General features: G+C 69.5%; 42 protein-coding genes, 1 tRNA gene and 1 pseudogene. 20 read left to right on the top strand and 24 right to left on the bottom strand.

Annotation, left to right across the window (positions count from 1 at the left end; genetic code table 11):
- Positions 1–250: 250 nt before the first annotated feature.
- A pseudogene (locus tag HZU84_RS16340) lies at positions 251–983 on the top strand (integrase core domain-containing protein).
- Between the two features lie 30 nt (positions 984–1,013).
- Here HZU84_RS16340 and HZU84_RS16335 read toward each other — a convergent pair.
- The 9 genes from HZU84_RS16335 to HZU84_RS16290 form a co-directional block, all read right to left on the bottom strand.
- Positions 1,014–2,069, bottom strand: coding sequence for a histone deacetylase family protein (locus HZU84_RS16335; RefSeq protein WP_149504298.1), 1,056 nt, complete (start codon positions 2,067–2,069; stop codon positions 1,014–1,016).
- 27 nt (positions 2,070–2,096) lie between these two features.
- On the bottom strand, positions 2,097–2,834 hold the full coding sequence (locus HZU84_RS16330) for an ABC transporter ATP-binding protein (protein ID WP_149504299.1): 738 nt from the start codon (positions 2,832–2,834) through the stop codon (positions 2,097–2,099).
- 33 nt (positions 2,835–2,867) lie between these two features.
- Positions 2,868–3,659, bottom strand: coding sequence for an ABC transporter ATP-binding protein (locus tag HZU84_RS16325; protein ID WP_149504300.1), 792 nt, complete (start codon positions 3,657–3,659; stop codon positions 2,868–2,870).
- A 19-nt stretch (positions 3,660–3,678) separates the two neighbouring features.
- Positions 3,679–4,770 carry an ABC transporter permease subunit gene (locus HZU84_RS16320; RefSeq protein WP_375139041.1) on the bottom strand — a complete coding sequence of 364 codons (1,092 nt, stop codon included), beginning with the start codon at positions 4,768–4,770 and terminating at the stop codon, positions 3,679–3,681.
- A gap of 22 nt (positions 4,771–4,792) precedes the next feature.
- Complete coding sequence (locus HZU84_RS16315) at positions 4,793–5,728, bottom strand: branched-chain amino acid ABC transporter permease (protein WP_149504301.1); 936 nt, start codon at positions 5,726–5,728, stop codon at positions 4,793–4,795.
- Between the two features lie 228 nt (positions 5,729–5,956).
- A complete protein-coding gene (locus tag HZU84_RS16310; protein WP_149505310.1) occupies positions 5,957–7,303 on the bottom strand; it encodes a replication-associated recombination protein A in 1,347 nt (448 codons plus the stop codon).
- Between the two features lie 19 nt (positions 7,304–7,322).
- Entirely contained in the window at positions 7,323–7,982 is a 660-nt protein-coding gene (lolA, locus tag HZU84_RS16305; protein ID WP_375139040.1) for an outer membrane lipoprotein periplasmic chaperone LolA, read from the bottom strand.
- The gene (locus HZU84_RS21010; protein ID WP_276528779.1) at positions 7,979–10,618 is read right to left on the bottom strand and encodes a DNA translocase FtsK; all 2,640 of its coding nucleotides are present in this window, start codon (positions 10,616–10,618) and stop codon (positions 7,979–7,981) included. Before HZU84_RS21010 ends, lolA begins: the two co-directional genes overlap by 4 nt.
- Before the next feature lie 145 nt (positions 10,619–10,763).
- Positions 10,764–11,432, bottom strand: coding sequence for a Crp/Fnr family transcriptional regulator (locus HZU84_RS16290; protein WP_037483673.1), 669 nt, complete (start codon positions 11,430–11,432; stop codon positions 10,764–10,766).
- Positions 11,433–11,679: 247 nt separating this feature from the next.
- On the opposite strand from HZU84_RS16290, the gene trxB reads away from it, so the two are divergent.
- The 4 genes from trxB (at position 11,680) to HZU84_RS16270 (ending at position 15,118) form a co-directional block, all read left to right on the top strand.
- Positions 11,680–12,639 (top strand): thioredoxin-disulfide reductase, encoded by a 960-nt coding sequence (gene trxB / locus HZU84_RS16285; RefSeq protein WP_149504302.1) that lies wholly within the window; start codon positions 11,680–11,682, stop codon positions 12,637–12,639.
- Positions 12,640–12,821: 182 nt separating this feature from the next.
- Positions 12,822–13,055, top strand: coding sequence for a 50S ribosomal protein L28 (rpmB, locus tag HZU84_RS16280; RefSeq protein WP_037483668.1), 234 nt, complete (start codon positions 12,822–12,824; stop codon positions 13,053–13,055).
- Between the two features lie 15 nt (positions 13,056–13,070).
- A complete protein-coding gene (gene rpmG / locus HZU84_RS16275) occupies positions 13,071–13,241 on the top strand; it encodes a 50S ribosomal protein L33 (RefSeq protein ID WP_037483666.1) in 171 nt (56 codons plus the stop codon).
- 284 nt (positions 13,242–13,525) lie between these two features.
- On the top strand, positions 13,526–15,118 hold the full coding sequence (locus tag HZU84_RS16270) for a hypothetical protein (protein ID WP_149504303.1): 1,593 nt from the start codon (positions 13,526–13,528) through the stop codon (positions 15,116–15,118).
- Between the two features lie 24 nt (positions 15,119–15,142).
- Here the strand turns inward: HZU84_RS16270 and HZU84_RS16265 are convergent, their stop codons facing one another.
- From HZU84_RS16265 to purN, 3 genes are all read right to left on the bottom strand, one after another.
- On the bottom strand, positions 15,143–16,366 hold the full coding sequence (locus tag HZU84_RS16265) for a DesA family fatty acid desaturase (RefSeq protein WP_149504304.1): 1,224 nt from the start codon (positions 16,364–16,366) through the stop codon (positions 15,143–15,145).
- 214 nt (positions 16,367–16,580) lie between these two features.
- On the bottom strand, positions 16,581–17,849 hold the full coding sequence (locus HZU84_RS16260; RefSeq protein ID WP_149504305.1) for an RsmB/NOP family class I SAM-dependent RNA methyltransferase: 1,269 nt from the start codon (positions 17,847–17,849) through the stop codon (positions 16,581–16,583).
- 49 nt (positions 17,850–17,898) lie between these two features.
- On the bottom strand, positions 17,899–18,537 hold the full coding sequence (gene purN / locus HZU84_RS16255; protein ID WP_149504306.1) for a phosphoribosylglycinamide formyltransferase: 639 nt from the start codon (positions 18,535–18,537) through the stop codon (positions 17,899–17,901).
- 163 nt (positions 18,538–18,700) lie between these two features.
- Here purN and HZU84_RS16250 point away from each other — a divergent pair, with 163 nt between their 5' ends.
- Together HZU84_RS16250 and HZU84_RS16245 are read left to right on the top strand one after the other, a co-directional pair.
- On the top strand, positions 18,701–19,168 hold the full coding sequence (locus tag HZU84_RS16250; RefSeq protein ID WP_149504307.1) for a YidB family protein: 468 nt from the start codon (positions 18,701–18,703) through the stop codon (positions 19,166–19,168).
- 69 nt (positions 19,169–19,237) lie between these two features.
- Complete coding sequence (locus HZU84_RS16245; protein ID WP_149504308.1) at positions 19,238–19,672, top strand: DUF3717 domain-containing protein; 435 nt, start codon at positions 19,238–19,240, stop codon at positions 19,670–19,672.
- Here HZU84_RS16245 and HZU84_RS16240 read toward each other — a convergent pair.
- From HZU84_RS16240 to HZU84_RS16225, 4 genes are all read right to left on the bottom strand, one after another.
- Entirely contained in the window at positions 19,611–21,074 is a 1,464-nt protein-coding gene (locus tag HZU84_RS16240; RefSeq protein ID WP_219340971.1) for a sensor histidine kinase, read from the bottom strand. The two genes, HZU84_RS16245 and HZU84_RS16240, sit on opposite strands and share 62 nt — an antisense overlap.
- A 14-nt stretch (positions 21,075–21,088) precedes the next feature.
- Positions 21,089–21,796, bottom strand: coding sequence for a response regulator (locus HZU84_RS16235; RefSeq protein ID WP_037483925.1), 708 nt, complete (start codon positions 21,794–21,796; stop codon positions 21,089–21,091).
- 89 nt (positions 21,797–21,885) lie between these two features.
- On the bottom strand, positions 21,886–22,263 hold the full coding sequence (locus tag HZU84_RS16230; RefSeq protein WP_244954304.1) for a response regulator transcription factor: 378 nt from the start codon (positions 22,261–22,263) through the stop codon (positions 21,886–21,888).
- Positions 22,264–22,313: 50 nt separating this feature from the next.
- Positions 22,314–22,964: an excisionase family DNA-binding protein gene (locus HZU84_RS16225; protein WP_149504309.1), complete on the bottom strand. Its 651-nt coding sequence runs from the start codon at positions 22,962–22,964 to the stop codon at positions 22,314–22,316.
- Positions 22,965–23,246: 282 nt separating this feature from the next.
- Here HZU84_RS16225 and greB point away from each other — a divergent pair, with 282 nt between their 5' ends.
- Positions 23,247–23,816, top strand: coding sequence for a transcription elongation factor GreB (gene greB / locus HZU84_RS16220; protein WP_149504310.1), 570 nt, complete (start codon positions 23,247–23,249; stop codon positions 23,814–23,816).
- Between the two features lie 8 nt (positions 23,817–23,824).
- Here the strand turns inward: greB and HZU84_RS16215 are convergent, their stop codons facing one another.
- The 4 genes from HZU84_RS16215 to HZU84_RS16200 all read right to left on the bottom strand — a co-directional run bounded on the left by HZU84_RS16215 (position 23,825) and on the right by HZU84_RS16200 (position 28,142).
- A complete protein-coding gene (locus HZU84_RS16215) occupies positions 23,825–26,128 on the bottom strand; it encodes a RelA/SpoT family protein (RefSeq protein WP_149504311.1) in 2,304 nt (767 codons plus the stop codon).
- A gap of 193 nt (positions 26,129–26,321) precedes the next feature.
- The gene (rpoZ, locus tag HZU84_RS16210; protein WP_037483929.1) at positions 26,322–26,525 is read right to left on the bottom strand and encodes a DNA-directed RNA polymerase subunit omega; all 204 of its coding nucleotides are present in this window, start codon (positions 26,523–26,525) and stop codon (positions 26,322–26,324) included.
- A 22-nt stretch (positions 26,526–26,547) separates the two neighbouring features.
- Complete coding sequence (gene gmk, locus HZU84_RS16205) at positions 26,548–27,201, bottom strand: guanylate kinase (protein ID WP_149504312.1); 654 nt, start codon at positions 27,199–27,201, stop codon at positions 26,548–26,550.
- A 20-nt stretch (positions 27,202–27,221) separates the two neighbouring features.
- A complete protein-coding gene (locus HZU84_RS16200; protein ID WP_149504313.1) occupies positions 27,222–28,142 on the bottom strand; it encodes a YicC/YloC family endoribonuclease in 921 nt (306 codons plus the stop codon).
- A gap of 29 nt (positions 28,143–28,171) precedes the next feature.
- On the opposite strand from HZU84_RS16200, the gene HZU84_RS16195 reads away from it, so the two are divergent.
- The 5 genes from HZU84_RS16195 (at position 28,172) to hemW (ending at position 32,898) form a co-directional block, all read left to right on the top strand.
- Positions 28,172–29,143 (top strand): serine/threonine protein kinase, encoded by a 972-nt coding sequence (locus tag HZU84_RS16195; protein WP_037483934.1) that lies wholly within the window; start codon positions 28,172–28,174, stop codon positions 29,141–29,143.
- A 77-nt stretch (positions 29,144–29,220) separates the two neighbouring features.
- Positions 29,221–30,144, top strand: coding sequence for a PP2C family protein-serine/threonine phosphatase (locus HZU84_RS16190; protein ID WP_149504314.1), 924 nt, complete (start codon positions 29,221–29,223; stop codon positions 30,142–30,144).
- Between the two features lie 114 nt (positions 30,145–30,258).
- Complete coding sequence (gene rph, locus HZU84_RS16185; protein ID WP_149504315.1) at positions 30,259–30,987, top strand: ribonuclease PH; 729 nt, start codon at positions 30,259–30,261, stop codon at positions 30,985–30,987.
- A gap of 29 nt (positions 30,988–31,016) precedes the next feature.
- The gene (rdgB, locus tag HZU84_RS16180; RefSeq protein ID WP_149505314.1) at positions 31,017–31,649 is read left to right on the top strand and encodes an RdgB/HAM1 family non-canonical purine NTP pyrophosphatase; all 633 of its coding nucleotides are present in this window, start codon (positions 31,017–31,019) and stop codon (positions 31,647–31,649) included.
- A 19-nt stretch (positions 31,650–31,668) separates the two neighbouring features.
- Positions 31,669–32,898 (top strand): radical SAM family heme chaperone HemW, encoded by a 1,230-nt coding sequence (gene hemW, locus HZU84_RS16175; protein WP_149504316.1) that lies wholly within the window; start codon positions 31,669–31,671, stop codon positions 32,896–32,898.
- On the opposite strand, the gene HZU84_RS16170 is transcribed toward hemW, so the two are convergent.
- Together HZU84_RS16170 and cheD are read right to left on the bottom strand one after the other, a co-directional pair.
- Entirely contained in the window at positions 32,867–34,072 is a 1,206-nt protein-coding gene (locus HZU84_RS16170) for a protein-glutamate methylesterase/protein-glutamine glutaminase (protein WP_149504317.1), read from the bottom strand. The genes hemW and HZU84_RS16170 overlap by 32 nt on opposite strands.
- Positions 34,073–34,098: 26 nt before the next feature.
- Positions 34,099–34,809 (bottom strand): chemoreceptor glutamine deamidase CheD, encoded by a 711-nt coding sequence (gene cheD, locus HZU84_RS16165; RefSeq protein ID WP_149504318.1) that lies wholly within the window; start codon positions 34,807–34,809, stop codon positions 34,099–34,101.
- A 153-nt stretch (positions 34,810–34,962) separates the two neighbouring features.
- Between cheD and HZU84_RS16160 the strand changes: the two genes are divergently transcribed.
- From HZU84_RS16160 to HZU84_RS16150, 3 genes are read left to right on the top strand one after another with little or no spacing between them, the layout of a single operon-like run.
- Positions 34,963–35,727: a GGDEF domain-containing protein gene (locus HZU84_RS16160; RefSeq protein WP_244954305.1), complete on the top strand. Its 765-nt coding sequence runs from the start codon at positions 34,963–34,965 to the stop codon at positions 35,725–35,727.
- Complete coding sequence (locus tag HZU84_RS16155) at positions 35,724–36,704, top strand: MinD/ParA family protein (RefSeq protein ID WP_149504319.1); 981 nt, start codon at positions 35,724–35,726, stop codon at positions 36,702–36,704. The genes HZU84_RS16160 and HZU84_RS16155 overlap by 4 nt, the downstream gene beginning before the upstream one ends.
- Before the next feature lie 46 nt (positions 36,705–36,750).
- On the top strand, positions 36,751–37,158 hold the full coding sequence (locus HZU84_RS16150; RefSeq protein WP_149504320.1) for a group II truncated hemoglobin: 408 nt from the start codon (positions 36,751–36,753) through the stop codon (positions 37,156–37,158).
- Between the two features lie 27 nt (positions 37,159–37,185).
- On the opposite strand, the gene HZU84_RS16145 is transcribed toward HZU84_RS16150, so the two are convergent.
- A complete protein-coding gene (locus HZU84_RS16145; protein WP_149504321.1) occupies positions 37,186–37,845 on the bottom strand; it encodes a Smr/MutS family protein in 660 nt (219 codons plus the stop codon).
- Between the two features lie 8 nt (positions 37,846–37,853).
- Complete coding sequence (gene radC / locus HZU84_RS16140) at positions 37,854–38,522, bottom strand: RadC family protein (RefSeq protein WP_149504322.1); 669 nt, start codon at positions 38,520–38,522, stop codon at positions 37,854–37,856.
- Positions 38,523–38,572: 50 nt separating this feature from the next.
- Between radC and HZU84_RS16135 the strand changes: the two genes are divergently transcribed.
- The 4 genes from HZU84_RS16135 (at position 38,573) to HZU84_RS16120 (ending at position 41,504) form a co-directional block, all read left to right on the top strand.
- Positions 38,573–39,025: an FKBP-type peptidyl-prolyl cis-trans isomerase gene (locus tag HZU84_RS16135; RefSeq protein WP_149504323.1), complete on the top strand. Its 453-nt coding sequence runs from the start codon at positions 38,573–38,575 to the stop codon at positions 39,023–39,025.
- On the top strand, positions 39,025–40,023 hold the full coding sequence (gene ispH / locus HZU84_RS16130; RefSeq protein ID WP_149504324.1) for a 4-hydroxy-3-methylbut-2-enyl diphosphate reductase: 999 nt from the start codon (positions 39,025–39,027) through the stop codon (positions 40,021–40,023). Before HZU84_RS16135 ends, ispH begins: the two co-directional genes overlap by 1 nt.
- Positions 40,024–40,059: 36 nt before the next feature.
- On the top strand, positions 40,060–41,358 hold the full coding sequence (serS, locus tag HZU84_RS16125; RefSeq protein ID WP_149504325.1) for a serine--tRNA ligase: 1,299 nt from the start codon (positions 40,060–40,062) through the stop codon (positions 41,356–41,358).
- Positions 41,359–41,413: 55 nt separating this feature from the next.
- A tRNA-Ser gene (locus HZU84_RS16120) sits at positions 41,414–41,504 on the top strand.
- Positions 41,505–41,866 lie beyond the last annotated feature (362 nt).

The following is a 41,866-nucleotide window of genomic DNA, read 5'->3' as shown; positions in this document are numbered from 1 at the left end:
CCCGCGCCTTCAGCGCCGCGTTGTAGGCCTTCCAGTTCGTCGTGCGGTACTTCGTCCGCTTCTTCTTGGCTTCGCTCACCGCGTCAGTCTACGAGCGCTCGGACGCTCGCTTTGTGCAACAGAGCCCCTCAAAACCATGCAATCCAACACAAACCGTTGCCCGACAAGGACTTGCGACGATTCGTAAGCTCCCCCTGCAAGTAGACAGCCGAAACCAGAGAATGCGGCCCAGTCCGAAAGGAGCGAGCCGATGAGGAAGAGCAAGTTCAGCGAGAGCCAGATCGTGGCGATCCTGAAAGAAGGAGAGGCCGGGCTGCCGGTGGCCGAGGTGTGCCGCAAGCGCGGCATCAGCGCGCCGACGTACTACGCGTGGAAGAGCAAATACGCCGGCGCGACGGTCTCGGACCTGGCGCTGGAGAACGCGGCGATCAAGGACGTGCTGGCAAAAAAATTCTGACGCCGTCCGCGAAGCGGCAGGTGGTCTCGGCCATGGTGACCGAGCATCGCCTGCCGGTCACACGAGCCTGCAGAGCCACAGGCTTGTCGCGGGCGGCGTACGGCAGACGCCTGCGTCAACCAGGGCTGGGCGCTGGATTTCATGCACGACGTGCTCTACGACGGCCGGCGGTTCCGCACCCTCAACGTGATCGACGAGGCCAACCGCGAGGCGCTGGCCGGAGATGAGCAGCCGCGAATTCGTCGCGTGGGCCCAGCGCCGAGGCATCGCGCTGAACCACATCGAGCCCGGCGAGCCCAACCAGAACGCCTACGTCGAGCGCTTCAACCGCACCTTCCGCACCGAAGTGCTCGACGCCTGGCTGTTCAATTCCACCGGGCAGGTCCAGGCCATCGCCGACGACTGGCTGACCCAGTACAACGAATACCGACCGCATGACGCCCTGGGCGGCAAGCCACCCAGGCAGTTCATGCCCCGATTGATCACCACAACCGCCGCAGACTCTGGGAATCAGCTGTCTGCTTGACGGGGGAGCTTACGGTGTCAGGCACTCACCTCAGCCGGCAGCCGCCCTGAAGCCTTCGAGCACATTGACCACATTGACGCCGACCTCGGCGACCGCGTAGCCGCCCTCCATCGTCAGCACCACCGGCAGGCCGGCACGCGCCAGGCGCTCGCCCAGGCGCAGGTAGTCGTCGGCGCGCAGGTGGAAGCCCGAGATCGGGTCGCCCTCGAAGGTGTCGACGCCCAGCGCCACCACCAGCGCCTCGGCGCGGTGGGCGGCCACCGCGGCCAGGCCGGCCTCGAGCGCCTCGAACCAGGTCGTGGCCGAGGTGCCGCGCGGCAACGGCAGGTTCAGGTTCGCACCCAGGCCGGCGCCCTCGCCGCGCTCGTCGGCGTGACCGAGAAAGAAGGGATATTCGGTGCGCGGATCGCCGTGCAGCGACACCGTCAGCACGTCATCGCGGCCGTAGAAGATGGTCTGCGTGCCGTTGCCGTGGTGGTAGTCGACATCGAGCACCGCCACCCGAGCCGCGCCGTGGTCGCGCAGCGTCTGCGCCGCCAGCGCGGCGTTGTTGAGGAAGCAGTAGCCGCCGAAGAAGTCCGGCCCGGCGTGGTGGCCGGGCGGACGGGTCAGCGCGAAGGCGGCGCGCTCGCCACCCGACACCGCCAGCGCGGCAGAGCGGGCGCAGGCCGCGCCCTCGCGGGCCGCCGCCCAGGTGCCGGCCATGACGGGGCTGCCGGCATCGAAGGAGAACAGGCCGATGCGCGCGGCGAAGCTCTCGGGCAGCACGTCGGCGCGAAAGCCCCGCACCGGCCAGACCGCCGGCAGGATGTCGGTGCCGGCGTTGGCCGGATCGAGCGCCACCCACTCGTCCCAGGCACCGGCCAGGAAGTCGAGGTAGCGCGGCGCATGGATCGCCGCCAGCGCCGCGTCCAGCCCGGCATCATCCGGGACCGGATCGCGCAGCGCGCCGACCGGCCGGCGCGCCAGCTCGGCCAGCACATGGTCCAGCCGCGCGGGCGTCTCGTGACAGGGTACGAGGCGGCCACGGTACATCTCCAGGCGCGCGTCATGGCGGCGGTAGAGGGCGTTGCGGAAGATCTTCATCAGGACCGGCCCTCCCCGCCGGACGACTCACTCGCCCAGGTAGGCGGCGCGGACCTTCGGGTCCTCGAGCAGCTGGCGACCGGCGCCGGTCATGGTGATCAGGCCGGACTCCATCACATAGCCGCGGTCGGCCACCGCCAGCGCGCGGCTGGCGTTCTGCTCGACCAGCAGCATGGTCACGCCCTGCTTGTGGATGTCGTTCACCACCTCGAAGATCTTGTCGACCATGATCGGCGACAGACCCATCGACGGCTCGTCGAGCAGCAGCACCTTCGGCTTGGCCATCAGCGCGCGGCCCATCGCCAGCATCTGCTGCTCGCCGCCCGACATCGTGCCGGCGAGCTGGTCGCGGCGCTCCTTCAGGCGCGGGAAGATGGAGAAGACCTTGTCGATGTCCTCCAGGATGGCCGCCTTGTCGTCGCGGGTGTAGGCGCCCATCTGCAGGTTCTCGGTGATGGTCATCCGGGTGAAGGTGCCGCGACCTTCCGGAATCATCACCAGGCCCTGCTTGGCCAGATCCCAGGCGCCCTGCCCCTTCAGGCTGCGGCCGAGGTACTTCACGTCGCCGTCGCCGATCGGCTGCAGGCCGGTGACCGCCTTCAGCGTGGTGGTCTTGCCCGCGCCGTTGGCGCCGATCAGCGAGACCAGCTCGCCCTCGCGCACTTCCAGGCTGACGCCCTTGACGGCCTGGATGCCGCCGTAGGCGACCTTGACGTTCTCGATGCTGAGCAGGACCTGCCCGCTCTTCTTGTCATTGCTCGACATGATGGTCTGCTTTCCTGTGCGATCAAGCCGGGCTCAGTGGGCCTTGTGGCCGGTGCCGAGGTAGGCCTCGATCACCTTCTCGTTCTTCTGCACTTCGGCCGCGGTGCCTTCGGCGATCTGCTTGCCGTAGTCGAGCACCGTCAGCCGGTCGCACAGGCCCATCATCAGCTTCACGTCGTGCTCGATGATCAGGATAGTGCGGCCGTCCTTGCGGATGCGGTCGATCAGCTCGCGCAGCACCACCTTCTCGGTGGCGTTCATGCCGGCGGCCGGCTCGTCGAGCGCGATCAGCTTCGGATCGGTGGCCAGCGCACGGGCGATCTCCAGGCGACGCTGGTCGCCGTAGCTCAGGGTGCGCGACTTGAACTCGGCGTACTTGCCGATGCCGACATAGTCGAGCAGTTCCTGCGCGCGCTTCGCGATCGCGGCCTCCTCGGCCTTGAATCCGGGCGTGCGGAAGATCGCGCCGATCAGACCCGACTTCGTGCGCACATGGCGGCCGACCATCACGTTCTCCAGCGCGGTCATCTCGGGGAAGAGCCGGATGTTCTGGAAGGTGCGCGCGATGCCGGCCGCGGCCACCTCGTGCACGGCGGTGGGCGTGTAGGGCGCGCCGCCGAGCTGGAAGGTGCCGCCGTCCGGCGTGTACAGACCGGTGATGACGTTGAAGAAGGTCGTCTTGCCGGCGCCGTTCGGGCCGATCAGACCGTAGACCTGACCCTTGCGGATGGTGATGCCGACGTCGGAGAGGGCCTGCAGGCCGCCGAAGCGCTTGGAGACGCCCTTGACCTCGAGGACGATCTCGGATTGCGTGCTGTTGCTCATGAGGTGCTTCTCCTGGGGATCACTTGGCGACCGGGGCGGCCTTGCCATGCTCGGGCGCCGGCCACAGGCCGCGCGGACGCAGCAGCATGATCGAGATCATCGCCAGCGCGATCAGCAGCTGGCGCAGGATGGCGGCGTCGAGACGGCCGCCGGTCATCGCCTGGATGTCGCCGGCGACATAGCGCAGCACCTCCGGCAGCGCCGCCAGCATCACCGCGCCCAGGATCACGCCGGGAATGTGGCCGATGCCGCCCAGCACCACCATCGCGACGATCATGATCGACTCGGCCAGCGTGAACGACTCCGGCGAGATGAAGCCCTGGAAGGCCGCGAACATCGAGCCCGACACGCCGCCGAAGGTGGCGCCCATGCCGAAGGCCAGCAGCTTCAGGTTGCGGGTGTTCAGGCCCATCGCCTTGGCGGCGATCTCGTCCTCGCGCACCGCCATCCAGGCCCGGCCGATGCGGGAGGTCTCGATGCGGTGGCAGATGATGACGGTGAAGATCACCAGCGTCAGGAACAGGTAGTAGTACAGCGTCACCGACGGGAAGCTGTGGCCGAACAGTTCCAGCGGCTTGCCGAAGCTCACGCCGCCGATGCTGATCGGATCGATCTGGCTGATGCCGCGCGGACCGTTGGTGATGTTGACCGGATGCTCCAGGTTGTTCATGAACACCCGGATGATCTCGCCGAAGCCCAGCGTGACGATGGCCAGGTAATCGCCGCGCAGCTTCAGCGTCGGCGCGCCCAGCAGCATGCCGCAGACCGCCGCGACCGCCGCGGCGATCGGCACCACCGCCCAGATCGGGAAATGCATCCCGTCCGGATAGGCCGCCCGGATGGACTCGAAGTTCTCCATCAGGTGCGGCGAGGCCACCAGCGCGTACAGATAGGCCCCGACGGCATAGAAGGCGACATAGCCCAGGTCGAGCAGGCCGGCGTAGCCGACGACGATGTTCAGGCCCAGGGCCAGCATCACGTACAGCAGCGCCAGCGCCATGATGCGCACCCAGCCCTGGCCGAACTGCGCCACCACCAGCGGCAGGGCCAGCAGCGCGACCGCCGCCAGCAGGAAGACGACGATCTGCTTGGTCTTGTCCATGTGTTGCATGTGAGTCTCTCCTCGGACGGCGTCAGGCGCGATCGGCGACACGCTCGCCCATCAGGCCGCTCGGGCGCAGCGTCAGGACCAGGATCAGCACCAGGAAGGCGAAGATCTCGACATAGTGGCTGCCGAACAGGCCGCCGGTCAGGTCACCCAGGTAGCCGGCGCCCAGCGCCTCGATCAGGCCGAGCAGCACGCCGCCGACCATCGCGCCGGTCAGGTTGCCGATGCCGCCGAACACCGCGGCGGTGAAGGCCTTCAGGCCGGGCATGAAGCCCATGCTGTGCTGCAGCGTGCCGTAGTTGGCCGCCCACATGATGCCGGCGATGGCCGCCAGCGCCGCGCCGATGATGAAGGTCGCGCTGATGATGTGGTCGGGGCGCACGCCCATCAGGCCGGCGACACGCGGGTTCTCGGCGGTGGCGCGCATCGCGCGGCCGAGCTTGGTCTTGTTGACCAGCCACAGCAGACCGGTCAGCACCACCGCGGTGATCACCAGGATCAGCACCTGGGTCAGCGTGATGACCGGGCCGTCCTCCCACAGGAAGAACACCTCGACCGGCAGCAGCTGCGGATAGGGCTTCGGATTCGGCTTCCAGATGATCATCGCCAGCGTCTGCAGCAGCAGGCTCATGCCCATCGCGGTGATCAGCGGCGCCAGGCGCGGCGCGTTGCGCAGCGGCCGGTAGGCGATCTTCTCGATGGAGTAGTTCAGCGCCGCGCAGACGATGATCGCGGCGATCGCCGAGATCAGCATGATCAGCCAGCCCGGCATGGGCGAGGCGGTATCCAGCAGAAAGGTCGCGACGGTCCAGCTGACCATGGCGCCGACCATGAGCACTTCGCCGTGCGCGAAGTTGATCAGGCTGATGATGCCGTAGACCATCGTGTAGCCCAGTGCCACGAGCGCATACATGCTCCCGAGCACCAGACCGTTGATGATCTGCTGTACAAAGATGTCCATTCCAAGATCTCCTGTGGCTTGCTCAGGAAATCGCAAGGGCCGTGCCAGCCCATGGAAACCCTGACCCGCTCAGGGGATCGGCGGATCGTGACATCCTTCCCGCCAGCGACGTCGCAGTGCATTGCACCGGCCCGGACCGGCCGCATTTCAGCGGCACAAGCGCACGAACCGCAGAAAATCCAGACACTCACCCTTCTGGCCGGATCAGATCCGGGAAAGCACCGCCACTCAGCGCGACTTGTTCGCCTGGGCGTCCAGCTCCCGCAATCTCTCGAGCTTCTCGCCGATGCGGATCTCGAGCCCGCGGTCGACCGGCTGGTAGAAACGTGGCGCCGGCGCCAGCCCGTCCGGGAAATAGTTCTCGCCGGACGGATATCCGTCCGGCTCGTCGTGCGCGTACCGGTAATTCCGTCCGTGCCCGAGGTCCTTCATCAGCCGGGTCGGCGCATTGCGCAGGTGCGCCGGCACCGGACGCGAGCCGTCCTGCTTCACGAAGGCCTGCGCGGCCTTCCAGGCGACATAGGCGGCGTTGGACTTCGGGGCGACGGCCAGATAGAGCACCGCCTGCGCCAGCGTCAGCTCGCCCTCGGGCGAGCCGAGCCGCTCGTAGGTCTCCGAGGCATCCAGCGCGATGCGCAGCGCGCGCGGATCGGCCAGGCCGATGTCCTCGCTGGCCATGCGCACCAGGCGTCGGGCGATGTAGCGCGGGTCGGCTCCGCCGTCGATCATGCGCGCGAACCAGTACAGCGCACCGTCCGGGCTGCTGCCGCGCACCGCCTTGTGCAGCGCCGAGATCGCATCGAAGAACTGATCGCCGCCCTTGTCGTAGCGGCGCAGCTGCGCGCCCAGGCAGCGCTCCAGCGCCGCCTCGTCCAGCGGCCGGTCGGTGCCGGCCATGCGCACCACGTTCTCGAAGGTGTTGAGCAGCCGGCGCGCATCGCCGTCGGCATAGGCCACCAGGCGCTGCGCCGCGGCGGGCTCCGGGGCGGGCGCGGGCAGCGCCTCGCCGGCCCGCGCCAGCAGCGCCAGCAGCTCGGCCTCGCCCAGCGGCTCGAGCACATGCACCGTCGCGCGCGACAGCAGCGCCGAGTTGACCTCGAAGGACGGGTTCTCGGTCGTCGCGCCGATGAAGGTGAACAGACCCGACTCGACATGCGGCAGGAAGGCGTCCTGCTGCGCCTTGTTGAAGCGGTGCACCTCGTCGACGAAGACGATGCAGCGCCGCCCCCGCGCCTGCGAGCGCTGCGCGCGCTCGACCGCCTCGCGGATGTCCTTCACGCCGCCCAGCACCGCGGAGATCGGCACGAAGTCGGCGTCGAAGGCCTTGGCGGTGAGCCGCGCCAGCGTCGTCTTGCCCACGCCCGGCGGGCCCCACAGGATCATCGAATGCGGCCGGCGCGACACGAAGGCCGCGCGCAGCGGCTTGCCCGCGCCCAGCAGGTGGGTCTGGCCGATCACCTCGTCGATGTGGCGCGGGCGCAGCCGCTCGGCCAGGGGCGCCTCCGGCGCGGCCGATGCGCCCGGCGTCCCTGGCGGATGGGTGTCCGGCGGGTCGGTCGGCACATCGTCGAACAGGTCGTTCACTGCCCGCGGCTCACTGCTGCAGCACGTCGGCGCCGGCCGGCGCGCTGAAGCGGAAGCGCTCGGCCGGCAGCTTCAGATTGGCCTCGAAGCGCGAGAAGTCGAGCCGCGAGCGCTGGCCAAGCGCATCGGTCAGCTCGATCGCCGCCAGGTCCTTGCCGCGGAAGCCCACCCGCAGCTGGCGGATCTGGCTCTCCTTCGCCTTGGGCTGGGCGGCTGCCCACTGCAGGCCGCCCTGGTCGGGCTCGGCCGACAGCGTGAAGTCGCGCTCCAGGCTGCCGCCGGCCAGCAGCGCCGCAGGCGTGGCGCCCAGCGCCTGGTCGAAGGGCCGCACCGTCACCTGGTTCAGGTCGACATCGAAGAGCCAGACCTTCTGGCCGTCGGCGACGATCTGCTGCTCGTAGGGCCGGGCGTAGTCGAAGCGGAAGCGGTTCGGGCGCTGGAACTCGAACTCGCCGCTGGAGGTCTTCTTCTTCGCGCCGTCGGGCGAGGTGGCGACCTGCGTGAAGGCGGCCCGGCCGGACTGCACCGTCTGCACGAAGCTGCGCAGCGTGTCGACCGCGTCGGCGCGCGCCGGCAGCGCGGTGGTGGCGACGGCAGCCGCCAGCGCCAGCATCAGCACCCGGCCACGGCCGGGCCGCTTCGAGAGGGATTCGAGGGAGAGCAGCTTCATTCTTCCTTGCGCGCCGGGACGAGGATGTCGCGGTTGCCGTTGGTGGACATGCTCGATACGAGTCCGGTTTTTTCCATTTGTTCCAGCAGCCGCGCCGCACGGTTGTAGCCGATGCGCAGATGGCGCTGCACCAGCGAGATCGAGGCCTTGCGGTTCTGCAGCACGATGGCCACCGCCTGGTCGTACATCGGATCGGCCTCGGCGTCGCCGCCACCGCCCTCGGCGTTGGTGTCGTTGGCGCCGCCCTCGCCCTCGAGCGTGCCGCCCTCCAGGATGCCCTCGATGTAGTTCGGCTCGCCCTGGCTCTTCAGGAACTCGACGACGCGGTGCACCTCGTCGTCGGAGACGAAGGCGCCGTGCACCCGCACCGGCTGTCCGGTGCCGGAGGCCATGTAGAGCATGTCGCCCATGCCCAGCAGCGCCTCGGCGCCCATCTGGTCGAGAATGGTGCGGCTGTCGATCTTGCTCGAGACCTGGAAGCTCAGCCGGGTCGGGATGTTGGCCTTGATCAGGCCGGTGATCACGTCGACCGACGGGCGCTGCGTGGCCAGGATCAGGTGGATGCCGGCGGCACGCGCCTTCTGCGCCAGGCGGGCGATGAGTTCCTCGATCTTCTTGCCGACCACCATCATCAGATCGGCCAGCTCGTCGATGACGACGACGATGTGCGGCAGGCGGTCGAGCGGCTCAGGCTCCTCCGGCGTCAGGCTGAAGGGGTTGGGGATCAGCTGCTCGCGCTCCTGGGCCTCGCGGATCTTCGCGTTGTAGCCGGCCAGATTGCGCACGCCCAGCTTGCTCATCAGCCGGTAGCGCCGCTCCATCTCGGCCACGCACCAGTTCAGCGCGTTCGAGGCCTGCTTCATGTCGGTGACCACCGGCGCGAGCAGGTGCGGAATGCCTTCGTAGACGCTCATCTCGAGCATCTTCGGATCGATCAGGATCAGGCGCACATCCTCCGGCTCGGCCTTGTACAGCAGCGACAGGATCATGCCGTTGATGCCCACCGACTTGCCCGAGCCGGTGGTGCCGGCCACCAGGCAGTGCGGCATCTTGCCCAGGTCGGCCACGATCGGCTCGCCGACGATGTTCTTGCCCAGGCCCATGGTCAGCAGCGAGGGCGCCTCGCGGTAGACCGGCGCGCCCAGCACCTCGGACAGGCGGATCACCTGGCGCTTGCGGTTGGGCAGCTCCAGCGCCATGCAGTTGCGGCCCGGAATCGTCTCGACCACGCGGATCGACACCAGGCTGAGCGAACGGGCCAGATCCTTGGCCAGATTGACGATCTGCGAGCCCTTGACACCCACCGCCGGCTCGATCTCGAAGCGGGTCACCACCGGCCCCGGCATCGCAGCGATCACCGTCACCTCGACGCCGAAGTTCTTCAGGTGGCGCTCGATCATGCGGCTGGTCTTCTCCAGCTCCTCCGGCGTGGCGGATTCGGCCTGCGGCGGCGCGGCGTCCAGCAGATCGACCGACGGGCGCCCGCCCTCGCCGGCCGGCGCGAAGACCACCGGCATGGCCGGACGGGGCGCCGGCGGCGGCATGACGAAGACCGGCGGCGCGGCCGGTGCCGGCGGCAGGTCGTCCTCGTCGTCGGCCGGATCATCCCACGGCGCCACCGAGGCCCGTGCCAGAGCCGGCACGGGTGCAGGCATCGGCGCGGGCAAGGGCGCCGGTTCGCGCATCCGGACTGGCGCTGGCGCCACCGCGGGAACCGGCGTCGGCAGGGGCTGCGGCGGCATCTCCGGCGGCATCTGCGGCAGGGTGTCGACGAAATCCGGCTCGTGGCCGGGCGAGCGGCCCGGAGCCAGCGCAGCGATGTCGCCGAATTCCGGCTCGACCGGCGCCACGGCAGGCGCTGCAGCAGCCTCGCGCTCCTTGCGGGCGCGGCGCGGGGCCGCAGTCGCCGGCCCAGGCGTCGCGGCAGGTGCGAGTGCCGCGCCGGCGGCCATCAGGTCATCGGCAGGCGCCTGTCCGGACAGGCCGCGCTCGCGCTGCGCCTGCTCGCCGATGCGCTTGTCCTCGGCCTCGGCCAGACGCTCGTCGCGGCGCTCGCGCCAGATGTCGAACAGCGCACCGATGCGCTCGGCCAGACCCAGCCAGGAGAACCGGAAGGCCCAGGCCATCGACAGCAGCAGCAGCACGATCCACAGCACGCCGCTGCCGACGAAGCCCAGCAGCTTCATGCTCAGCGGGCCGAGCATGGCGCCCAGCACGCCACCGGCATGGGTTCCGGCCACCAGGCCTTCATGCTGGTAGAGCCGCGTCCACTCGAGCGAGGTGCTCGACAGCAGCAGCAGCAGCAGCCCGACCCAGGCCTGCCACCAGGGCCGCCAGTGCACCGGGCCGTCGATCGTCTCCACCGGCGCCAGATCGACCCGCAGCAGCCGGGCCACCGCCGACAGCCAGCCACGCAGGCCGAAAAGCAGCAGCCACCAGGACGACAGGCCGCACAGCACGAAGGACAGATCGGACAGCCAGGCCCCGATCACGCCGGCCTGGTTGCGCAGCGGACGACCGTCCCCGGAAGTCGAGAAGGCCGCGTCGCCCGGGTGATGGCTGAACATCGCCAGCATCCACAGCACCAGCAGCGTGCCGCCAAGCGTGATGGCCAGCTGCAGGCGCCAGCGTGACACCGGACGAGGCAGGGAGGAACGGGTTTGCGCGGCTGCAGACGACCCTGAGGCCGTGCCGCGCAGCGAACCGAGCGGATAAGTCATGCCCGAATTGTCCGCCATCCGTCAGGATGGTCTTGAAACGACAACCGGGCGAGGTCTGCGCTTATTGCGAGGCCAGACGCTCGGTCAGGACGACCCAGCCATTTTCCTGGGTCTCGATCAGATGGCGTTCCTCGAGATCCTTCATGACCCGGCTGACCATCTCGCGCGAGGCGCCGACGACCTTGGCCAGATCCTGGCGCGAGACCTTGGAGCGGATGACGCGGCGGCCCTCGTCGTCCTCGGCCATGTCGAGCAGCGCACGCGCCACCCGGCCGTAGACATCGAGCAGCGCCAGCGACTCGATCTGGCGGTCGGCATTGCGCAGGCGCGCCACCAGGCCGCGCAGGATCGCGTAGGACAGGCTGGAGTTGTCCGGCAGGCAGACCGCGAACTCGTTGCGTCCCAGCACCAGCACATCGGTCTGGACCTCGGCGCGCACGGTGGCCGAATGCGGCTCGTTGTCGATCAGGCTCATCTCGCCGAGATAGTCGCCGGCCTCGAGCACCGCCAGGATGACCTCGCGGCCGCGTGCATCCGAGGTGATCACGCGGGCACGGCCGCTCAGCAGGATGAACAGCGCGTCCGACTTGCGACCCTGCTCGACGATGATCTCGCCGCGACGGTACCGGCGCTTGACCACGCCGTCGGCGATCGTCTGGGCCTGCTCGACGGTCAGCATCGAGAACAGCGGCACACGCCGGATCAGATCGAGATTCGAGAGCATCGCCATGTTGGGGGTCACTCCTGTGCTTGTTTGGTTTCTGTCGTTGAGTTGGGGCCAGGCCTGGCGCGAGTCGGCATCCCCTGGCGACCGGGGACGATCGGGAACCGCTAAGCTCTCGAATCGCACCGCGTCACGCACGCCCGATGCGACGCGACTCTAACCGATGCGTCGCGTCGTTGAACAGCGAACCGACCCGGAAATGAAACCGCGCGCCGCCCGCCGGCGCCTGCCCCAGAACCCGCCACAGAACGCCATGACCAGCACTGTCCAGCACGCCCAAGTCCTCATCCTCGGCTCCGGCCCGGCCGGCTACACCGCCGCCATCTACGCCGCCCGCGCCAACCTCAAGCCGATGCTGGTCACCGGCATGGCCCAGGGCGGCCAGCTGATGACGACCACCGAGGTGGACAACTGGCCGGCCGACGTGATGGGCGTGCAGGGCCCCGAGCTGATGGAGCGCTTCCAGAAGCACGCCGAGCGCTTCAACACCCAGTTCGTCTACGACCACATCAACCAGGTCGACTTCAGCCAGCGCCCCTTCACGCTCAAGGGCGACAGCGGCACCTACACCTGCGACACGCTGATCATCGCCACAGGTGCCAGCGCCAAGTACCTGGGCCTGCCCTCCGAGCAGACCTTCATGGGCCGCGGCGTCAGCGGCTGTGCGACCTGCGACGGCTTCTTCTACCGCGGCGACGAGGTCTGCGTCGTCGGCGGCGGCAACACCGCGGTCGAGGAGGCGCTCTACCTGTCGAACATCGCCAGCAAGGTCCATCTGATCCACCGCCGTGACAAGTTCCGCGCCGAGGCGATCATGGTCGACAAGCTGCACGAGAAGGTTGCCGCCGGAAAAATGGAGTTACATCTGTTTCAGAAACTGGATGAAGTCCTGGGTGACCAGAGCGGCGTGACCGGCGTGCGCCTGAAGAGCACCGAGGACGGCAGCACCCGCGACCTGGCGGTCAAGGGCTGCTTCATCGCGATCGGCCACCACCCGAACACCGACATCTTCCAGGGCCAGCTCGAGATGAAGGACGGCTACATCGTCACCCGCTCCGGTCTGGACGGCTTCGCGACGATGACCAGCGTTCCCGGCATCTTCGCCGCCGGCGATGTCCAGGACCATGTCTACCGTCAGGCCATCACCAGCGCCGGCACCGGCTGCATGGCCGCGCTGGATGCCCAGCGTTTCCTGGAACAGAACTACGGTTGAGGCGTCGGTCCTGGGCCCAGGACCGTTTTCAGGCTACAATCGACGTTTTGCCGCCAAAAGAGACCCGAGGTGCCGGATGGCGCTGTCGGAGGGGTAACCATCAGACCAGGCACCACAAGTGCTGCAAGTTCCGGGCGGGCGGGTCTGCGCTGGTTGCTGTAACCATAGATCGGAGAAGCGTCATGGCACGCGTCTGTCAAGTCACGGGCAAGGGCCCGATGACCGGGAACAATGTTTCCCACGCCAACAACAAAACCAAGCGCCGTTGGCTGCCCAACCTGCAGTACCGCCGTTTCTGGGTCGAGAGCGAGAACCGCTGGGTTCGCCTGCGCATCTCGAACGCGGCTCTGCGCCTGATCGACAAGAAGGGCATCGACGTGGTCCTGGCGGACCTGCGTGCTCGCGGCGAACTGTAATCGGAGACCGACACCATGGCAGCCAAAGGCGGACGCGAAAAGATCAAGCTGGAATCCACTGCGGGTACCGGCCACTTCTACACCACGGACAAGAACAAGAAGACCACGCCGCAAAAGCTGGAATTCATGAAGTTCGATCCGAAGGCACGCAAGCACGTCCTGTACAAGGAAGTGAAGCTGCGCTGATCTCGATGATCGAGACGTTCCTCGGCAGCCGCTGCGGAACGTACCCGTGCAGACCCGCCCGGACAGTCATGTCCCGGCGGGTTTTCTTCATGTCCGCGTCCAGCCTGCCAACATCGATGGCCGGCGCGGACTCCCCCTTGCGGGGGCCCCCTCCAGGGGGATGAGGCCGACAGCCCACCCCCGCCTACAGTGAGTCCGGTGAAATCTCGAGGAGGGACACCATGCTCCTGTGCGGATCCCACCCCCGGCGATGCCGGCAGACCGGACGGATCGGGCTGCTGTGGTTGGGCCTGGTTCTGCTGTCGCAGCCGGCCGGCGCGCAGTCCATCGACACCCGTCGCAGCCAGGCCACCATCGGCGAGCCTGTCGACATGAGCCTGCAGGTGCGCGCCTTCGACATCCCGCCCGCACTGCTGGGGCCGGACTGCGTCGCGGTGCGCCTGCAGCATGCCGACAGTGGCGAAGCGATCGAACCGATCCGGATACGCACCGTGCCCAGCGGGCAGGATGAACAGGTGACGGTCCAGATCCAAAGCCCCGCGATCGTCGAGGAACCGGTGCTGATCGGACGAGTGGACCTGCTGTGCGGCGCGGCCTTCAGCCGGGAGTTCACCGTGCTCGCCGATCCTCCACGCCGTCCTCTGTCCCGCAGACCGGCGGCACAGGTGCGCCCGACCGGTCAGGCCCACGCTGCGCCGGCAACACCCGCGGCCGCACCCCGCCCACAGTCCCCGAGCAGCCCGGCCCGCGCCGACGAGGCCGCACTGACCGGCGCAGCCGAGCTGATCGCCCGTCTGGTGGCGGAGCGGCTGCCGCCCTCCGCACCCGGCGCCCAGGCCCAGGCTGAGCCCTCCGATGCCTGGCGACATCTGCATGAGCAGCAGCGCGAGACCCGCGCCGCCCTGGACGAGCTGAAGCTGCAACTGGCCCGACAGGACGCCCCTGCCCCGCCCTGGCGCGACGCAGCCCTGGTGGCCGGCACGCTGATCGGCCTGGGCAGCTGCATGATGATCGGACGGCTGCTGCACGATCGACCGACAGGATCCGGTCTGGCCGGTCGACGCCGCACGCCCTCCGGCACGAAGCGACGGCGAGGACAGAGCGCACAAGAGGATGAAGCCACCTCCGTCGGCAGCCCAGCACCGCACGCCGGGCAGACCCGCACCCATCACGCAGGCACCGACGCGCACGCATCGTCCGCCTCGCCCCAAGGCGCACGGATCATCACGATCGAATGGCCTCAGCCGCAGGACGACGAGGCCTCGACAGCCGCCGCTCCAGCATCCTCGTCAGCATCGGCCCTGCCCTCTGCCGAGGATCGCTCCTGCTGGCAGGACAGCAACTTCGGCCATCCTCGCCTGGACGACGAGGGCAGCCAGGAGCTGCTGGCGGAACTGGATGCCGCACCACCCGGCAACGCCGAGCAGCAGCTCGGCTGGGTCATGGTGCTCGAGCGCCGCCTGCTCGAAGGCCAGGGCCGCTGCCCCTGGCTGCTGATGCGGCTGCTGGCCCTCTACGAGCAGCTGCGCCAGCCCTGGAACCACGAGCGGGTGGCGGCTCAGCTCGAGGCGCTCTACAACGTGCGAGTGCCGCCAATGTCGCCGCCGACGACATCCGCCTCAGCGGCATCGTCGCAGGATGGCCCGCGCCAGCTCGAGCAGCACGAACTCACCTGGAAGCAGGTCTGCGAGCACTGGAACGAGGCTCAGGCCGAGGCGCACCTGGCCGCGCTGCTGCTGCGACCGACCGCACTGGAGGAACTCGATCTGCCCGCCTTCGAGCAACTTCTGACGCTGCACGGCCTGCTGCGCCGTCGAGAGCAGATGCCCCGGACTTCGTTGCTCGATGTCGTGGAGTTCGAGGTGCTGGCCGCCTGAACACCTCCGGCGCCCCCGCGCGCGTCAGGCCCGTGCCGAACGCAGCGTGCGCGCGAAATCCTGCAGCGCGACGATGCCGCTGGCCTCGGCACGCTGGCACCAGGCCTGCAGGTCGGCGACCAGCTGCTCGCCTGACACATTGGTGCGGGTCCAGAGCTGGCGCAGCTCCTCGCGCATCGCCACCAGCTTGGCCAGTGCCGGGCTCTGGTCGCAGGCCTGCGCGATGCTGGCCTTGAACTCGGCCGGGATCTTCTGCTCGTCGCGGTGCAGCCAGCGCTGCGCCAGACGCATCTGCGCCCAGCGCTCGGTGTTCTGCGCGCCCTGCTGCTTCAGGCGCTCGAGCTCCTCGTTGCAGGCACGGCGCAGGCCGGTGGCGTACTGCGCCATCATCTCGTAGCGGTTGGCGATCAGCGCCTCCAGCGTCTGGCTGTCGGCCACCGCCTTCATCTCGCCCAGCTTGAGCTGCGGTGCGGTCTTGCGCACCTTGGCCTGGCCGAGCATTTCCAGCAGGCGGATGTAGCCCCAGCCGATGTCGAACTCGAAGGGCTTGACCGACAGCTTGGCCGAGGTCGGGAAGGTGTGGTGGTTGTTGTGCAGCTCCTCGCCGCCGATCCAGAGGCCCCAGGGCGAGATGTTGGTCGAGGCGTCGGCCGCCTCGAAGTTGCGGTATCCCCAGTGGTGGCCCAGGCCGTTGATGATGCCGGCGGCATGGATCGGACTCCACAGCATCTGCACCGCCCAGACCGTCAGGCCGAGCGCGCCGAACAGCGCCACGTCGATGATCAGCATCAGCGACACGCCCAGCGCCGAGCGGCCGGTGTAGAGATGGCGCTCGACCCAGTCGTCGGGCGTGTTGTGGCCGTACTTCTTCAGCGTCTCGGGCACCTTGGCCTCGGCGCGATAGAGCTCGCTGCCGCGCAGCAGCACCGTCTTCAGGCCATGCGCGACCGGGCTGTGCGGGTCATCGACCGTCTCGCACTTGGCGTGGTGCTTGCGATGGACCGCGACCCATTCCTTCGTCACCATGCCGGAGGTCATCCATAGCCAGAAACGGAAGAAATGCGAGGCGATCGGCCCGAGGTCCAGCGAGCGATGCGCCTGGCTGCGGTGCAGGAAGACGGTGATCGAGACGATCGTGATGTGGGTCACCACGAGCGTGAACAGCAGCACCTGCCACCAGGAGGCGTGCAGCAGGCCATGAGCCAGCCAGTCCAGCAGGACTGCCCAGATCGTCGAGAGGTCGGACATCGGAAAGACTTTCAGAAACGCAGGAAGCAGGCAGGCTGCACGGCGGGCGAGGGTCGCCGGCGTTTCGGAAAGCGCACGGGGCGGAGGGTCCGAGTCACAGGCGGGCGGGCGATTTTAGCCCCGCCCAGGGAAGCGGCGACATGAGCAGCCACCCCAGTGGCGGTGATTTGCCCGGCACCGCCGCCAGGCGGCAGGCGCCGGACGGCAGTCCGGTTCAGCGTCGACGCCAGACCGCGGCGAAGAAGCCGTCGGTGCCGTGGCGGTGCGGCCACAGCCGCAGCATGCCGTCATGGCACAGCGAGGCGGCCTGCTCGACCTTCTGGCGCTCGAGCACCTCGGCGGCATCGAGCATCTCGAAGTCCGGATGGGCCTCGGTGAAGGCGCGCACGATGGCCTCGTTCTCGGCCTCGAGCACGCTGCAGGTCGCGTAGACCAGCTGGCCGCCGGACTTCACCAGGCGAGCGGCGCTGTCGAGGATGGACGCCTGCTTGGCGGTCAGCTCGGCCACCGACTTCTCGCTCTGGCGCCACTTCAGGTCGGGATTGCGGCGCAGCGTGCCCAGGCCCGAGCACGGCGCGTCGACCAGCACCCGGTCGATCTTGCCGGCCAGGCGCTTGACCCGGTCGTCGCGCTCGTGGGTGATGCCGGCCGGATAGACGTTCGACAGCCCGCTGCGCGCCAGACGCGGCTTGAGCGCCGCCAGCCGGTGCGCCGACACATCGAAGGCGTAGAGCCGGCCGGTGTTGCGCATCATCGCGCCCAGCGCCAGCGTCTTGCCGCCGGCGCCGGCGCAGAAGTCGACCACCATCTCCCCGCGCCTGGCCTCGGTCAGCAGCGCCAGCAGCTGGCTGCCCTCGTCCTGCACCTCGACCTCGCCGCGGTTGAAGACCTCGGTGCGGTTGAGCGCCGGCTTGCCGTCGACCCGCAGGCCCAGCGGCGAGAACGGCGTCGGCTGCGCGCGAATGCCCTCGGCGGCCAGCGCCTCCTGCGCGGCCTCGCGCTTGACCTTGATGGCGTTGACGCGCAGATCCAGCCCGGCGGGCTGCAGCAGCGCCTCGGCCAGCGCGTCGAACTCCTCGCCGACCTGCGCCTTCAGCGGCTCGACCAGCCACTCGGGCAGGTTGTGCACCAACGCGGCGTTGTGGCCCTTCGAGGCCTTCATCGGGTCGAACTGGCGGCAGTTGTCCAGCCAGGTGCGCTCGCCCTCGGTGATCGCGGCGTTCAGGTAGGCCTCCGAGCCCTGCCAGGCCAGCAGGATCAGCCGGCGCTCGATCGAGCCGTGGCCGGAGCGCGCCAGGTACTGGTACTTCGCGCGACGGCGCAGCACCTCGTAGACCGTCTCGGCCAGCGTCTGGCGCTCGCGTGCGCCCAGCGCACGGTTCTGGCGGAAGAAGGACGACACCACCGCATCGGCGGGCGTGGTGAAGCGCAGCACCTCGTGCAGCAGCTCGTCGCACAGGGCGAACAGGGCCTTGGGGGTCATCGAGGGCTCCTCGGGAACGGAATCGGAAGATCGGACAGGAAAGGACGGCTCAGCGCGGATCGAACAGCCACTGCTCGACGCCGTCAAGATGGCGCACGACGCCCGCTTCGTCGACCGCAAGCCGGTCCTCGACGAACCAGCGCACCGCGCGCGGGTAGATCACATGCTCGCAGCGCAGGATGCGCTCGGCCAGCGTGTCGGGCGTGTCGCCCTGGCGCACCGGCACCGCCGCCTGCACGACGATCGGGCCGTGGTCCAGCTCGGGCGTCACGAAATGCACCGTGGCCCCGGCGAACTTGCAGCCCGCCTGCAGCGCACGCTCGTGCGTGTGCAGCCCGCCGAAGGACGGCAGCAGCGACGGGTGGATGTTCAGCAGCCGGCCCGCGTAGCGCGCGACGAACTCGGGCGTCAGGATGCGCATGAAACCGGCCAGCACCACCAGGTCGGGCTGGTGCCGGTCGATCTCCTCGGCCAGCGCGGCGTCGAAGGCGGCGCGATCGGCATGCGCGCGGTGGTCCAGACCGACCGCGGCGATGCCCTGCGCCTGCGCCCAGGCCAGCCCGCCCGCCTGCGGACGGTTGCTGATGACGGCAACGACGGCGGCGGGCCAGCCCTCGGTCTGGCAGGCCTTCTGGATGGCTTCCATGTTGGAGCCCCGGCCGGAAATCAGGATCACGATGCGTTTCATGGGTGCGGGAGTGTAATCGGCGCCCGGCAGAGGACCCGGCCATTGGTCGCATGACAAGGACATGGAAACCGGTCACAGTAGCCCCCGCGCACCCGGCGCAGCGTGAACCTTGTCGCGATTCACGATCTTCTTTCTTCGTTTCGATTCCAACAGGAGAACACAGATGGGACTGCTCGACTCTCTGGTCGGCTCGGTGGTGAGCCAGGCACTCGGTGGCTCGCAGCAGGGTGGCCAGGCCGCCCTGATCCAGGCCCTGATCGGCATGCTGATGAACGGCGGCCTCGGTGGCGGCGGCGCGGCCCAGGCCGGCGCGCCGGCCGGCGGCCTGGGCGGACTGCTGGAGCAGTTCCAGCGCAGCGGCCTGGGCGACGTGGCCTCGTCCTGGGTCTCGACCGGCCAGAACCTGCCGGTCTCGGCCGAGCAGATCGGCCAGGTGCTCGGCCCGGACGTGCTGGGCCAGCTCGCGCGCAGCGCCGGCATGGACAGCGGCGCGGCCGGTGGCGCGCTGGCGCAGATCCTGCCCCAGGTGGTCGACGCGATGACGCCGGACGGCCGCCTGCCCCAGCAAGGCGCCGACCTGGGCGCGATGCTGCCGCAGATCCTCGGCGGCCTGCTCGGCGGCGCGCGCTGAGCCGCCGCTGAGCCCGGCCCGCCCCTGACGATGCCGGGGGCGGGCGTCGGCCGCTATGCTCGCGTGGCCATGGCTGACATCCACATCACCGACATCGAGAACGCCATCAACTGGTGGCGCCAGCGCAGCCCCTCGCCCGACGGCATCGAGCTGGCCGCACCGCTGCGCGCGCTGGCCGAGGTCTACGCGCGGATGAGCTACTTCCGCGAGACTTCGCACGACGAGGACACGCTGCCGCCGCCGGCCCGCGAGGCCTGGCTGGCCTGGTACGACAGCACGCCCGACGCGCCCTGCATCGCGATCTGCTCGACCGCCCAGGGCGACGCGGTCTGCAAGGGCTGCGGGCGCAGCTTCGAGGAGGTCCGGCACTGGCCGGCGATGAGCCCGGGCGAGAAGCGCGTCATCTGGCGTCGCATCATCGCCGAGGGCAGCGCCTGGCGCTTCAACCGCTATGCCGACCGGGCGCCGGAGCGTCGTCGCCCAGCATCGGACTCGGCAGCGTGATGACGAAGCAGGTGCCGCCGCCCTCGCGGCCCTCGCAGCGCACCTTGCCGCCGTGGCGCTCGGCGATCTGGCGCACCAGCGACAGCCCGAGGCCGACGCCGCCCGCGCGCTCGGCATGGCCGGGCAGGCGGTAGAAGGGCTCGAAGATGCGCTCGCGGAACTCCGCCGGCACGCCGGGGCCGCGATCGCGGATGCTGATCTCGATGCGGCCGTCCGGCAGCGTGCCGACGTCGGCCGAGACCTCGTCGCCGCCGTAGCGGCGCGCGTTCTCCAGCAGATTGCGCAGCGCGCGGCGCAGCAGCCGCTCCTCGCCGAGCACCTGCACCTCCTCGCCGCCGGCCTCGGCCCCGACCCGCGCAGCCTCCTCGACCAGCAGGCCGAGCAGCTCGACCAGCTCGGGCTGCATGTCCGAGCGTGCATCAAGCCGGCTGGCCAGCAGCACCTCCTCGACCAGCTCGTCGAGCTCGCGGATGTCGCGGTCGATCTCGCGGCGCAGCTCCTCGTGCTGGGCCGGATCCGCATGGTCGAACATCGACACCGCCATCTTCAGCCGTGCCAGCGGCGAGCGCAGCTCATGGCTGGCATTGGCCAGCAGCGAGCGGTTCGAGCGCACCAGGTCCTCGATGCGCTGCGCCGCCTGGTTGAAGCTGCGCGCCACCGCCGCGACCTCATCTTCGCCGCGTGCATCGACCCGGTGCGACAGCCGGCCACTGCCGAAGACCTCGACACCGCGCTGCAGGATCTCGAGCCGGCGGGTCAGCCGGCGCACCACCGGATAGGCGCCCAGCGTGATCGCGGTGAACAGCGCCGCCAGCAGCAGCAGCACGCCGGTGGCCTCGTCGAGCAGGCCCGGCCCGCCCAGGCCGATGCGATCCAGCGGCCCGGGACCGTTGATCGGTGGCAGGCGCGGTGGCCCGCCCTCGCCGCGAGGCCCATGCTCATGTCCGGGGCCAGACCCTGGCGGCCCGCCACCCTTGAAACCCTTGAAGCGGATCTTCAGTGTCCACAGCACCCGGCCATCGGGCAGGCGCGAGGCCAGCGCGATCTCCGACTCCGGCCGCGCCCGGTCCTCGAGCATGCGGCGGTAAGGCTCGGACTCGGCGATGCGCCGACCCGAGGCGTCATCAAGCGCCAGCGGCAGCTTGAGCTGACGCGACCAGTCCAGCAGCACCTCGCGCTGGGTGTCCTCCGGTGCGCTGGCCGGCGGCAGGCTGCGCTCGATCAGCGCCGCCATCGCCCGGGTGCGCTCGAGCACCGCGCTCTCGAAGCGCGTTTCCTCGGCCGCGGCATGGCGGCGGAACAGCACCGCCGCGATCAGCGCGAACACCAGCAGCACCACCACGACGGTGAGGTAGATGCGCAGATAGAGGCTGCGCACTCCGGTGCTTCGACGCCAGCGCATGCCGGAAGGCGTGCTCAGGCCGCGTCGGCGTCCTGCTTGCGCGCGAAGACATAGCCGGAGCCGCGCACCGTCAGGATGCGGCGCGGGTTCTTCGGATCGTCCTCGATCGCGGCGCGGATGCGCGAGACATGCACGTCGATGCTGCGGTCGAAGGCCTCGATCGGATGCCCCTTGAGCGCATCCATGATCTGGTCACGCGAGAGCACCCGGCCGGGGCTGCGCGCCATCACCTGCAGGATGTCGAACTGGTAGCTGGTCAGCTCGCAGATGCGGCCGTCGACCCGCACCTGGCGTGCGTTCACGTCGACCTCGAGCCGGCCGAAGCGCAGCACCGCATCATCGCCCAGCGGCGTGGCGCGGCGCAGCAGCGCCTTGATGCGCGCGAGCAGCTCGCGCGGCTCGAAGGGCTTGGGCAGGTAGTCGTCGGCCCCCAGCTCGAGGCCGATGATGCGGTCCATCGGCTCGCCGCGCGCGGTCAGCATCAGCAGCGGCAGGCTGCGCAGGCGCGGGTCGGCGCGCAGTTCGCGCGTCAGGTCCAGCCCGTCGCCATCGGGCAGCATCAGGTCGAGCACCAGCACATCGAAGAGCTCGCGCTGCAGGCGCGCGCGCCCCTGCGCCAGATCGCCGGCCACCGAGACATGAAGTCCGGCCGAGACCAGATAGGTGCTGACCATGCCGGTCAGGCGGGCATCGTCGTCGATCAGGAGAACACGGGCGCTCATGGGGGAGTCGGAAGGACGGGCAGTCTCGGAGAGCATGCAGTATCGTCGACCGCCGACGTCAGGCGCTCGTGCCTGCGCTGTAAAGAACTTCAGCCCAGCATCGACTCGACCTGCTGGAGCAGATCGATCGGGCTGCACGGCTTGACCAGGCAGGCATCCGCGCCGGCCTGACGGCCCGCCTGCAGATCGGCCGGCAGACCGCGGGCGCTGAGCAGCAGCACCTTCACGCCCGCCTGCGACGGATCGGCTCGCAGACGCCGGCACACCTCGAGCCCGTCGATCGATCCCGGCAGCATCACATCCAGCACCACCAGGGCCGGCCGCAGTTCATGCGCCAGCGCCAGCGCCTGGGAACCGTCGGCCGCCTCGTGCAGCTCGTGCTCGGTCATCTCCAGCGTCATCCGGATGAAGCGGCGGATGTCGATCTGGTCCTCGACGATCAGGATGCGGCTGGAGATCATGTGCATTCTCGGGATCCCGGCAGGTCAGCACAGACCTTCACCCGCCGGGGACAGGTTCACTGCATGCCTTCGGCATGCATGCTGCGGCCCATGCGGATCATCTCCGATTCCACCCAGGCGCGCACCGCGATCGCAGGTGCAGGCTGATGGATCACGCGGACCCGGTCGGGCAGACCGCCGCGCTCGGCGATCTGGTGCGGCGTCTGACTGGTAATCGCCAGCACCCGGAGCGGAGCGTACTCGTTCAGGCCGGACAGCGTCAGCAGCATCGCGTAACCGTCGATGTCAGGCATCGCCAGATCGGTCACCAACAGGTCCGGCGCCTTGCGACCGAGCTGCAGCAGGCCGGTATAGCCATTGTTGGCGCCGCGCAGCGACACATTCGGGCCCAGAGGCTGCAGCACCTCCTGCCAGAGCTGCAGCTGGTCGACGCTGGAGGCGATCAGCAGGACATCGAGCGGTGCATTGGCAGCCGCCGCCATCGACAGCGAGGTCGGCGCCGCAGGACGCAGCCCGCTGCGCTGGGCCAGGGCCTCGACCGCGGACAGCCGGATGCGGCGATGACCACCTGGCGTGCGACCGGCCGGCAGCGTGCCGGCCTCGACCCACAGCTGGACGGTGCGCAGCGACACGCCGAGCCGCAGCGCGGCTTCGCGGGTCGTCAGCAACGGGTCCAGAGGATCTTGAGCAAAATGGGGACGGGACATGGCAGGGGGCCCTCTAAAACACAGATCGGGCGAGCTCGTCTGACCGAGTTCGCGAGTCTCCAGCTCATCTATTTGCGGCTTGCCCGGGTCATCGGCATGCGGCTTCCCCCGCTGTAGCGCCGGAAGTTTCAAAGTGTGACTTATTTCGCCTCCCGATTACGAATTGCGCAGATCCAGTATGAGGAATATTTGCAACACAACCCCTCATTCATGGGTACACATCGTACCAAATGAATCGAAAAAAATGATCACGCGCAAAAAATCACACCAGGAGCCACAACAATGACCCGTCCAGCGACCACACCCCCTTCAGATGCAGCCGAGGACGAGGAGTTTCAAGGATTGCCCCCGCTGCCCTCGGGTACACGAAACTACATGACGCCGCAAGGCCATCGCCAGATGCGCGCCGAATTGATGAATCTGCTCGATGTCGAGCGCCCGAAAGTGGTGGAAACCGTTTCCTGGGCCGCAAAGAACGGCGACCGTTCGGAAAACGGGGACTATCTCTACGGCAAGAAAAGGCTGAGGGAAATCGACCGCCGCATCCGGCACCTGACGCGCCGGCTCGACATCGCGGAGGTGGCCGATCCGTCGGCGCACCACGGGCGCGACCAGGTCTTCTTCGGTGCGACGGTGACCTATGCCGACTCCGGCGGGCAGGAGCACACCGTCACCATCAAGGGCATCGACGAGTCCGACAGCCTGCGCGGAGAGATCAGCTGGATCTCCCCGGTCGCGCGGGCACTGCTGAAGGCGCGCGAGGGCGACGAGGTGATGCTGATGACGCCAGCAGGGCTGCAGCGCCTCGAGGTGATCGAGGTGCGCTATCCCGCCCCGGGCGAGCCGGCCTGAGGCCGTGCTCAGGGACGGATGCGAGCCACCCGCATCACCGACGGGCTGCGCCGCACCACGCGCAGCACATCCGCCAGATGCTGGCGGTCGCGCACCGCCAGCATCAGCCGCAGCTCGGTGGTCTCGCCGGCGCGGTGGGGATCCATGTCGATGTGGGCGATGTCGGCCTCGGCCTGGCTGACCGCCTGGGCGATCTCGGCCAGCACCCCGGTGCCGTTGCGCACCAGCACGCCGACCGCGGTGCGGAAGGCACGCACCGGCTGATCCGACCACTCCACGCCCAGCCAGCGCTCGGGATCTCGCTCGAAGAGCCGCTTGCCGACCGAGCACTCGGCGGTGTGCACCGTCAGGCCCTCGCCGCGGCCGAGGTAGCCGACGATGTGGTCGCCGGGAATCGGCTGGCAGCAGGTGGCGAGCTGGATCGTCGCGTTCTCGCTGCCGTCGATGACGATCGTGCCTTGGGTCGGCGCCTCGTGGTCGACCGCATAGCGGCCCATCGACAGCGTGACCGCATCGGGCCGACGTCCCTGCTCGATCATCTGGCGCGCCAGCCGCTTGGCCACGATCACCGCGATCTTGCGGCCCAGGCCGATGTCGATCAGCAGCTCGCGGCGGTTGCGGTTGCCGCTCCAGCGCACCAGCGACTGCCAGAGCTGCGCGTCGGCCTCGCTGAGGTCGCTGTCGTCGATGCCGGGCAGCGGCAGGCCCTCGGTGCGCAGCGCCTGCGCCAGCAGCTTCAGGCCGAGATCGTAGGACTCCTCGGCCTCCATGTTCTTCAGGTGATGGCGGATCTTCGAGCGAGCCTTGCCGGTGCGCACGAAGTTCAGCCAGGCCGGATTGGGCCGGGCCGAGGGCGCGGTGATGATCTCGACCGAATCGCCCGAGGACAGCGCGGTGCGCAGCGCCACCGGCTCGCCGTTGACGCGCGCGGCCACGCAGTGATCGCCCACGCGCGAGTGGATCGCATAGGCGAAGTCCACCGGCGTGGCGCCGCGCGGCAGCGCCAGGATCTTGGACTTCGGCGTGAAGACATAGATCGACTCGGGAAAGAGGTCGATCTTGACGTGCTCGAGGAACTCGGCCGAATCACGCGTCTCGCTCTGGATGTCGACCAGCGACTGCAGCCACATCGTGCCCAGATGCTTGGTGTCGGGCCGGGTGTCGGGCGCCTCGCTGCCGTGGCTGGTCTTGTACATCCAGTGCGCGGCGATGCCGGCCTCGGCCACCGCGTGCATCGCGGCGGTGCGGATCTGGAACTCGATCGCGGTGCCCAGCGGGCTGACCACGGTGGTGTGCAGCGACTGGTAGCCGTTGGCCTTCGGGATCGCGATGTAGTCCTTGAAGCGCCCCGGCACCGGCTTGTAGAGCTGGTGCAGCACGCCCAGCGCCAGATAGCACTCGGGCAGCGTCGCCACCACCAGCCGGAAGCCGAAGATGTCGCTGACCTGCGCGAAGCTCAGGTGCTTCTCGCGCATCTTGGTGTAGATCGAATGGACCGTCTTCTCGCGGCCGTAGACCTGCGCGGGCACCTCGGCCTGGGTCAGCGCCAGCTCCACCTCCTGGCGCACCCGCTCGACCAGGTCGCGCCGGTGGCCGCGGGCCTTGCCGACCGCCTTCGACAGCGCCGCATGGCGCCAGGGACTCAGGAAGCGGAACGAGGTCTCCTGCAGCTCGCGATAGCACTGGTTCAGACCGAGCCGGTGCGCGATCGGCGCGTAGATCTCGAGCGTCTCGCGCGCGATGCGGGCACGCTTGTTCGACGCCATCGCCTCCATCGTGCGCATGTTGTGCATGCGGTCGGCGAGCTTGATCAGGATGACGCGCACGTCGCGCGCCATCGCCAGCAGCATCTTGCGGAAGGATTCGGCCTGCGATTCCTCGCGGGTCGAGAACTGCAGCTTGTCGAGCTTGGTCAGGCCGTCGACGATGTCGGCGGTGGCTGCGCCGAAGCGCTCGACCATCTCCGACTTGGTGATGCCGCAGTCCTCCATCGTGTCGTGCATCAGCGCGGCCATGATGGCCTGCACGTCGAGCTTCCAGTCGGCGCACAGGCCGGCCACCGCGATCGGGTGCGTGATGTAGGGCTCGCCGCTGGCGCGGAACTGGCCCAGATGCGCCTCGTCGGCGAAGCGGTAGGCCTCGCGCACGCGGCGCACGTCGGCCTCGTCGAGGTAGTCGAGCTTGGCGGTCAGCACCGCGAAGGAGGCAGCGCTGGCGCCGTGGGCGCCAGGCACCGCATCGATCACCGGCTTGCCGGCGCGCTCGCGCGGCTTCTGGCGTGCGGCAGCGTCGGGCCGGACGGGCTCGGCCATCGGCGCAGCCTCGGCCTCAGGCAGAAGCGTCTCGGAGACATGCTCCGGATCGCCCGATCCGGACTGGCTTCCCGTCCGTCGCCAGGACGGGAAGAACATGCGACGCAGGACATCAGCAGTACGGGACACCATGACTCACTCTAGCGTGTCTCGCGCCGCGTCGGGCGTCGCGGGCGGGAGGCCGGACAGGCGATCAGGTCGGCACCTTGCGCAGCATCTCGACGCCGACCTGGCCGGCGGCGATCTCGCGCAGCGCGGTCACGCCCGGCTTGTTCTTGGTCTCGACCTTCGGCGCATGGCCCTGGCTGAGCATGCGGGCGCGGTAGGTGGCCGCCAGCACCAGCTGGAAGCGGTTGGGGATCTTCTGCAGACAGTCTTCGACGGTGATGCGTGCCATGGTGGGTCTTTTCTTCCGCAGTTCAGGAGAGTTGGAGGGCGTCGAAGACAGCCGGACGGCTGCGACGCTGGGTCGAGTATTTTAGCCGCTGGGCGTGCACGATGGTCTTGAGGTCGAACAGCGCGGTGTCGAACAGCGCGTTGACGACGATGTAGTCGAAGTGGCGCGCCTGCGCGACCTCATGCCGGGCGTTGATCATGCGCTGCTCGATGACCTCGGGCGTGTCCTCGCCGCGCCGGCGCAGGCGCTGCAGCAGCTCCTCCCACGACGGCGGCAGGATGAAGATCAGCACCGCGGCCGGGAAGATCTGCTTGATCTGCAGCGCGCCCTGGAAGTCGATCTCCAGCACCACATCCTCGCCGGCCTGCAGGCGGCGCTCGATGGCGGCGCGCGAGGTGCCGTAGCGGTTGCCATGCACCTGGGCCCACTCGAAGAAGTCGCCGCGGTCGATCATGGCCTGGAACTCGTCCTGGCCGACGAACCAGTACTCGCGGCCGTGCTGCTCCTGGCCGCGCGGCGCGCGCGTGGTGTGCGAGACCGACACCATCAGCCGGGCATCGAGCTCGAGCAGTGCCTTGACCAGGCTGGACTTGCCGGCGCCGCTCGGAGCGGAGACGACATACAGGTTGCCAGGATAGTCCGGCAGCGCGGCGGCAGGATTCGACGACGGATTCATGGTGGGAGAGTTGTCGGCACTCATTCGATGTTCTGGACCTGTTCGCGCATCTGCTCGATCGCGACCTTCATCTCGACCGAGATGCGGGTGAGCTCGAGCGCGGCGGACTTCGAGCCCAGCGTGTTGGCCTCGCGGTGCAGTTCCTGGATCAGGAAGTCGAGCCGCTTGCCCAGCTCGCCGCCCTGGCGCAGCAGCCGGGCGATCTCGTCGAGGTGGGACTGCAGCCGGCCCAGCTCCTCGGCGACGTCGATGCGGATCGCGAAGGCCGCGGCCTCCGACATCGCCCGCTCGGCCAGCGCTTCGGCCGGCACGCCCTGCGAGGCACCGGCGGCGGCCAGCGCCTCGTTCCAGCGCTCGAGAAAGCGCTGGCGCTGGCGCTCGACCACCTGCGGCACCAGCGGCGCAGCCTGCGCGGCCAGCGCACGCAGCGCCTCGACCCGCTCCATCAGGATGGCGACCAGACGCTCGCCCTCGCGGGCACGGGCCTCGCGCAGCCGCGCCACGCACAGCCGCGCGGCCTCGGCCGCAGCCTCGTCGAGCACAGGCGCGGGCGCAGTGGAACGACACCAGGCCAGCGCCTCCTGCACGCTCATCGGCGCGGACTGCGGCAGCGCCGCCAGCACCGCCGACTGCAGCCGGCCGAGCCGCTCGAGCTGCTCGGGCGCGGGGGGGCGCACCTCGGCGTCGGCACGCTCGCCGTGCAGGCGCAGCTCGATCTTGCCGCGCTTGAAGGCCTGCGTGAGCTGCTCGCGCAAGCCCGGCTCGAGCGCGCGCAGTTCGTCGGGCAGACGCAGCGTCAGATCGAGAAAACGGCTGTTGACCGAGCGCAGCTCGACCGTCACGGTGCCGGCGCGGACGATGGTGGATTCGGTGTTTTCCCCGGTGTCAGGGCCGGTGCCGGCGCTGGCACTGGCATAACCGGTCATGCTGTAAACTGGCATCGCGGACTTCGCCCAAGCAAAACACGATTATGTCAAAGCCTCAGAAACCCGCCCCGCTGCCCCCTGGCACGGTGGTCGGAGGCTACCAGGTCATTCGAAAGCTGGCGGCGGGTGGTTTCGGGGTGGTCTATCTGGCCGAGGACGCCGAGCGTCGGCTGGTGGCACTGAAGGAGTACCTGCCGTCATCCCTCGCCGAGCGTGCTCCGGGCGAGCTGATCCCGCGCGTCAAGCCGGACAAGCAGCCGCTCTATCGCCTGGGCCTGAAGAGCTTCTTCGAGGAGGGCCGCTCGCTGGCCCAGATCAGCCATCCGAGCGTGGTCTCGGTACTGAACTTCTTCCGCGAGAACGAGACGGTCTACATGGTGATGAACTACCTGCAGGGCGACACGCTGCAGGACTTCATCGTCACCGCGCGCGACCTCAAGCGCGACAAGGTCTTCCGCGAGAGCACCATCCGCAGCCTGTTCGACGAGATCCTGCGCGGCCTGCGCATCGTGCACCAGCACAAGATGCTGCACCTGGACATCAAGCCGGCCAACATCTTCATCACCAACGACAACAAGGCGGTGATGCTGGACTTCGGCGCCGCGCGCGAGGTGCTGAGCAAGGAAGGCAACTTCATCCGGCCGATGTACACGCCCGGCTTCGCCGCCCCGGAGATGTACCGCCGCGACGGCAGCCTCGGGCCCTGGACCGACATCTACGCCATCGGCGCGTGCATCTACGCCTGCATGCAGGGCTATCCGCCCAACGACGCGCCGCAGCGCATCGAGAAGGACCGGCTGAACCTGTCGCTGTCGCGGCTGCGCAATGTCTATTCGGACAACCTGATCGAGGTGACCGAGTGGTGCATGTCGCTCGATCCGCTGGCGCGGCCGCAGAGCGTGTTCGCGCTGCAGAAGGAACTCTCGCGCGAGACCGAGCGGCGCTACACCAAGCTGAGCTTCAGCGAGCGTCTCAAGCTGCAGCTCGAGAACATCAAGTCCGGCGCGAAGGCCTGAGCACGGCGGCGCCGTCCTGCCCTGCCCTCCCGCCGCCCCACCTCCACGACACCGCTCGACGCCCGGAATCCCTGTCCATGCGCTTTTCCGTCTACCAGATCAGCCGCCGCGGCGGCCGCGAGAAGAACGAGGACCGCATGGGCTACTGCTACACGCGGGACTCGGGCCTGTTCGCGCTGGCCGACGGCATGGGCGGCCACCCCGAAGGCGAGGTCGCCTCGCAGATGTCGCTGCAGACGCTGGCGGCCCAGTTCCAGCAGGAGGCGCGGCCGACGCTGAAGGATCCGAAGCGCTTCCTGAGCGAGGGCATCCTGGCCGGCCATCACCAGCTGCTGCGCTACGCGGTCGAGCGCGCGCTGCTCGACACCCCGCGCACCACGCTGGTGGCCTGCCTCCTGCAGGGCCGCGAGGCCTGGTGGGCGCATTGCGGCGACTCGCGCCTGTACCTGGTGCGCGGCGGCCGGCTGGTCGCGCGCACCCGCGACCACTCCTACTCCGAGCTGCAGGAGACGCTCACCGGCATCGTGCCGCTGGGCGACAAGGTCAACCGCAATGTGCTGTTCACCTGCCTGGGCAGTCCGGGCAAGCCGGTGATCGACATCGCCGGCCCGGTGTCGCTGCAGCCCGGCGACCGGGTGCTGCTGTGCTCGGACGGCCTCTGGGGCGTGATCGACGACGCCACCATCACCCGGGAGCTGGCCGCCGCGCCGATCGGCGAGTCGGTGCCCGAGCTGGTGGAGCTGGCGCTGCGCACCGCCGGCGACAAGAGCGACAACGTCACCGTCATCGCCGTCGAGTGGGAGGCCTCCGAGAACGACGACGAGGACACGCTGGCCGGCATCGAGACCGCCGCGCTCGGCGACGACATGTTCGAGTCGACCATCCAGGCCGGCCACGGCCCCGGCCAGGAAGCCGCCGACCTGCTCGACGACGAGGAGATCGAGCGCTCGATCCGCGAGATCAACGAGGCGATCCGCCGCACCGCGCAGAAGCGTGGCTAGCGGCCAGCCCCTGCCCCGTTTTCCTTCTCTCCCTTTCTTTTCATTCCCTCGGCGTTCGTCATGCCCGCGCAGGCGGGCACCCACGCACCGCCCGCCCCGTCCAGGACTGACCCCATGACCACCTCCCGCCCCCTCGAGCGCGCCCCCGATGCGCTGCGCCCCGTCCGCATCACCCGCGGCTACACCCGGCACGCCGAAGGCTCGGTGCTGATCGAGTTCGGCGACACCCGCGTGCTGTGCACCGCCTCGGTCGAGGAGCGGGTGCCGCCGCACAAGAAGGGCTCGGGCGAAGGCTGGGTCACCGCCGAGTACGGCATGCTGCCGCGCGCCACCCACACCCGCTCCAGCCGCGAGGCCGCCAAGGGCAAGCAGACCGGCCGCACGCAGGAGATCCAGCGTCTGATCGGCCGCTCGCTGCGCAGCGTCTTCGACCTGAAGATGCTCGGCGAGCGCACCATCACCATCGACTGCGACGTGCTGCAGGCCGACGGCGGCACCCGCACCGCCTCGATCACCGGCGCCTTCGTCGCCGCGCATGACGCGGTGTCGAAGCTGCTGGCGCAGGGCCTGCTGGCCGAGACGCCGATCCGCGACCATGTGGCCGCGATCTCGGTCGGCCTGCTCGACGGCGCGGCGCTGCTCGACCTCGAATATGTCGAGGACTCGGCCTGCGATACCGACATGAACGTGGTGATGACCGGCTCGGGCGGCTTCGTCGAGGTGCAGGGCACCGCCGAGGGCGTGCCCTTCAGCCGCGAGGAGATGGACCGCCTGATCAGCCTGGCCGACAAGGGCATCCGCGAGCTGATCGCACTGCAGCGCGCGGCGCTGGCGGGCCAGTGAGCCCGGAGCGGGAGCACGCGATGGACACGCTGCGACTGGTGCTGGCGTCGAACAACGCCAAGAAGCTCAAGGAGCTGGGTGCGCTGCTGGCGCCGGCCGGCGTCGAGCTGGTGACGCAAGGCGCGCTCGGCGTCGCCGAGGCCGAGGAGCCGCACCACACCTTCATCGAGAACGCGCTGGCCAAGGCGCGCCACGCCGCGGCCGCCACCGGCCTGGCCGCGATCGCCGACGATTCCGGCCTGTGCGTGGACGCGCTCGGCGGCGCACCGGGCGTGCATTCGGCGCACTACGCCGCGCTGGAGCCGGCCCTTGATGCCGACCGCGAGGCGCTGCGCGCTCGACAGGACGCCGCCAACAACGCCAAGCTGCTCGCTGCGCTCGACGGCGCCTCGACCCGGCGCGCGCGCTTCGTCTGCGCGCTGGTGGCGGTGCGCTCGGCCGACGACCCGGAACCGCTGATCGCCTTCGGGCGCTGGAACGGCGAGATCCTCGCCGCGCCCGAGGGTGCGGGCGGCTTCGGCTACGACCCGCTGATGTTCATCCCGTCCGAGGGCTGCACCGCCGCGGCGATGCCGGCCGACACGAAGAACCGGCTCAGCCACCGTGCGATCGCCTGCGCGCAGATGCTCGCGCTGATGCGGGAGGTCTGGCAGCGTGGCTGACGGCATCTCCCTCTCGCCGGTGTCGGCGCCCCCCGCGGCCGACCTGTCCGACCACCAGGCGCTGCTGGCGCGCTACCTGCGCCCGGGCACGCTGCAGCTGGGCGCACCGCCCCCGCTGGGCCTGTACATCCACCTGCCGTGGTGCCTGCGCAAGTGCCCGTACTGCGACTTCAACTCGCACGAGGCAGCCACCGGCGGTCACCCCGAGGCGCGCTACCTGGACGCGCTGCGCGCCGATCTGGAGCGGGCGCTGCCGATGGTCTGGGGCCGCCACATCCAGACCATCTTCATCGGCGGCGGCACGCCCAGCCTGTTCTCGCCCGAGGCCATCGAGCGGCTGCTGGCCGACGTGCGCGCGCTGCTGCCGCTCACGCCGGGCTGCGAGATCACGCTGGAGGCCAATCCCGGCACCTTCGAGCGCGAGCGCTTCCGCGCCTTCCGCGCTGCCGGCGTGACCCGGCTCTCGATCGGGGTGCAGACCTTCGACGACGCGCGGCTGCAGACGCTCGGCCGGGTGCACAGCCGCGCGCAGGCGCTGGCCGCGGCCGAAGAGGCCCATGCGGCCTTCGACACCTTCAACCTCGACCTGATGTATGCGCTGCCCGGCCAGACGCTGGCCGAGGCCGAGGCCGACCTGCGCACCGCGCTGGCGCTCGCGCCGCCGCACCTGTCGGTCTACCACCTGACGATCGAGCCCAACACCGTCTTCGCCAGCCGCCCGCCCGCGGCACTGCCCGACGACGATCTGGCCAGCGAGATGCTCGACCAGATCACCGCGCTGACCGGCGAGGCGGGACTCGCGCGCTACGAGGTCTCGGCCTACGCGCGGCCCGGCCACCGCTGCGCGCACAACCTGAACTACTGGCAGTTCGGCGACTACCTCGGCATCGGCGCGGGCGCGCACACCAAGCTGAGCTTCCCGAACCGCGTCGTGCGCCAGGTGCGCTGGCGCGATCCGGCGATGTACATGGAGCACGCGCTGGCCGGCCGGGCGATCTCGAACGACGAGGAGGTGAGTCGCAAGGCACTGCCCTTCGAGTTCATGCTCAACACGCTGCGGCTGAAGGACGGCTTCGAGCTGGCGCTGTTCCGCGAGCGCACCGGGCTGCCGCCCTCGGCCGTCGCGGCCGGGCTGGCCGAGGCCGAGCGGCGCGGCCTGCTCGAACACGACCGCAGCGCCGGCATCGTGCGCCCGAGCGAGCGCGGCTTCGACTTCCTCAGCGACCTGCAGTCGATGTTTCTGACCTGAGCGCACCGGCCGCGCCGCTGCCGACCAGGCCCAGCATCGCCATCAGCCGCGGGCCGATGGCCTGCAGCGCCAGCACCTCCTGGCAGGCGCCGGCGCGGATCGCTTCCTTGGGCATGCCGAAGATCGCGCTGGTGGCCTCGTCCTGGGCGATGTTCCACGCGCCGGCGTCGCGCATGCGGCGCATGCCCTCCGCGCCGTCGCCGCCCATGCCGGTCAGCATCACGCCCAGCGCTCGCTCGCCCACCACCTGCGCGACCGAGCGGAACAGCACGTCGACGCTGGGCCGATGCCGGTTGACCGGCTCGGTGTCGGTGACGCGCGCGACCAGGCTGGCGCCGACCTTGACCACCGACAGGTGCCGTCCTCCCGGCGCCACATAGCCGTGGCCCTGCTGCAGCACCATCTCGTCGCGGGCCTCGCAGACCCGCAGCGCACCCAGCGTGTCCAGCCGGGCGGCATAGCGCGCCGAGAATCCGCCCGGAATGTGCTGCACGATCAGCACCGGCGGCACCTGCGCCGACAGCGCGCGGATCACATGCGGCGTGGCCTCGGGCCCGCCGGTGGAGGCACCGATCGCGATCAGGCGGATGCGGCGCTCGCCGACCTCGACCGCCGGGCCGCCCGACAGGACCGGCGCAGCGGAAGTCGGTGCCTGCAGCGGCGCAGGCGAGGCGACGGACAGGGCCGGTGACGACACGGTCGCGGGCGCCGCCGGCACGCTCCGGCGTGGCGCAGCGGGCCGGCTCTGCACCGCCTGACGCAAGGCCGCCAGCAGCTCGCGCTCGAAGGCCTCGAAGGCACCCGACACGCCGACGGCCGCCTTGTCGATCACCGCCGCCGCGCCCAGCGCCAGCGCGCGGGTCACGATGTCGGGCTGACGCTGGGCGGCCGAGGTGACCATCACCACCGGCGTCGGGCGCAGCCGCATCAGGCGGTCGAGGAATTCCAGGCCATCCATCTTCGGCATGGCCATGTCGAGCGTGATCACGTCGGGATCGAGCTCGCGGATCATCTCGCGCGCCTGCAGCGCGTCGCAGGCGGCGCCGACGCACTCCATGTCGGTCTGGCGGGCGATGATGCCCGACATCAGGCCGCGCATCACCGCGGAGTCGTCGACGACAACGATCCGAATCGGCGCAGCCGGCGGGCGCGAGGGCTGGAAGGAAACAGGCATGGATTCGGCGCTCGGGCGAAGCAGGATCAGAACAGGTCGATGCTGCCGGCTGCGGACGCCGAGGCGCGGCGGCGTGCATCCTGGTCGAGCGCGATGGCGGCCTCGCGCTGCGCCGGCGGCAGGCGGCGCACCATCGCGCGCCCGGTCTTGGGGAAGAAACAGACCTTGCGCGGATAGGGTCCGAGCACATCCTGCGACACCAGCGGAATCTCCTCGGTGCGCAGATAGTCGAGCACGAAGCTGGTGTTGCGCTGGCCGACATTGAGCGCGCCATTGCCGGCGATCAGCGCCGCGCCGCCAAAGACCTTGGCCTCGAGCGTGCGCCGGGTCGCACCGCGCTTGATCAGCGCGTTGATCAGCAGCTCCATCGCGCAGGAGCCGTAGCGGCCGCCGTCGTCGGACGCCCCGTCGCCGGGCAGCATGAAATGGTTGATGCCGCCGACCGCGGCCTGGCGATCCCACAGGCAGGCGGCGATGCACGAGCCCAGCGTCGTGGTGATGACCAGATCCTCGCTGTGGACGAAATACTCGCCCGGCATCACCTTGACCGCATCGGCATTGAAGGCGACCTCGCGGTAGAAGAAAGACGCCTCGCCAGAGGCACGCCGCTCGGCACGCATGCGCTCGATCCGGCCGGGCACGACACGCGCCTCGGCAGAGGAGGCGTCGGAGGCACGGGCTCCGGCAGGCCGGCGAGCATCGGCAGACGAGGGGGAGGCACTCTGGGTATTGGTCATGACAGGTTCCCGGACTGTGGTGCACTGTGCCGTCGCATGCCGCCGTGCAGCCCGGGAAGAAACCCGTCAAACCGGGCCCATCTTGGCGCAGGCGAATCCGCCGGACCCCTTAGACTGCAAAATCATCGCCGCCCCACTCGCCCAGACCACTTCATGACCCCGTCCCCCGAGGTCCGCCATCGCATGAACACCGTGACCATCGGCGGCGCGACGCTGCGCGTCGATCTCGCGGTCCAGATGCTCGAGCGTTCGGGCATGGACGGCCTGTCGCGGCTCGAGCCCGGCTCGGCCGCCTGGCTGCAGGCGCTGATCGACGGTCTGTGCATGCTGTCGAGCCGCGATCCGATGACCGGTCTGGTCAACCGCCGCCAGTTCGAGGCCAGCCTGGAGGGCGAGATCGACCGGGTCGCGCGCTCGGGCGAGTCGGCGATGCTGCTGCTGATCGACATCGACCACTTCAAGCGGGTCAACGACAGCTACGGCCACGGTGCCGGCGACGAGGTCATTCGCGCGATCGGACGCACGCTCCAGGAGTGCGTCCGTCCGATGGACACGGTGGCGCGCATCGGCGGCGAGGAGTTCGCCGCCGTGCTGCCGAACTGCCCGGCCAGCTTCGGCGAGGCGGTGGCCGACCGCATCCGCCTGGCGATCGAGTCCTGCCGGATCGAGGTCAGCCGGCATGTGCGGCTGAGCGTGACCGCCAGCGTCGGCGGCGCCTTTGCCCCGCGCTGGGTCCGTTCCTCGGCCCGGCTCTGGATGGAGCGCGCGGACCAGCAGCTCTACCGCGCCAAGGCCGCCGGCCGCAACCGCACCTGCATGGAGCTGCCTCCCCACTCGCAGGTCAGCAACGAGGAACGCGACATGCTGTTCAGCACCATGTCGGCGTTCATGCCCGACACACTGGATTCCACCCGATGAGCACGACGACCCTGACGACCTCGCCCGGCTCCGAGCCGACCGCGACCGGCCGCACCGAGCGTCCGCGTGTCTTCGCGATCACCAGCGGCAAGGGCGGCGTCGGCAAGACGATGCTGGCCGCCAATCTCGCCGCCGCGCTGGCCCGCCGGGGCGAGCGGGTGCTGGTGATCGATGCCGACCTCGGTCTGGCCAACCTCGACGTGGTGCTGAACCTGCAGCCCCGGCGCACGCTGCATGATGTCTTCACCGGGCAGGGCACGCTCGACCAGGCGCTTCTGACCGCGCCCGGCGACTTCCAGGTGCTGCTGGCCGGCTCCGGCCTGATCGAGTACTCGCGGCTGACGCCGACGGTGCGCGAGCAGTTCGCGCGACTGATCGACACGGTGCGCCCGCACTACGACCGGGTGCTGATCGACACCGGCGCAGGCATCTCCGACGTGGTGCTCTACGCGATCTCGATGGCCGACGAGGCGATCGTCATCGCCACGCCGGAGCCGACCGCGCTGGCCGACGCCTACGCCACCGTCAAGGTGCTGGGCATGCAGCAGGGCCGCACCTCGATGATGCTGGTGGTCAACCAGACCCATCGCCATGGCGAGGGTCGCCATGTGGCGGCACAGCTGCAGTCGGTCATCGACCGCTTCATCACGCTGCCCGAGGGCGGCACGATCCGGCTGAATCCGCTCGGGGAGGTCGTCAGCGACACCTCGGTGCGCCAGGCGGTGCAGCGGCGCCAGCTGGTGATGCTCGCCTATCCGGGCTCCGACGCCGCCCAGGGCATGTCGGCGATCGCGATGCGTCTGGCCACGCTGCACCCGCCAGCCGGCCGCCTGCCGATGCCCGCGGGCACCCTGGTGACGCTGCTGCCGGTTCCCGAGCCGGTCGCCACGCAGGACGCGTCGGCGCCCGCTCCCTGCGCCGCTCTGCCCGCAGAGGCCGACCTGGCCGGCGCCGCCGTCACCGACGATCCGCACTGATCCCGCGCACCCCGTGCAGGCACACGCTGGGCTACAGTGCGCCCGCATGACGACTGACATCCCCACCACACCCCAGACGCCCGCCACTCCGTACGAATGGGTGGGCGGCGATGCCCGGGTTCGCGCGCTGGTCGACCGCTTCTACGATCTGATGGACCTGGAGCCCGCCTACCGCGAGCTGCGCGCCGCCCATGGCAGCACGCTCGACGAGGCCCGCGACAAGCTCCACTGGTTCCTGAGCGGCTGGCTGGGCGGCCCCGATCTCTACATCGAGCGCTTCGGCCATCCGCGGCTGCGCATGCGCCACATGCCCTTCTCGATCGGCATCCTGGAGCGGGACCAGTGGGTGGCCTGCATGCACCAGGCCATGACCGAGGTGCAGCTCGACCCGGCGCTGATCGAGCGCCTGACCGAAAGCTTCATGCGCACCGCCGACTGGATGCGCAACCGCTGAGTGGCCTGCGGCCGACCGATCGGGACGTCAGCGCAGGCGGCCGTCCGGGCTGCGCGACGAATCCAGCAGCACGATCAGCGCGCCGGCGCCGCCGTCCGGCCCGCGCGCCTGCGTGAAGGCCAGCACCTCCTGGCGCTGCACCAGCCACGAGCGCACCTTGCCCTTGAGCACCGGCTGGCGCCCCGGCGATCCCAGGCCCTTGCCGTGCACCACCCGCACGCAGCGCCAGCCGCGCTTGCCCGCGTCGATCAGGAAGCCGGCCAGCGCCTCGCGCGCGGCGTCGCGATTCAGGCCGTGCAGGTCGATCTGGCCCTGCGTGACCCAGACGCCGCGGCGCAGCTTCTTCAGCACATCGTCGCCGATGCCGGACTGGCGGTAGGAGAGCTGGTCGTCGGTCTCCATCAGCGACTCGGGGTCGAACTCGTCGGACAGCGCGACCCGCATCACCTCGGCCTCGTCGAGCTCGCGCTGGCGCGGGTGGGGCAAGGGACGCGGCCGGACGATCTCGGCCAGATTGCGCGAGCGCAGCCGCACCACCGGGCCGACGCTGCGCTCGAACAGCTCATGCTCGCGCCGGCGCGCGGCCTCCTCGGCGGCACGGCGCGCGGCCTCTTCCTCGGCGCGGCGGCGGCGCTCGCGCAGCACCCGCTGCACCGCGGCCAGACCATCGAGCGAATTCACCTTCATCGTCGTCGTCACAGCAGCCCCCGCTCGGCAAAGGACACCACCGGCCCGCGCCCGACGACGAAGTGGTCGAGCACCCGCACGTCGATCATCTGCAGCGCCGTCTTCAGCGACTGGGTCAGGAACTCGTCCGCCTTCGACGGCTCGGCCACGCCGGAAGGGTGGTTGTGCGCCAGGATGACCGCGGCCGCATCCAGCGCCAGCGCGCGCTTGAGCACCTCGCGCGGGTAGACGCTGGTCTGCGTCAGCGTGCCGCGGAACATCGGCTCGAAGCGGATCAGCCGGTGCTGCGCGTCCAGGAACAGCACCGCGAAGACCTCGTGGCCCAGCTCGGCCAGCTCCAGCCGCAGAAAGTCGCGCACCGCCTGCGGCGAGTCGAAGACCGGCCGGCGCACCATCTCGGCCGCCAGCGTGCGCCGCGCCAGCTCCAGCACCGCCAGCAGCTCGGCGCGCTTGGCCGGCCCCAGGCCCTTGACCGTGGCCAGCGCCGTGCCATCGGCCCGCAGCAGCCCGCCCAGGCCCTGGAAGCGATCCAGCAGCTGCTGCGCCATCTGCAGCACGCCGTTGCCCGCCGTGCCGGTGCGCAGCAGGATCGCCAGCAGCTCGGCATCCTGCAGCGCGGCCGGGCCGTGGCTCAGCAGCTTCTCGCGGGGTCTCAGCTCGGGCGGCAGGTCTTTCATCGGGGGACACCTAAAATCGCGGACAGTCTATCGAGAACAGGATCACTGACGTGCCACAGGTCCAAGCGGGTTCATTCCTGACGCTTCACTATCGCCTCGCCGGCCCGGACGGCGGCGACATCGTCAACACCTTCAACGACAAGCCCGCGACGCTGACGATCGGCAGCGGCGAGCTGGCCCCGGCCATCGAGGCGCGCCTGATCGGCCTGGAGGAAGGCACGCGCACCGTGATCGAACTGGCCGCCGGCGAGGCCTTCGGTCCGCGCAACCCGGACATGGTGCAGAAGCTCGCCTTCTCGGAGCTGCGCCAGATGGGCGACCCGAACGAGGAGTACCAGGTCGGCGACGTGGTGCAGTTCCCCACGCCCGACGGCCGCGGCGCCTTTGCCGGCATCCTGCGCGAGCTCGGCCCCACCGGCCGCGACTGGGCGCTGTTCGACTTCAACCACCCGCTCGCCGGCCAGCCGGTGAGCTTCGAGGTGCAGCTGATCGGAGTGCTGTGATGACGACGACGAACGACACGACACCCCCCCTGCCGGTGCAGGAGGTGGTGCTGGCCCAGCCGCGCGGCTTCTGCGCCGGCGTCGACCGCGCCATCGAGATCGTCGAGCGCGCGATCACCCGGTTCGGCGCGCCGATCTATGTCCGCCACGAGATCGTGCACAACACCTATGTCGTCAACGACCTGAAGGCCAAGGGCGCGATCTTCATCGAGGACCTCGCCGAGGTGCCCGCGGGCGCCACGCTGATCTTCAGCGCCCACGGCGTGAGCCAGGCGGTGCGCCGCGAGGCCGCCGAGCGCGGCTTCGAGGTCTTCGACGCAACCTGCCCGCTCGTCACCAAGGTCCACGTCGAGGTCGCCAAGCTGCGCCGCGAGGGCTACGACTTCATCATGATCGGCCACAAGGGCCACCCGGAGGTCGAGGGCACGATGGGCCAGCTCGACAGCGGCATCCATCTGGTCGAGGATGTCGAGGATGTGGACCGGGTCGTCGTGCCCGACGAGAGCCGGCTGGCGGTGGTCACGCAGACCACGCTGAGCGTGGACGACGCGGCCGAGATCCTGGCCGCCGTCAAGCGCCGCTTCCCGCAGGTGCGCGAGCCCAAGCAGCAGGACATCTGCTACGCCACGCAGAACCGCCAGGACGCGGTGAAGGTGCTCTCGGCCGAGGTCGACATCGTCATCGTCGTCGGCAGCCCGACCAGTTCGAACAGCAACCGCCTGCGCGAGCTGGCCGAGCGCCTGGGCACGCCCGGCTTCATGATCGACAGCGCCGCCGAGCTGCGCCCCGAGTGGTTCGAGGGCCGCCCGCGCGTGGGCCTGACCGCCGGCGCCTCCGCGCCTGAGCTGCTGGTCGATCAGGTCATCGCGCGGCTGCGCGAGCTCGGCGCGCTGGCGGTGCGCAAGATGCCCGGCGTGGAGGAACACATCGAATTCCCGCTGCCGAAGGGCCTGGGCGACAAGTCGATGGCCGAGGCCGCGGCCCAGCGCCAGAATTGAACCTTCACGCTTCACAGCTCCAGTCTTTTCATCCCCATGCTTGACATCACCCTGCTGCGCCGCGATCTCGACGCGGTGCTCGCGCGCCTGCAGACCCGCAAGAACCCGCAGCCCTTCCTCGACGCCGACGCCTTCCGCGCGCTGGAGGCCGAGCGCAAGACCGTCCAGACCCGCACCGAGGAGCTGCAGGCCACCCGCAACCGCCTCTCGAAGCAGATCGGCGCGCTGCGCGGCAAGGGCGAGGACACCAGCGCGCTGATGGCCGAGGTCGCCGGCATCGGCGACGAGCTCAAGCGCTGCGCCGATCGCCTGGGCCAGATCCAGACCCAGCTCGAGGCGCTGGTGCTGTCGGTGCCCAACCTGCCGCAGGCCGACGTGCCGGTCGGCACGGACGAGCACGGCAACGTCGAGGTGCGCCGCTGGGGCACGCCGCGCGCCTTCGACTTCGCGGTCAAGGACCATGTGGACCTGGGCGCGCCGCTGGGCCTGGACTTCGAGACCGGCGCCAAGCTCTCGGGCTCGCGCTTCACCTTCATGAAGGGCCAGATCGCCCGGCTGCACCGTGCGCTCGCCCAGTTCATGCTCGACGTGCAGACCCAGGAGCACGGCTACACCGAGTGCTACACGCCCTACCTGGTGCAGGGCGACGCGCTGCGCGGCACCGGCCAGCTGCCCAAGTTCGAGCAGGACCTCTTCCACGTCACCTCGGGCGACGGCGAGGCCGCCGGCAGCAAGTGGTACCTGATCCCGACCTCGGAGGTGACGCTGACCAACGTCGCGGCCGACACGATCGTGCCGGTCGACGCGCTGCCGCTCAAGCTCACCGCACACAGCCCCTGCTTCCGCTCGGAAGCCGGCTCGGCCGGCCGTGACACCCGTGGCCTGATCCGCCAGCACCAGTTCGACAAGGTCGAGATGGTGCAGATCACCCACCCGGATCACAGCAACGCCGCGCTGGAGGAAATGACCGGCCACGCCGAGGCGATCCTGCAGAAGCTCGGCCTGCCCTACCGCGTCATGCTGCTGTGCACCGGCGACATGGGCTTCGGCTCGACCAAGACCTACGACCTGGAAGTCTGGGTGCCGGCGCAGGGCACCTACCGCGAGATCAGCTCCTGCTCGAACTGCGAGGCCTTCCAGGCCCGGCGCATGCAGGCGCGCTTCAAGAACGCCCAAGGCAAGAACGAGTTCGTGCACACGCTCAACGGCTCGGGCCTGGCGGTCGGCCGCACGCTGGTGGCGGTGCTGGAGAACTTCCAGAACGCCGACGGCAGCATCACCGTGCCCGAAGTGCTTCGCCCCTACCTCGGAGGCCTTGACAAGCTGGCTGTCTGATCGTCTATAATCGAATTCTTCGCTGAACAGACCACGGTTCAGCAGCAAGCTACCAGGAGAGGTGGCAGAGTGGTCGAATGCGCCGGACTCGAAATCCGGTATACGGTACCCCCGTATCGAGGGTTCGAATCCCTCCTTCTCCGCCAGAATCAGCCCCAAGTGCTTGTCGCACTTGGGGTTTTTTCTTTTCAGCGCCCCTCGAATGGACTGCCCTGGGTGTCACCGCCGGGCTGTTTTTGCGCCCCGTAGCCACCCTAAAGCCACACCAAAACCGGCCCCTGACCCGGCGAGGGACCGTGGACCGTACGGTCCAGGTGGGCGGACCATGCAACGCTGGCTTGGCTTTTCGGCCGTCTGCGCCGCACGCCAGGCGTGCGAACGCTGACCTTGCCCCTGTATTCCGTATCCCATAGCCAGACTACGCGCTGGCTTGCCGAGCTTGGCCGGCGAGCCAGTTTTCTTCGAACTGCATCGGGCTGACGTAGGCCAGCGTCGAGTGCAGTCGGGT

It is taken from the genome of Sphaerotilus sulfidivorans, from assembly GCF_013426975.1.
Classification (GTDB): Bacteria; Pseudomonadota; Gammaproteobacteria; order Burkholderiales; family Burkholderiaceae_C; genus Sphaerotilus; species Sphaerotilus sulfidivorans.
Note: the sequence above shows the minus strand (reverse complement) of the source record. Positions and strands in the feature narration are given on the sequence as shown.

Coding starts and splice junctions, on each gene's coding strand:
- HZU84_RS16235 (WP_037483925.1), bottom strand. CDS start 21,796: ATGAGCGCCCGTGTTCTCCTGATCGACGACGATGCCCGCCTGACCGGC.
- HZU84_RS16245 (WP_149504308.1), top strand. CDS start 19,238: ATGGCTGACATCCACATCACCGACATCGAGAACGCCATCAACTGGTGG.
- HZU84_RS16200 (WP_149504313.1), bottom strand. CDS start 28,142: ATGCCAGTTTACAGCATGACCGGTTATGCCAGTGCCAGCGCCGGCACC.
- HZU84_RS16315 (WP_149504301.1), bottom strand. CDS start 5,728: ATGGACATCTTTGTACAGCAGATCATCAACGGTCTGGTGCTCGGGAGC.
- HZU84_RS16230 (WP_244954304.1), bottom strand. CDS start 22,263: ATGCACATGATCTCCAGCCGCATCCTGATCGTCGAGGACCAGATCGAC.
- cheD (WP_149504318.1), bottom strand. CDS start 34,809: ATGACCAATACCCAGAGTGCCTCCCCCTCGTCTGCCGATGCTCGCCGG.
- HZU84_RS16330 (WP_149504299.1), bottom strand. CDS start 2,834: ATGTCGAGCAATGACAAGAAGAGCGGGCAGGTCCTGCTCAGCATCGAG.
- rph (WP_149504315.1), top strand. CDS start 30,259: ATGACCACCTCCCGCCCCCTCGAGCGCGCCCCCGATGCGCTGCGCCCC.
- rpmB (WP_037483668.1), top strand. CDS start 12,822: ATGGCACGCGTCTGTCAAGTCACGGGCAAGGGCCCGATGACCGGGAAC.
- HZU84_RS16265 (WP_149504304.1), bottom strand. CDS start 16,366: ATGTCCGACCTCTCGACGATCTGGGCAGTCCTGCTGGACTGGCTGGCT.
- HZU84_RS16190 (WP_149504314.1), top strand. CDS start 29,221: ATGCGCTTTTCCGTCTACCAGATCAGCCGCCGCGGCGGCCGCGAGAAG.
- HZU84_RS16325 (WP_149504300.1), bottom strand. CDS start 3,659: ATGAGCAACAGCACGCAATCCGAGATCGTCCTCGAGGTCAAGGGCGTC.
- HZU84_RS16145 (WP_149504321.1), bottom strand. CDS start 37,845: ATGAAGGTGAATTCGCTCGATGGTCTGGCCGCGGTGCAGCGGGTGCTG.
- ispH (WP_149504324.1), top strand. CDS start 39,025: ATGACGACGACGAACGACACGACACCCCCCCTGCCGGTGCAGGAGGTG.
- HZU84_RS16250 (WP_149504307.1), top strand. CDS start 18,701: ATGGGACTGCTCGACTCTCTGGTCGGCTCGGTGGTGAGCCAGGCACTC.
- HZU84_RS16170 (WP_149504317.1), bottom strand. CDS start 34,072: ATGCCTGTTTCCTTCCAGCCCTCGCGCCCGCCGGCTGCGCCGATTCGG.
- radC (WP_149504322.1), bottom strand. CDS start 38,522: ATGAAAGACCTGCCGCCCGAGCTGAGACCCCGCGAGAAGCTGCTGAGC.
- serS (WP_149504325.1), top strand. CDS start 40,060: ATGCTTGACATCACCCTGCTGCGCCGCGATCTCGACGCGGTGCTCGCG.
- HZU84_RS16290 (WP_037483673.1), bottom strand. CDS start 11,432: ATGGCGATGCTCTCGAATCTCGATCTGATCCGGCGTGTGCCGCTGTTC.
- HZU84_RS16320 (WP_375139041.1), bottom strand. CDS start 4,770: ATGCAACACATGGACAAGACCAAGCAGATCGTCGTCTTCCTGCTGGCG.
- rpoZ (WP_037483929.1), bottom strand. CDS start 26,525: ATGGCACGCATCACCGTCGAAGACTGTCTGCAGAAGATCCCCAACCGC.
- HZU84_RS16260 (WP_149504305.1), bottom strand. CDS start 17,849: ATGACCCCCAAGGCCCTGTTCGCCCTGTGCGACGAGCTGCTGCACGAG.
- trxB (WP_149504302.1), top strand. CDS start 11,680: ATGACCAGCACTGTCCAGCACGCCCAAGTCCTCATCCTCGGCTCCGGC.
- HZU84_RS16225 (WP_149504309.1), bottom strand. CDS start 22,964: ATGTCCCGTCCCCATTTTGCTCAAGATCCTCTGGACCCGTTGCTGACG.
- HZU84_RS16195 (WP_037483934.1), top strand. CDS start 28,172: ATGTCAAAGCCTCAGAAACCCGCCCCGCTGCCCCCTGGCACGGTGGTC.
- HZU84_RS16150 (WP_149504320.1), top strand. CDS start 36,751: ATGACGACTGACATCCCCACCACACCCCAGACGCCCGCCACTCCGTAC.
- greB (WP_149504310.1), top strand. CDS start 23,247: ATGACCCGTCCAGCGACCACACCCCCTTCAGATGCAGCCGAGGACGAG.
- HZU84_RS16335 (WP_149504298.1), bottom strand. CDS start 2,069: ATGAAGATCTTCCGCAACGCCCTCTACCGCCGCCATGACGCGCGCCTG.
- gmk (WP_149504312.1), bottom strand. CDS start 27,201: ATGAATCCGTCGTCGAATCCTGCCGCCGCGCTGCCGGACTATCCTGGC.
- HZU84_RS16240 (WP_219340971.1), bottom strand. CDS start 21,074: ATGCGCTGGCGTCGAAGCACCGGAGTGCGCAGCCTCTATCTGCGCATC.
- HZU84_RS16155 (WP_149504319.1), top strand. CDS start 35,724: ATGAGCACGACGACCCTGACGACCTCGCCCGGCTCCGAGCCGACCGCG.
- HZU84_RS16215 (WP_149504311.1), bottom strand. CDS start 26,128: ATGGCCGAGCCCGTCCGGCCCGACGCTGCCGCACGCCAGAAGCCGCGC.
- purN (WP_149504306.1), bottom strand. CDS start 18,537: ATGAAACGCATCGTGATCCTGATTTCCGGCCGGGGCTCCAACATGGAA.
- lolA (WP_375139040.1), bottom strand. CDS start 7,982: ATGAAGCTGCTCTCCCTCGAATCCCTCTCGAAGCGGCCCGGCCGTGGC.
- rpmG (WP_037483666.1), top strand. CDS start 13,071: ATGGCAGCCAAAGGCGGACGCGAAAAGATCAAGCTGGAATCCACTGCG.
- HZU84_RS16160 (WP_244954305.1), top strand. CDS start 34,963: ATGACCCCGTCCCCCGAGGTCCGCCATCGCATGAACACCGTGACCATC.